Source organism: Myxococcus sp. CA056, from assembly GCF_013336715.1.
Lineage (GTDB): Bacteria > Myxococcota > Myxococcia > Myxococcales > Myxococcaceae > Myxococcus > Myxococcus llanfairpwllgwyngyllgogerychwyrndrobwllllantysiliogogogochensis.
This window is the reverse complement of the sequence record NZ_JABUMT010000017.1, coordinates 171,272-228,942: the sequence shown is the minus strand read 5'-3', so window position 1 is coordinate 228,942 and position 57,671 is coordinate 171,272. Positions and strand designations below refer to the sequence as shown.

General features: G+C 69.1%; 43 protein-coding genes (2 of these 43 running past the window's edge). 22 read left to right on the top strand and 21 right to left on the bottom strand.

Annotation, left to right across the window (positions count from 1 at the left end; translation table 11 throughout):
• From tnpB to HUA76_RS39520, 4 genes are all read right to left on the bottom strand, one after another.
• Nucleotides 1–101, bottom strand: the 5' portion of a protein-coding gene (tnpB, locus tag HUA76_RS39535; RefSeq protein ID WP_256434508.1) for an IS66 family insertion sequence element accessory protein TnpB. The gene continues 85 nt to the left of window position 1, outside the view; the window shows 101 of its 186 coding nt (coding positions 1–101); the start codon lies at nucleotides 99–101; its stop codon lies off the left edge, out of view.
• Nucleotides 101–436, bottom strand: coding sequence for an IS66 family insertion sequence element accessory protein TnpB (locus HUA76_RS39530; RefSeq protein WP_174459490.1), 336 nt, complete (start codon nucleotides 434–436; stop codon nucleotides 101–103). The genes tnpB and HUA76_RS39530 overlap by 1 nt, the downstream gene beginning before the upstream one ends.
• Before the next feature lie 30 nt (nucleotides 437–466).
• On the bottom strand, nucleotides 467–949 hold the full coding sequence (locus HUA76_RS45885) for a hypothetical protein (RefSeq protein ID WP_371823585.1): 483 nt from the start codon (nucleotides 947–949) through the stop codon (nucleotides 467–469).
• 1,021 nt (nucleotides 950–1,970) lie between these two features.
• A complete protein-coding gene (locus HUA76_RS39520) occupies nucleotides 1,971–2,228 on the bottom strand; it encodes a hypothetical protein (protein ID WP_174458786.1) in 258 nt (85 codons plus the stop codon).
• A gap of 155 nt (nucleotides 2,229–2,383) precedes the next feature.
• Here HUA76_RS39520 and HUA76_RS46615 point away from each other — a divergent pair, with 155 nt between their 5' ends.
• A complete protein-coding gene (locus tag HUA76_RS46615) occupies nucleotides 2,384–2,680 on the top strand; it encodes a transposase (RefSeq protein ID WP_174458845.1) in 297 nt (98 codons plus the stop codon).
• Between the two features lie 569 nt (nucleotides 2,681–3,249).
• On the opposite strand, the gene HUA76_RS39510 is transcribed toward HUA76_RS46615, so the two are convergent.
• Nucleotides 3,250–3,699 (bottom strand): hypothetical protein, encoded by a 450-nt coding sequence (locus HUA76_RS39510; protein ID WP_174463796.1) that lies wholly within the window; start codon nucleotides 3,697–3,699, stop codon nucleotides 3,250–3,252.
• A gap of 250 nt (nucleotides 3,700–3,949) precedes the next feature.
• On the opposite strand from HUA76_RS39510, the gene HUA76_RS39505 reads away from it, so the two are divergent.
• On the top strand, nucleotides 3,950–4,912 hold the full coding sequence (locus HUA76_RS39505; protein ID WP_174463795.1) for a hypothetical protein: 963 nt from the start codon (nucleotides 3,950–3,952) through the stop codon (nucleotides 4,910–4,912).
• Between the two features lie 36 nt (nucleotides 4,913–4,948).
• Here the strand turns inward: HUA76_RS39505 and HUA76_RS39500 are convergent, their stop codons facing one another.
• On the bottom strand, nucleotides 4,949–5,608 hold the full coding sequence (locus HUA76_RS39500) for a pentapeptide repeat-containing protein (protein ID WP_174463794.1): 660 nt from the start codon (nucleotides 5,606–5,608) through the stop codon (nucleotides 4,949–4,951).
• A 208-nt stretch (nucleotides 5,609–5,816) separates the two neighbouring features.
• Here HUA76_RS39500 and HUA76_RS39495 point away from each other — a divergent pair, with 208 nt between their 5' ends.
• The 3 genes from HUA76_RS39495 to HUA76_RS39485 all read left to right on the top strand — a co-directional run bounded on the left by HUA76_RS39495 (nucleotide 5,817) and on the right by HUA76_RS39485 (nucleotide 8,169).
• On the top strand, nucleotides 5,817–6,488 hold the full coding sequence (locus HUA76_RS39495) for a carbonic anhydrase (protein WP_141642377.1): 672 nt from the start codon (nucleotides 5,817–5,819) through the stop codon (nucleotides 6,486–6,488).
• Between the two features lie 135 nt (nucleotides 6,489–6,623).
• A complete protein-coding gene (locus HUA76_RS39490; protein WP_174463793.1) occupies nucleotides 6,624–7,643 on the top strand; it encodes a cytochrome-c peroxidase in 1,020 nt (339 codons plus the stop codon).
• A gap of 139 nt (nucleotides 7,644–7,782) precedes the next feature.
• Nucleotides 7,783–8,169 (top strand): hypothetical protein, encoded by a 387-nt coding sequence (locus tag HUA76_RS39485; RefSeq protein WP_174463792.1) that lies wholly within the window; start codon nucleotides 7,783–7,785, stop codon nucleotides 8,167–8,169.
• Between the two features lie 6 nt (nucleotides 8,170–8,175).
• Here the strand turns inward: HUA76_RS39485 and opgC are convergent, their stop codons facing one another.
• The gene (gene opgC, locus HUA76_RS39480) at nucleotides 8,176–9,264 is read right to left on the bottom strand and encodes an OpgC domain-containing protein (RefSeq protein ID WP_174463791.1); all 1,089 of its coding nucleotides are present in this window, start codon (nucleotides 9,262–9,264) and stop codon (nucleotides 8,176–8,178) included.
• Between the two features lie 47 nt (nucleotides 9,265–9,311).
• Nucleotides 9,312–11,294, bottom strand: coding sequence for a CotH kinase family protein (locus HUA76_RS39475; RefSeq protein ID WP_174463790.1), 1,983 nt, complete (start codon nucleotides 11,292–11,294; stop codon nucleotides 9,312–9,314).
• A gap of 183 nt (nucleotides 11,295–11,477) precedes the next feature.
• Here HUA76_RS39475 and HUA76_RS39470 point away from each other — a divergent pair, with 183 nt between their 5' ends.
• Nucleotides 11,478–11,783: a hypothetical protein gene (locus HUA76_RS39470; protein WP_174463789.1), complete on the top strand. Its 306-nt coding sequence runs from the start codon at nucleotides 11,478–11,480 to the stop codon at nucleotides 11,781–11,783.
• Between the two features lie 40 nt (nucleotides 11,784–11,823).
• On the opposite strand, the gene HUA76_RS39465 is transcribed toward HUA76_RS39470, so the two are convergent.
• Nucleotides 11,824–13,833 (bottom strand): S8 family serine peptidase, encoded by a 2,010-nt coding sequence (locus HUA76_RS39465; protein WP_174463788.1) that lies wholly within the window; start codon nucleotides 13,831–13,833, stop codon nucleotides 11,824–11,826.
• Nucleotides 13,834–14,075: 242 nt separating this feature from the next.
• On the opposite strand from HUA76_RS39465, the gene HUA76_RS39460 reads away from it, so the two are divergent.
• Entirely contained in the window at nucleotides 14,076–15,404 is a 1,329-nt protein-coding gene (locus tag HUA76_RS39460; protein ID WP_174463787.1) for a ferritin-like domain-containing protein, read from the top strand.
• A gap of 29 nt (nucleotides 15,405–15,433) precedes the next feature.
• Nucleotides 15,434–16,768: a ferritin-like domain-containing protein gene (locus HUA76_RS39455; protein WP_174463786.1), complete on the top strand. Its 1,335-nt coding sequence runs from the start codon at nucleotides 15,434–15,436 to the stop codon at nucleotides 16,766–16,768.
• A gap of 109 nt (nucleotides 16,769–16,877) precedes the next feature.
• On the opposite strand, the gene HUA76_RS39450 is transcribed toward HUA76_RS39455, so the two are convergent.
• The 4 genes from HUA76_RS39450 to HUA76_RS39435 form a co-directional block, all read right to left on the bottom strand.
• Nucleotides 16,878–18,149, bottom strand: coding sequence for an RNA polymerase sigma factor (locus tag HUA76_RS39450; protein WP_174463785.1), 1,272 nt, complete (start codon nucleotides 18,147–18,149; stop codon nucleotides 16,878–16,880).
• A 52-nt stretch (nucleotides 18,150–18,201) separates the two neighbouring features.
• The gene (locus HUA76_RS39445; RefSeq protein ID WP_174458833.1) at nucleotides 18,202–18,564 is read right to left on the bottom strand and encodes a YciI family protein; all 363 of its coding nucleotides are present in this window, start codon (nucleotides 18,562–18,564) and stop codon (nucleotides 18,202–18,204) included.
• A 102-nt stretch (nucleotides 18,565–18,666) separates the two neighbouring features.
• Nucleotides 18,667–19,491, bottom strand: a complete 825-nt coding sequence (gene thiD, locus HUA76_RS39440) for a bifunctional hydroxymethylpyrimidine kinase/phosphomethylpyrimidine kinase (RefSeq protein ID WP_174463784.1) — start codon at nucleotides 19,489–19,491, stop codon at nucleotides 18,667–18,669.
• Between the two features lie 87 nt (nucleotides 19,492–19,578).
• Nucleotides 19,579–24,018: a hypothetical protein gene (locus tag HUA76_RS39435; protein ID WP_174463783.1), complete on the bottom strand. Its 4,440-nt coding sequence runs from the start codon at nucleotides 24,016–24,018 to the stop codon at nucleotides 19,579–19,581.
• Nucleotides 24,019–24,126: 108 nt separating this feature from the next.
• Here HUA76_RS39435 and HUA76_RS39430 point away from each other — a divergent pair, with 108 nt between their 5' ends.
• The 12 genes from HUA76_RS39430 (at nucleotide 24,127) to HUA76_RS39375 (ending at nucleotide 35,951) form a co-directional block, all read left to right on the top strand.
• Nucleotides 24,127–25,455 carry a glycoside hydrolase family 2 TIM barrel-domain containing protein gene (locus HUA76_RS39430; protein ID WP_174463782.1) on the top strand — a complete coding sequence of 443 codons (1,329 nt, stop codon included), beginning with the start codon at nucleotides 24,127–24,129 and terminating at the stop codon, nucleotides 25,453–25,455.
• Between the two features lie 135 nt (nucleotides 25,456–25,590).
• Nucleotides 25,591–26,808, top strand: coding sequence for a hypothetical protein (locus tag HUA76_RS39425; protein ID WP_174463781.1), 1,218 nt, complete (start codon nucleotides 25,591–25,593; stop codon nucleotides 26,806–26,808).
• Nucleotides 26,809–26,815: 7 nt separating this feature from the next.
• Nucleotides 26,816–27,814 (top strand): HEAT repeat domain-containing protein, encoded by a 999-nt coding sequence (locus tag HUA76_RS39420; RefSeq protein WP_174463780.1) that lies wholly within the window; start codon nucleotides 26,816–26,818, stop codon nucleotides 27,812–27,814.
• Between the two features lie 47 nt (nucleotides 27,815–27,861).
• Nucleotides 27,862–28,380, top strand: coding sequence for a hypothetical protein (locus HUA76_RS39415; protein ID WP_141642361.1), 519 nt, complete (start codon nucleotides 27,862–27,864; stop codon nucleotides 28,378–28,380).
• Nucleotides 28,381–28,537: 157 nt separating this feature from the next.
• Nucleotides 28,538–29,920 carry an ATP-binding protein gene (locus tag HUA76_RS39410; protein ID WP_174463779.1) on the top strand — a complete coding sequence of 461 codons (1,383 nt, stop codon included), beginning with the start codon at nucleotides 28,538–28,540 and terminating at the stop codon, nucleotides 29,918–29,920.
• Nucleotides 29,907–30,458: a response regulator transcription factor gene (locus HUA76_RS39405; protein ID WP_141642359.1), complete on the top strand. Its 552-nt coding sequence runs from the start codon at nucleotides 29,907–29,909 to the stop codon at nucleotides 30,456–30,458. Before HUA76_RS39410 ends, HUA76_RS39405 begins: the two co-directional genes overlap by 14 nt.
• Nucleotides 30,459–30,628: 170 nt before the next feature.
• Nucleotides 30,629–31,099: a hypothetical protein gene (locus tag HUA76_RS39400; protein ID WP_174463802.1), complete on the top strand. Its 471-nt coding sequence runs from the start codon at nucleotides 30,629–30,631 to the stop codon at nucleotides 31,097–31,099.
• An 11-nt stretch (nucleotides 31,100–31,110) separates the two neighbouring features.
• Entirely contained in the window at nucleotides 31,111–31,305 is a 195-nt protein-coding gene (locus HUA76_RS39395; RefSeq protein ID WP_174458827.1) for a hypothetical protein, read from the top strand.
• A 98-nt stretch (nucleotides 31,306–31,403) separates the two neighbouring features.
• Nucleotides 31,404–32,057 carry an Isoquinoline 1-oxidoreductase subunit gene (locus HUA76_RS39390; protein WP_174463778.1) on the top strand — a complete coding sequence of 218 codons (654 nt, stop codon included), beginning with the start codon at nucleotides 31,404–31,406 and terminating at the stop codon, nucleotides 32,055–32,057.
• Nucleotides 32,054–32,518: a (2Fe-2S)-binding protein gene (locus HUA76_RS39385; protein WP_141642356.1), complete on the top strand. Its 465-nt coding sequence runs from the start codon at nucleotides 32,054–32,056 to the stop codon at nucleotides 32,516–32,518. The genes HUA76_RS39390 and HUA76_RS39385 overlap by 4 nt, the downstream gene beginning before the upstream one ends.
• 10 nt (nucleotides 32,519–32,528) lie before the next feature.
• A complete protein-coding gene (locus tag HUA76_RS39380) occupies nucleotides 32,529–34,793 on the top strand; it encodes a molybdopterin cofactor-binding domain-containing protein (RefSeq protein WP_174463777.1) in 2,265 nt (754 codons plus the stop codon).
• A 207-nt stretch (nucleotides 34,794–35,000) separates the two neighbouring features.
• Nucleotides 35,001–35,951, top strand: coding sequence for a hypothetical protein (locus HUA76_RS39375; RefSeq protein WP_174463776.1), 951 nt, complete (start codon nucleotides 35,001–35,003; stop codon nucleotides 35,949–35,951).
• Between the two features lie 10 nt (nucleotides 35,952–35,961).
• On the opposite strand, the gene HUA76_RS39370 is transcribed toward HUA76_RS39375, so the two are convergent.
• From HUA76_RS39370 to HUA76_RS39360, 3 genes are all read right to left on the bottom strand, one after another.
• Complete coding sequence (locus HUA76_RS39370; protein ID WP_174458824.1) at nucleotides 35,962–36,492, bottom strand: hypothetical protein; 531 nt, start codon at nucleotides 36,490–36,492, stop codon at nucleotides 35,962–35,964.
• Between the two features lie 288 nt (nucleotides 36,493–36,780).
• Nucleotides 36,781–40,095, bottom strand: coding sequence for a PAS domain-containing protein (locus tag HUA76_RS39365; RefSeq protein ID WP_174463775.1), 3,315 nt, complete (start codon nucleotides 40,093–40,095; stop codon nucleotides 36,781–36,783).
• Nucleotides 40,096–40,200: 105 nt separating this feature from the next.
• Complete coding sequence (locus HUA76_RS39360) at nucleotides 40,201–41,196, bottom strand: hypothetical protein (RefSeq protein ID WP_174463774.1); 996 nt, start codon at nucleotides 41,194–41,196, stop codon at nucleotides 40,201–40,203.
• A 221-nt stretch (nucleotides 41,197–41,417) separates the two neighbouring features.
• Here HUA76_RS39360 and HUA76_RS39355 point away from each other — a divergent pair, with 221 nt between their 5' ends.
• The gene (locus HUA76_RS39355) at nucleotides 41,418–42,941 is read left to right on the top strand and encodes a M28 family peptidase (protein ID WP_174463773.1); all 1,524 of its coding nucleotides are present in this window, start codon (nucleotides 41,418–41,420) and stop codon (nucleotides 42,939–42,941) included.
• A 15-nt stretch (nucleotides 42,942–42,956) separates the two neighbouring features.
• Here the strand turns inward: HUA76_RS39355 and HUA76_RS39350 are convergent, their stop codons facing one another.
• From HUA76_RS39350 to HUA76_RS39335, 4 genes are all read right to left on the bottom strand, one after another.
• A complete protein-coding gene (locus tag HUA76_RS39350) occupies nucleotides 42,957–45,962 on the bottom strand; it encodes a tetratricopeptide repeat protein (protein WP_174463772.1) in 3,006 nt (1,001 codons plus the stop codon).
• Between the two features lie 225 nt (nucleotides 45,963–46,187).
• Complete coding sequence (locus HUA76_RS39345) at nucleotides 46,188–48,491, bottom strand: AAA family ATPase (protein ID WP_174463771.1); 2,304 nt, start codon at nucleotides 48,489–48,491, stop codon at nucleotides 46,188–46,190.
• 1 nt (nucleotide 48,492) lies between these two features.
• Nucleotides 48,493–51,882: an AAA family ATPase gene (locus HUA76_RS39340; RefSeq protein WP_174463770.1), complete on the bottom strand. Its 3,390-nt coding sequence runs from the start codon at nucleotides 51,880–51,882 to the stop codon at nucleotides 48,493–48,495.
• Nucleotides 51,883–51,884: 2 nt separating this feature from the next.
• Nucleotides 51,885–55,298, bottom strand: coding sequence for an AAA family ATPase (locus HUA76_RS39335; protein WP_174463769.1), 3,414 nt, complete (start codon nucleotides 55,296–55,298; stop codon nucleotides 51,885–51,887).
• Between the two features lie 208 nt (nucleotides 55,299–55,506).
• Here HUA76_RS39335 and HUA76_RS39330 point away from each other — a divergent pair, with 208 nt between their 5' ends.
• Complete coding sequence (locus tag HUA76_RS39330; RefSeq protein WP_371823584.1) at nucleotides 55,507–57,204, top strand: aminotransferase class V-fold PLP-dependent enzyme; 1,698 nt, start codon at nucleotides 55,507–55,509, stop codon at nucleotides 57,202–57,204.
• A gap of 6 nt (nucleotides 57,205–57,210) precedes the next feature.
• On the opposite strand, the gene HUA76_RS39325 is transcribed toward HUA76_RS39330, so the two are convergent.
• Nucleotides 57,211–57,671, bottom strand: the final stretch of a protein-coding gene (locus tag HUA76_RS39325; RefSeq protein ID WP_174463767.1) for a LamG domain-containing protein. The gene runs 2,131 nt beyond the window's last position; 461 of the gene's 2,592 nt are visible here — the last part of the coding sequence; its start codon lies off the right edge, out of view; it ends in the stop codon at nucleotides 57,211–57,213.

The following is a 57,671-nucleotide window of genomic DNA, read 5'->3' as shown; positions in this document are numbered from 1 at the left end:
CACTCCGCGCGCACTATCGCCGCCAACCCATCGATGCTGTTACGCATGTCCACAGGCTCACGTGCCAGAAGGATTCGCACCGCCCGGGGCAACAGCGGCATCAGCCGAGCACCGCCACGAGATGCGCGAGGTACTCCGCCTGCGTGCCCTCCGGGAAACGCAGGAGCACTCCTCGCGGCAGCGCCACCTCGAGCATCAGTCCTTCTCTCGTCCGCCGCACGGGGGACGCGACCACCTCCACGGGAAGGAACCTCCCCCGTGGCCTCTCTGTCGATTCGGGCCTCCGCCCCAGTGCGGACCTCGGCTTCTTGTACAGCGTGTACTGGAAGGCGCTGAGCGAGACCTCATGCCTGGTCGCGAACTGCTTCTGCGTCAGCCCGCTCGCCTCGAACTCTTCTACCAACTGCTTCCACTCATCCGGATTGGGTCGTCGCATGCCGGAGTGAACCGGCGGGTCCACCCCAGTTCAGGACGTCGGCCGTCGGTCGCTTACGAGCAGCTTGTCACGCAGCGACATGGTCTTCTCTCCTGAAAGGCACTTGGCCATGAACGGACACCCGCCGTACTTGGTGCAGGCGGGGCCGAAGTTCGCGGGCACATCGGCAGCTCGGGCGGCTTGCGCGTGCGCCTTCATTGCTTCGACCTGGGGCTCGACCTTGGTCCGCCACTCGCGCGCGACGTGCCCGACAGGTACGGAGGCGACGACGGACACCGCAAGGTGCTGGCCCCGGGTCTGGTAGTAGAGGTGCTCCAGCTCCAGTTCGCGCAGGCCCGGGAATCGCTCGACCTGGCTGAGTGCCCACGCGGCATAGCCGACCATTTGCAGGCCGGGTTCCGTGTTGGCGTCGGCGAGCTGCTCGGGCGTCGCGGCGTTTCTCGCGACGTTGCTCGTGAACTTGTGGTCGGTGATTCGCAGGACGCCGTCGGAGGCGAGCTGTCGAGCATCCACGAGGTCGATGAAGCCGGTGAACGGGATGCCACCCGCCGTCAGTGGCGGGCACCGTCGAGGGGCTGTTCGACGAGTAGGTCGGGGCCGGGCGTGGGCAGCAGGTGCGCCCCCGACTTCGCGAACACCCCGAGCACGTCTTCGCCCGTCGACAAGTAGGGCTCAAGCTGGGCGTGTCCTTCGGTGCCGACCTACTGCGCCCCCGTGGTGGGCTCGGGTAACCGCAACACCTTGGCGAAGTACCAAGCACGGGGGCACAGCTTGTGTCTCTTGAGCTGGGACACGCTCAGTCGCTGGATGACCCCGGCAATGACAGAGGGGCCACGAGGAGGGGTTTCAACGGTGGGATGCACCCCATGTAAATGAGTGCGCTTTCCGAAGAGAGTTCGCAGTCTGCAACGGCACAGGTGGTATCGCCCACTGTTTTGCAATAGTGGAAACCACTTGCATTCACCCGAGCCAGGGCGAAACCCTGAAGCAATGGATCTCTGGCTCCATTGCAAAGAATTGGGGCCGCGAAGCGGGGGCTGGGTTGTTTGCCGTGCCCCGGAAATATATGCTTTGCGCGAATTCCAAGTTCCAAAAGGGGTGGAGACATGATGCACAGGTGGGTTACTGCCGTAGCGTTCGCAGTGATAGTCCTCTCGGGCTGTGGCGGGGTCGAACTAGACACGCCGCCGCAAGCCCCTCTCGACGACAAGAGCGCCAGTGAACTCTGCCTGCTATTCCGTGGTGTGGCGGAATCACGTGAGGCGGCATGCTCCTATGCAAAAAGGGATGCACAGGCATACTGCAGTCAATTCGGCACTGGTGCTACTCGGGTCAAAACCTGCAAAGTCGTCAGGCAGGATGAGTGGTCCTATACGGTTGACCTGTCTGCCTGTTGCCCGGGCGCCTTTCCCGGCGGGGAAGTCCAGAGCGAATAGGGATGTCTGGGGTACATCGAGTGAGAGGTAGCCATGAGCAATCTTTTCAGATGTGCGACGCACCTGTGCTCGTCTGAATTGCTCGCGACAATTTGATGTTACCCACGACGCTCCCCATGCTTCTCGGTGGGGGCGTTCCGCAGTTCATCCGGCAGGTAGTAGACGAGTGGCCGTGTCCCGTCCCCCATCCGGCGCTGGCCTCGGGTGAAGTGCAACGCCTTGAGGGCGGCGCCGATTTCCCGGGAGATTCGCGGGTCGACCTGTGCGGGGTGGAGCGCGAAGGCTTCGACACCGACGTGGAGAATCGTCATGTCACCAGGGCGCTTGTCGGCGGGCATCTCCAGGAGCCACTTCAAGATGACTTCCTTCCGGCTGTCTCCGCAGTTCTCGGCACGGAGGGCGGCTTGCTGCTCGGCTCCCGCCGCTTCCTCGGACGTGAGCCACCACCCCCCTGTGTCAGGGAAGAAGTCGCCTCGGCTGAGTTGCCGAGCTGACCACCCGAAGGGGGCGAGTGCAGGCGGTTGAAGTGCCGTACACAGACGCATTCAAGGCGCAGATGGTGAAGCGGATGGTGGGACCGAGCGCGGTGAATGCCTCGACACTGGCCCGGCAGGTGGGAGTGTCCCAACCGACGTTGTCGCAGTGGTTGCGCGCGGCGAATAGAGTAGCGGCCATGGCGGGCCTGTCGAGGAGCCACCAAAAGACTGCCTCTGGGAGTTTGGGAATTCAATGCCGCACGAGTCCTTCGGTTTTGCGGCAAGCGCCGAAGGGGCTCTTGGATGCCCATGTTGTTAGGAATGTTGTGTGATGCTATGGTTTCTGCGTGGTCGTGACTCGAAAGGAAGGAATCGCATGGCGCGTAATGGGATTGTTGCCGTGGGACTCTCAGCGATCATTCTGTTTGGGTGTGGCGGCATTGAACCGGGCGCATCGCCGCAAGATCCGGTCAGCGATGAGGGCGCCCTGGAGTCCTGTTTGCTGTATCGCGCTGAACGAGAATCATATGCGGCTGCGTGTGCTCAATCACTTCAGTACGGACGGGAAGACTGCGCGCGTCGCGGCAGTAGCGTCAAGAGCTATGGGAAATGCACCGTCGTCAGGGTGGACGAGGGGGGCGGCTACACCGTTGATAGGTCTGTTTGTTGCGTTGACTAGCTGTTCGTGCCCACGCAAAAGGAATGCTGCGGGACGCCCGCCGAAGGCGACCATTCCAAATGTGCGACTCGATTTCGCTCATCTGAGCTGGTCGCGGCCGCCTGAAGCTGCCCACGCCGCCCGCCCACTTCTCGGTGGGCGGGTTCCGACGTTCGTCCGGGAGGTGTCACTGAGTATGCTTCTGCGAGACGTCAAGCACGCTCAGTCATATGCGGCGTGCTGTTAGTTTGGACTCCAGCAGCGGTACTTGACCTGAACCACGTTCGACACGTAGGTGTTGGCGTCGAGGACACGGAACCGGATGTATTTGTCGTAGTATGTCCCGTAGGTGTAGAGCCCCCATTGGCAGTAGTCGCTATAGGTGGTCGAGTTGTTCCACCAGTGGTCGCCATACGGCCCATTCCCGAAGTCATCAATGATCGACCACTGGTAGGTATACGGCGCTACACCGTTACTGGCGCTGCCGGTGCAGGAGACCGCATAGGTCTGCGGGTTTCTTCCGCATCCCATGGTTGCCGTTGGAGGAGGGATGTCGAGGGCGGTGACGGTGTCTCCCGTGTCGATTCCCTCTTCCTCGGACGCAAGGGGCTCGCCACAGGCACCAAGCAAGACCCCTGCCGAAACTATCACCGCACCACGTAGAAAGTGCTTCACGATAGTCGGAACTGACATGAGGCGCTCCTGTGTGTTCAGGGTGGAAAGGCAGTCGTATATCAACTGACTTGCATGAGAGTCCTGGTTGTATGAGTGGCGAGTGTCCAGAATCGCTCAGATGAGGCTCTGTGCCCTCGGTGCCGACGCGATTTCGCGGGTCGCAACGCGAACAGGTCTATCCCTAGCCTTAGGGATGTTTGTTCGCGGGCCGTCGGGGTATGTGAATGGGCAGTTGGGCGTGCCCAATGACGTGATTGGAGGATACGCAATGAAGCGCAATGGCCTATTTCGACGGGGGTTCCTGCTGGCGGCCGCACTGGCGTCAACAGGGTGCAGTGATTCTCTGGATGATGGTCAAACGCCGATCAACCTCGCCCCTCCATCACTGGCTGAGGCGCAACTGTCACTCCAGCGCATCGATCAACTCTACGAATCCGACCCGGCGGCCGCATTGGACGCCACGCAGAAGCTGCGGCCGAAGCTCGATGAACTCAACCACCTGGTTGCCCGTGTCGAGATGGCACCCGCGCACTTCGTTGAATTCTACGATGTGCAGCCCGGTGGCCTCCTCGTCGTGGAGCGCGGGCCCGTTGAGGATGGGCGTTTCCTGCGCGACCAGGAGGGGACCGACCGCTCCGCCGTCGCGCTCTATCGCCGGCTTACGGGAGGCGCCACGCCGCCGGACGCATTGGTCAGGGCCGAATCGCGCCGGGAGGCGCCCGATGACTTCCATCTGCCTGCGTGGGATGCGGCCGTCCCGAGCCTGGACTTCTCCGAGGGATTTGCTCCGGATCCTGGTGCGCAGACGGGAGACTCTGTCACCCAGTCATGGACGAGTGACCAGGGGCCACTTTGGCGAGATTCTGCCTGCTACAAGTGGGGAGAGTTTTTCGACTGTCTGCCCAATAGAACCGGCAATGGTGCGGCCTCCCGTAACGCCAAGACGGCGTTCATCCAGGCCGCACCCTATCGGGGGAGTTTGAGGTTGCAGCTCTCCTACGACAATGTCGCGAGAGGGGCCTGGGCCGTTTTCGCGGGGGAGATGGCGTCGTACTGGTGGCATTCCGCCAGCTATTGGGCCTGCCCGGGTGGCCAAGCCTGCGGCGTGCAGGAGTACTACATCCGAAACCATCGGTGGGATGTCTTGGACGCGGACGGTGATGGATATCACCTGACCTGGGCGTTCAGGTCGAACTGCAACTGGATCTCTTGCGACACGCCCCCCTTCTGACGGCTCCCTGCTGTTCGAGAAGGCTCGGCCCTGTCGCTACCGAGCCTTCTTCTTCGCTTTCGTGGACACCTCGTCGTGATACCCCGCCACGCGCATGCCGAGTGTCTTGGCCAGATTGACCACGGAGTCCAGCGGCACACGGGTGTCCTTCAGCCGGTTGTGCGCCGGGTCCAGGAACGCTCCCTGGGTCTCCGAGAAGTCCGTCCGTGTCAGCGTGCAGCCCCGGAAGTTGCTTCCGGAGAGGTCCGTCCCCTTGAAGTCCGAGTCGGTCAGGTCCAGGTCGTAGAAGTTCACCTCGCGGGCCACACAGCGCAGGAACTCCATCTTCCTCATGCTGAGCCCGACGAATGAGCAGTAGGACAGGCCCGAGTCCACGAACGAGAACTCCGGGTTCGAGGCGATGTTGCTCCAGTCGATGCCGATCAGCTTGGAGCCCTCGAACCGGACCTCCCTGAGCGCGATCCGGCCGAATTGCGCGCGCGTGACGTTGCATCCCCGGACGACGCATGCTTCGAGGATGCTGTCCTTCCACCGGCTCTCCTGGAGCTGACAGTTCTCGAAGGTGCAGCGATAGAACTCCTTGTCGGCCAGTTCGGCGTTCTGGAGATCGAGGTTCGTGAAGGTCTCGTTCTCGAAGTACGTCTCTCGCAGCAGGCGCTGCGTTCCCTCGGCCCCGGCTCCGTCGGTCTCGCTCACGGTCCCACTATCGCCTGTTCCCGCTGACTCAACGGCGACGATGAATGGGGCGATGCCTCACCGCTTCTGGCGAGAATCAGGAGTTCGAAGTTGCATCGCAGGGCCCGAGTGTGCGCAACGCGAGCCCTCCTCGATGTCGCACTGCGGACGACATTCTCCTCGACATCAGGGTTGTCGGCGCCCCCGCTCATGGGGAAGTCTCCGCTCCATGGAGAAACTCATCCCCGGCCTTCATCACTTCCAGACGGAGGTCTTTCGCTCCAAGCAGGAGCTGTACTCCCGGCTCGCCGAGGCGCAGAGCCCCGAGGTGCTCTTCATCACCTGCTCGGATTCGCGAGTCCTCCCCAACGAGCTGACCGGCGCGGGGCCGGGCGAGCTCTTCATCATCCGCAACGCGGGCAACCTCGTCCCGCCCCACGGCACCCCCAACAACGGCGAGGCGGCCACCATCGAGTACGCCGTGGCGGCCCTGGAAGTGCGCCACATCATCGTCTGCGGCCACACTCGCTGCGGCGCCATGCAGGGCCTTCTCCACCCCGAGCAGTTGGCCCGCCTCCCGGAGATGCGCGACTGGCTCCGCCACGCCGAGCCCACCCGCCGCATCCTCCAGGAGAGCTACAGCCACCTGACCGGCCCCTCCTTGCAGACCGCGGCAGTGATGGAGAACGTCCTCGTCCAGGTCGAGCACCTGCGCTCGCTGCCCGTCGTCGCCGAAGGGCTCGCACGCCGCCAGCTCAACCTCTATGCCTGGGTGTACCAGCTCGAGTCCGGCTCGGTGCATGCCTATGACCCGGAACTTGGGCAGTACGCCCCCGTGGTCGCCGTGGACGGCGACTCCGCGCGCGCCCGTGGTCGCTTCGGGCTCCGTCAGGTGTTCTGAGCGGGCCCTTTCTCCCGGGTGCGAATCCCCGGGTCTGATGGTTGTTCGACACGGCTGGATTGACGTTGGAGAGGCAGGGGGCTTTCGTTGCGCCAACTCTTGAGCTGGGCCGTGATGTCCGGCCTTTGTCTGGCAATGACGGCGTCGGCGTCCGAGCGGCAGCGGGAGGTGCTCGGCCGCGCGCTGTTCTTCGATACCTCCTTGAGCGCCGATGGCCGGGTCGCCTGCATGTCTTGCCATCTGCCGGAGCGCGTCTTCTCCGACAGGGATGCTCGCTCTCTCGGCGCGCATCACCGCGTGGGCACGCGAAATGCTCCCAGCCTGCTCGATGTGGCGGATGCTCGGACGTTGTTCTGGGATGGGCGGAGGACCTCCCTGGAGGCGCTCATCCTCGACCCGCTCCTGCATCCTCAAGAGCACGCGCTGAGTTCTCCCGAGGACCTGGTGGCTCGTGTCCGTCAGCGCCATGCCGCGGCCCACGCCCTGGCTTTTCCCAACGAGGAGGTCTCCACCGGGACCATCACCCGGTCCATCGCGGCCTATGTGCGCACGCTCAAGTCCGGCCCTTCTCCGTTTGAGCGCTTCCACTTCGGCAAGGATTCCGCCGCGCTCGACGAGTCCCAGCGCCGGGGCCTCAAGCTGTTCCTGGGTCGCGCCGAGTGCGGTCGCTGCCACACCGTGGGCCCCCAGGCGGCCACCTTCACGGATGGGCGCTTCCACGCGGGCGAGCCGCGCGAGGACCTCAAGTCGCGGCTGCCCACGGTGGCTCGCGAAGTGACCCGAATGTCCGAGACCGAGCGCTTCTCCGCCGTGGCCACACGAGAGGACGTGGCCGCGCTGGGGCGCTTCGTCGTGACACTTCGCCCGGAGGACTTGGGGCGCTTCCGGACGCCCAGCCTGCGCAATGCCGCCCTCACGGCGCCCTACATGCACGACGGCGGTGTTCCCTCGCTGCGCGAGGCCGTGGAGCGCGAGCTGGATTCCCGCGTCGGCCGAGGCGCCCGACGACCCCCGTTCACCCCTCAAGAGCGGGCGGACCTGGTGGCTTTTGTCGAGGCGCTCACCAGCACCTCGTTCTCCGAACTCACGCACACCGAGGTGATCCAGAACCCCAGGAGTGAGCGCGCCCTCTCTGGGGAGAGGGTGACACCCTGAAGCTTCGCCCACCGATTTCGAGGCACGTTGTCAGGCGACGTGACATGACGACTCGTCAGGACGGTGCTCCCGTCGAATGCTCGGGCTGCCTTGGCCCTGGTCAGTCCATTCCCGGCGAGTGACCTTGTCAGGAGAACCCATGTCGCGGCACGCAGAGACCACGTTCCTGAATGTCGACCTGGACCTCAAGAGTCAGTTCGGCCTGTCCAGGTTGCTGAGCGCGCTAGGCGACTCGGTCGCCCCAGTTCACGCCGAGGACGGGTTCGCGTGCCTGGAACTCGACGAGCAACCCGAGTCGCCCGAGGAGGCGGTGATGCGTCTGGCGACCCTCATCACCCACCTCCCCAAGGACGCGCGGGAGGAGTGGGACCGGTGCTCGGAGCGGACGCTGGATATCGGCATCCAAGCCGGCGCCACGCCGCATCAGGTGCGCTACCAGCTCCCCGTGGCGGCACTGGCTCTCGCGGTGAGCATCAACGCGGAGGTCGTCATCACGGTCTACGCGTGCCCCGAGCCGTCGCCCTGACCGCCATCACCCCGTGAGCGCCGTGCGTCGTCGGTGACGCACGGCCACGAGGAGCATGCTGGCGAACGTCACCACCAGCACGGCCAGTTCCTCCAGGCTGTCGAGCGGCGCCTCGTTCTCGTTGATGAGCGCCAGGCTCAACAGGCACAGCACCAGGTGGACACTGAAGACGGGAAGCGACGCGCTCCCCAGCAGCACCAGCACCCGCGGCTTCAGCCAGTGATAGACGCGCGGTGAGCCCCGGTCCGCGAGCACCGCCAGCGCCAGGAAGTTCACCAGCCTCAGCGGCGCCAGCGTCCACTTGTCCAGGAGCACGGGCAGGCTCGTGAGCAACACGAAGGGCTCCACCTCGTACCGCGCCAGCAGGAACAGCAGGCTCACCACCCACGCGCCCCCCAGCAGCACCGAGGATGCGCGTCCCTGAGGCGCCTTCGTCCTGGCCCGCTGGCTCCCCGTCCACACGCCCAGCACCCAGAGAAACTGCCAGGCGAACAAGTCGAACGCCCCGGACTGGTCAATCTTGACGGGCAGCCACGTGAGGTCTCCCAGCCACGTGTACAGCGTGCGCTTCAATCCGAGCTGCGCCCAGAACCACACGAGTCCACTCAGGCACAGCACCTTCGCCCAGCCCGCCTCGCGCGCCGCGAGCAGCACGAACGGCGTCAGGAACAGCAGCACGACATACAGCGGCAGGATGTCGAGCAGTGGCGGGCAGTACAGCAGGACGAGGCTGCTCAGCAGCGCCGTGAGCGGCTCCTGGTGGTAGAAGTCGAGCAGGTTGCGGATGGCGGGCCGGTTCGCCAGCCACCCCATCGTGCCGATGACGGTGAAGGCGAAGAGCAACAGCCCGACATGGTGCGCGTAGACCTTCAGCGCCCGTCTTCGCAGGCTCGCCCACAGGCGCACGGGTGTGTCCCAGCTCTTCGCGTGCGAGCCCCCCACGAGGAACGCCGACAGGAACACGAACCCCTCGGCCGCCGACACGAAGCCGAACGGCTGACTGCTGTACGCGTTCAGCCGCGTGGGCAGGTGCGTCAGCGTCATCAAGACGAGAAGCAGTCCCCGCAAGGCATCCAGCTCGGGTCGGCGTGGCATGGAGACGTCGAGCGTCCGGGCGCGGAAGGGCGGGCGCCCTCGGCCCGTTACGGCGCGCCCAGCTCCTGCTCCAGGAACCCGCGCAATGCGTCCGGTCGCCGCAGCGCGGTGTCTCGCATGAACTGGACGTCCTCACGCCAGCGCTCCATCGAGGTCGGGTACCGCCACCGCCCGATGTGCTCGGGCAGCTCGGGCTCGAGCCGCGCCGCCGCCGCGTCGAGAAACGCGACGACTCGCTCCGGCGCGAAGGTGTTCTCCAGGTGCCAGCGGAAGCGGGCGATGAACAGCCCCTTGAAGTCGGGCGACTTCAGCAGGCTCCGCAGCAGCACCACGAAGGGCTCGCCGAGGCGCTCGTCATGCAGGAGCCGTCCCAGCGAGTTGAACTCCGGCCCCGCGAAGAACGAGGCGTCCAGGTCGTACAGCAGCCAGCGCCAGCGACCGTCCCCGGCTCCCGTCGCGCCGTTCCCCGCGCGATTGCGCCAGAACTTGACGTTGTTGTCCGGCCAGTCCTCGTTGCCGAAGTAGAGCTGCGCGACGTGGTAGTCGATGAAGTCCTCCACATCCATGCGCTCCACGACGTGTGCATAGTGCTCGGGGACGGACAGGTCGTGCTCCCGCACGTACGTCAGCAGCTCCGTGTACGGAAGGCTGTCCTCCGGCTCCCCCGTGTCGAGGTCGCCGGCGTTCTCCAGGATGACGATGTCCTTCCGGTTCAGCCCGTGGTGGCTCGCCAGGTAATACTCGTCATAGCGCTCGCGCAGCTCATGCAGCCCCCAGTACTCGCCATTGAGGAACACCACCGTGGGCCGACAGGCCTGGAGGGCCAGCGTCGTGTCGCGCAGCAGGCCCTGGAAGACGCAGTCCTTGAGCTTGGTGTATTGCTGGTCCTGTCCCGAGGTGCGGACCATCAGGCGCTTGAAGTCGCGCAGCGGATGGCCCGGGAAGATGTCGGCGTGGAACAGCTCGGGGCCATAGTCTTCCTTGGCATACAGCCGCAGGCTCTTCTGCGGCAGCGCCGCGCTCCCCGAGCCGTGGATGCGCACCCCCGCGTTCTGGGCAATCACAGGTGTGCCCGCTTCCTCGAACCACTCGACGTGGACCGGGCGCTCCCAATCCTTGCCATCCTGCATGTAATTGCCGGTGCCCCACCCCTCGAACCCACCAGGCGTCTCCTCATAGGCGCGGCCCGGGACATAGATTCCGCGGACGGCGTCGAAGAAGTTCTCCGCGTCCGTCACCAGTGACAGGACGGGCAGCGTGTAGGGCCGCTGGCCAATGAGATACGTGCGCGCCTGCCCCGTCTCCACCGGCGTCTCACCCGCGAACCGCTGCACGCGCACCACCGTGCCGAGCGTCACGGGCGCGGCGGGCGGCCTCCAGCGCCAATCCTCGGGCGAAACCTCGGGGTTGGTCCGGATGAGGCTGAGCGGCGCGGGCTGCCCGCTCCGATTCAACAGCGCCAGGGGGGCTGTGTAGACGGGAGAGGAGGGCCCCGGAGTCGAACCATCCAGGGTGTAGCGCGTCGTCGTGTCAGGTGACGTGGGCAGCGTGAGGAGCGCCTCGGATGCATACAGGCTCTCCGGCGACGTGAAGCTCAAGCGCTGGAAGTCGAGCCGGGTGCGGTTCTCCGTCCCGGTGTCGTGATAGGCGATGACCTCCAGGGCCTCGCTCGCGTGACTCGGCTGCCAGGGGATGCTCCACCGACCCTCTCCCTCCAGCACCGCCTCACCGAGGAGCATCGAACCCTCGTAGACCTCTACCCGGACGACGCCCGCATCGACCCGGAAGCCGCCGCGCAGGACGTGCTGCTCGTTGTCCATGGCGTCGATGGTGAGGCCGACCGGATGGGGCGCCTCCTCCACCTGCTCACCGGGCTCCTGCTCCTCACGAGGCGTGTCCCGACAGGCACCGAGCGACAGCATGAGCAGGGCGAGCGCCCCAGAGAGCGTCCGTCTCCCGGGTGGGGTGAGGCTGCGCGGGCGCGCCAGGGCACGGTGCCCCGGGACTTCGGGAGAAAACGACTCATTCATGTTCGGGGCACGGTGGTGGGGGGGCCAGGGGCGACAAGCACCACGCGGCCACTCAGCAATACTCGTGCCTCAAACTATCTCCCTGAATTCACGGAGTGGTGTCGGGAGGGCGTGGCAGTGTGCCACGCTGGGGATGGCGGATTGCCATGGCTGCTGCTCACTCGAGCGAGGGTGGGACTTGCGATGACGGAGTCGAGACCCCGGCACTGTGCGACGTGTGGGCGCGCGCTGAGCCCCCGCGAGGTGTACTACCGCTTCAACCTGGTGCTGGAGGGTGAGCAGGACCTGCTCGACTCCGGTGACGAGCCCGGAGACGGGGAGCGGGACGCCCTCGCGGAGCTGGTCCAACGGCTGGAGGAAGGGCCCGAGGACGCCCGCGAGTTGGAAGACCAGGTCCACTGGGAGCGCGCGGGCGTGGTGTGCGGAGCGTGTCGCATCGTGGTGGTGCGCATGCTCGATGCGGGCCCGGGGACGCCTCGACCGCACTGACGACGTCCCGGGCCCTACGACGAGACTTCACAAGCGTGCTTCAGCGGCCCCGGCGCGCCACGGAGAAGGCGAGGTCGTCGTGGTCCAACCACATCCCGGGCTCGCAGCTGGCGTGGGAGGGATTGGTTCCGAGCACGCCCCGAATCGCCTGGAGTCCTCCGTCGGGCAGGGTGAAGGTGGTGGACAGCTCATGTTCACCGGGGACCTCGACCTGGAGCCTCGCGACGTGTGTCCATTGAGGGGTGCGTGCGTCGGGGGCGTGAAAGAGATTCACCTCCTCCAGGAACGGCACGAAGCCAAAGACAGTCGCCGTGAGCGTCACCTGCCTGCCCGCGGTGAGGGGGCCGCCATCCTGGCTGGTGATGCGCAGGCCCTCCAGCGTCGCGGTGACGAGATAGGTGCCCTCTTCTCCATCCGGGCAGCTGCCGCCGAGCGTGTTGGGCGCATGGGGTTCCGGACCGACGCCTCCCATTCCCCGGACGAGCTGCCCGGTGTCGCACGAGGCCGTGAGCGCGGTGCATCGGGGGGCGAGGAGCGTCGAGTCGTAGTCGGCGATGCCAGGGTTGCGCACCGTCACCGTCACGGGCGCGGCCCGGTGGGCCTTGAGCGCCGTGTCGTAGGCGCGGACCTCCAGGGTGGTGGGGCCATTGAGTTCCTGTCGCGTGTCCCAGGCGAAGTCGAAGGGGCGGGTGTCGTCGCTGGCGAGGAGCACTCCGTTGACCCAGAGGTCCACGCGGCGGATGGCGACGTCATCCCAGGCCAGCACATGCACGCGCGGCGTGTCTCGGACCGTGGTTCCCGGCAGCGGGGTCAGCAGGTGCGCCCAGGGGCGGTGGTCATCGCCAGGGGAGGGCGCGAAGCGGGCCTGGAGCAGCAGGTTGGGTGAGCGCGGCCCGGCCTCCTTCACCCGTCCCGGAATGGCGGCGCCCGCGAGTGCTTCCATCACCTGCGTCGGCGTGGCGGTGGGGTGAGCCTCCAGATAGAGCGCGGCGGCGCCCGCGACGTGCGGTGTGGCCATCGACGTACCGGAGAGCACCTCGGTCGCGCTGTCGTCGGCGATGCCCGCGGAGATGATTTCGTCACCCGGCGCGAACAGGTCGATGCAGGCGCCGTAGTTGGAGAACCACGCCTTCCTGTCCGCGAGGTTGGTGGCGCCCACGGTGAGGGCTTCCGGCGTACGGGCCGGTGATCCACCGCATGCGTCGCCGCTGCGATTGCCCGCCGCCACCACCGTGGTGATGCCCGCGGCCACGGCATTGCGGACCGCGAGGTCCAGCGCCTCCGAGGGCTCCATTCCCAGACTGAGGTTGGCGACGGCGGGAGACTCATGGTGGGCGGTGACCCAGTCGATGCCCTCGATGATTCCAGAGACGGTGCCCTCTCCGCCGCAGTCCAGGACGCGCACGGGATGCAGCGTCACCGCCCTGGCCACGCCCGACGTCGAACCGCCGAGCGTTCCCGCGACATGGGTGCCATGGCCGTCGCAGTCCTCCGCGCCGCCGTTGGGGTCCACTCCGTCGAAGCCCGCTCCCAGGCGCCCCAAGAACTGCGTGTGCGTCGAACGGATGCCCGTGTCGATGACATAGGCGTGGACGCCCGCGCCGCCGTGCGTGGGCTGGTAGAGGCCATCGAGGGGGAGGTCTTCCTGGTCCACGCGGTCCAGGCCCCAGGAGTCCGTCCTCGGCTCCGCGTGCAGGCGCACCCAGGCGTCCTGTTCGACGAGCGCGACGCGTGCATCCGCGCGCAGTGCCGCCACGCTCGCTTCATCGAGCTCGGCCGCGAAGCCCTGGAGCGCATGGGCATACGTGCGACTCACCTTCGCCGCGTGGGCACTGGCGACGCTCAGTACGTGCTCGCGCGCCTTCTGGGGCAGGAGCATGCCTTGGGTCGCGGGTGGCTTGAGCACGACGATGTAGTGGTGAGGGACGCGCCGTGTCCCGGTGCGCTGGGATGTGGCGGCCTGGGGCGAGAGGTCGGTCGGGTTCGTGCAGCCGCCGAGGACAAACGCTGACAGGACAAGGGACAGGGGTGTGGTGGAACGGAACTTCATGGGTGTGGGCCTGAGAGTGGGCCGACCCCTCTTCCGGGCACAGGGGGGCTCGGAGCGAGGTGGCGTCATGGTGAGCCCGCTTGGACGCCGAAGGCCTTCGAGTTGATCAATCCCCGCCTCAGGTTTCTGAGCAGGCTGGGGGAAATCAGGGTGTGCTTGTCAGCGTTCCGGATTGCGCGCCGAGTGACAGCTCGCTGGCACCATCATTGCTGTTGAAAGAGGCTCACTCGATGGGAGCCTTCATGGACTCGAATCAACTGCGCCAGCTCTTCGCGAAGGCCCTGCGAGCTTCGCTGGCCTCTCCCCTGTTGCTGGCCGGTTGCGGCGGCCTGGACCTGAAGGGCTACTCGCCTCCCGTGTGTGAGGACGATTGGAAGCTCTCGATGAGCGGCCTGTCCCCGGCGACCCAGCCGGACCTGGTGCAGCTCCGCCGGAGCCAGGACACCGGGGATGGGAGCAGCAACCCGCGCCTCCATACGGTGCTGTCGTCTTCGGGCACGGCTTGCGCGACGGCGTCCCAGCCCGCGACGTGTCAGGCGGAGCTCGCCGCCCTGGCCCCTCAGGAGGGCTTTCGCTCCGTCTGCAACTTGTTCTGCGAGTCGTACTACCTGGCGACCACGGAAGGCGACACGGTGGCGGCCAAGACTTCGTTGGAGGCACTCATCGGCTTCCTGGGCGCCATCGACACGCCCCAGGAAGCCCTGCTGCGTGTCTTCGCTGACGGTTACACCTTGAGCTGCACCACGCTGGAGCGGGGGGCGGTGAAGGCGAACGGCGATGGCAGCTTCAACGTCGTCGCGACCCAGGGCTTCGCCTGCGGAGAGGGGACCCAGGAGACGCAGTTCGTCCTGGGGGTGTCGGCTTCGGGCGAGGTGGTCGAGAAGGAACGCGACGTCCTGAAGCGTGGCGACAAGGGCTGTTCAGTGGGACGTCGGCCCGCGGGACTCCAGTCGGAAGGCTTCGTCGAGTGCGCGGATGCCGTGGGGCGGCACCTGGCCCTCATCGCGCACCTGGAGGCGGCCTCCATCCAGGCGTTCCTGCGCCTGCGCGCGGAGCTGGCGCTGCACGGCGCGGACCTGGCGCTCCAGGACGCGGCGCTGCGCAGCGCGATGGACGAGGTGATGCACACGGAGGTCTGCGGACATCTGGCCCGGAAGTACGGCGCGACGCCGCAGCGGCCCCAGGTGGCGTCGCTTCCGCCCCGGCCGCTCACGGAGGTGCTGCTCGACAACGCGGTGGAGGGCTGCGTGCGCGAGACGTACGGCGCGCTGGTCGCCCACCACCAGGCCCTGCACGCGGAGGACTCCGAGGTGCGCGAGGCCATGGCGCGCATCGCCGAAGACGAGACGCGGCACGCCGACCTGTCGTGGGCCATTGACCGCTGGGCGAGCACGCGTCTTCCCACGGTCGAGCTGGAGGCCGTGCGCGAGGCTCGGCTGCGCGCCATCGAGTCCCTGCGCGCGGAGGTGGCCGAACCGACGGATTCCGCCCTCATTCGCGAACTCGGCCTGCCCGCGCCCGAGGTCGCCGTGGCGCTGGTGGACACGCTCACTCGCGAGCTCTGGAATTAAGACCTTCTTTGCGTCAGGAACAATGCTCCATGAATTCGAATCGATTGCGCGAACTCTTCACGCGGGTGCTGCGTGCCTCGCTGGCCTCCCCCCTGGTGCTGGCGGGCTGTGGCGGCCTGGACCTTGATGGATATTCGCCACCCGATTGCATCAACGGAAAGCTCTCGGTCAGAGACCTTTCCCCCTCGGTGCCGACGGACTTCATCGAGCTGCGCCGTGTCTACTCGACCATGATGCGGCCGCCCTTCACCGAGTCCGCCCTTTCGTCCTCGGGCGTTCGCTGCGTGACGGCCACGGATGGACCGAGCTGTCGCTCCGAGCTCAAGGCCCTGACCTCCACGACGGGTTTCGGCACGAGCTGTGGCGAGCGTTCCCTGAGCTGCGTGACGCACTATCTCGCGACCACGCAGGGGGACGTGGTGACAGCGCACAACTCGTTGGAGGCGCTCCTGAGCTTCCTGGGCACCATCGACACGCCGCAGGAAGCGGTGCTGCGCGTCGTCGCTGAGGGCGACCGTTCCTATCAGGTGAGTTGCTCCGAACTGGAGCACGGGGCCGTGAAGGCGAACGCCGACGGTACTTACAACGTGGTCGCCACCACGGGTACCATCTGCGCGGGGGGAGGGCCGTGGACGCAGCACGTGCTGCTGGTTTCGCCCGAGGGTGAGGTGCGCGAGACGCGCAGCGAGATTCTGGAGAAAGGCCCCAGCAGCTGCGACGGACGCAGGCCCGCGGGGCTTCGCTCCAATGGCGTGGTCGACTGCTCGGATGCCCTGGGACACCACTTCGCCATCATCGCCCACATGGAGGCGGCCTCCATCCAGGCGTTCCTGCGGCTGCGCGAGGAGCTGGCGTTGCACGGCGCGGGCGTCGAACTCCAGGACGCGGCGCTGCGCAGCGCGATGGAGGAGGTGGCGCACGCGGAGGTCTGCGGCCGTCTGGCCCGGAAGCACGGCGCGACGCCGAGCCCCGCCGTGGTGGCAGCGCTTCCTCCGAGGCCGCTCGCGGAGGTGGTGCTCGACAATGCGGTGGAGGGGTGCGTGCGCGAGACGTACGGCGCCCTCGTGGCGTACCACCAGGCCCTGCATGCGGAGGACGCCGAGGTGCGCGAGGCCATGGCGCGCATCGCCGAGGATGAGACGCGGCACGCCGACCTGTCGTGGGCCATTGACCGCTGGGCGAGCACGCGTCTTCCCGAAAGCGCGCGGACGGCCGTGCGCGAGGCTCAGGTGCGCGCCGTGGAGGCCCTGCGCGCGCAGGTGGCCGAGCCGACCGATGCCGCGCTCATTCGCGAGCTCGGCCTGCCCTCGCCGGAGGTCGCCGTGGCGCTGGTGGACACGCTCGCGCGCGAGCTCTGGAACTGAGGCACGACGCTCGATGACGACAGGCCGACAAGGGGCTCCGCGCGGGCCCTTGTCGTGCGAGGGGCTCGCGCGGGCGAATCCCGACGCTCTCGCACAGGCCCGCTTCGCGTCAGTCGGATGACGGGGGGCTCGCGAGCACCTCTCGCAAGCGCTCCTCCAGGAAGCGCCGCTCGGGCTCGGTGCGCACCAGCGCGAGTGCCCGTCGGTAGGAAGCCTCGGCTTCCCGCCAGCGGCCCAGTCGGCGCAGCAGCTCCGCGCGGGCCGCCGGCAGCAGGTGGTACGCGGTGAGCCTGCCAGAGGACTCCAGGTCATCGACCAGCGCGAGCCCTTGCTCCGGGCCGCGCGCCATCGCTACCGCCGCCGCGCGATTGAGCTCCACCACCGGGCCGGGGGTCAGTTCGGTGAGCCGTCCATAGAGAGCGGCGATCTGCTCCCAGTCGGTCTCTTCCGGACGCTTCGCCCGTGCATGGAGCGCCGCGATGGCCGCCTGGACGGTGTAAGGCCCGTGCGCGCCCAACGCCATCGCCGCATCGAGCTGCTTCAACCCCTCTTCAATCTCCTCGGCCTCCCACAAACTCCGGTCCTGCCGGTCCAACAGCACCAGCCCTCCGTCCTCGGCCACGCGCGCGCGGCGACGCGAGTGATGAAGCAGCATCAACGCCAGCAGCGAGGCCACCTCGGGATGGTGAGGAAGCAGCGAGCGCGCCAGCCTCGCCAGCCGCAGCGCCTCCGCGCACAGGTCCGTGCGCAATAGCTCCGTGCCCTCCGTCGCGGCATGTCCCTCCGAGAAGAGCAGGTAGATGGCGTGCAGCACGCCCCGGGTGCGCTCGGCCAGCGCGTCCGCCTCCGGAATGACGTAGGGGATGCGCGCGTCGCGAATCTTGCGCTGCGCCCGCACCAGTCGCTGCGCCATCGTCGCCGCGGGCACCAGGAACGCGCGGGCCACTTCCTCCGTCGTCAGGCCGCACAGCGTGCGCAGCGCCAGGGCCACCTGGATGTCCTCCGCCAGCGCGGGGTGGCAGCAGGTGAACAGCAGCCGGAGCGAGTCATCTGGATGGTCCTGCCAGTCCCTCCCATCCAGCGGCGAGGCGAGCTCCTGCTCCAGTCGCGCGATGACCTCCAGCGCATCCACGCGCGCGCCGAGCCGGGCCCCCCTGCGCACCCGGTCCACCGCCTTGTTCTTCGCCGCGCGCAGGAGCCACGCCCGAGGCTCCTGCGGCACACCCTCGCGCGGCCACTGGAGGAGCGCCGCCTCGAAGGCCTCCTGCACCACCTCCTCGGCCGAGCCGAAGTCTCCGCCCATGACCCGGATGACCGTGGCCACGATGCGGCCATAGTCGGCGCGCCAGGTCTGTTCGAGCAGCGACGGCAGGTCCGTCATGAAGACTCCACCCAGGCCCCGAGACACCGCCCCGGGGCCCGAGCAGCGGGCCTCAGCCCGCGGACTCGGAGAGTTCCCACACCGGGCGGATCTCGATGCAGCCCAGCCGCGCACTGGGAATGCGCGAGGCGAGGGCGATGGCCTCGTCGAGGTCCTTGGCCTCCACCAGATAGAAGCCTCCGAGCTGCTCCCGCGTCTCCGCGAAAGGCCCGTCCGTCGTCAGCCGCTTGCCGTCGCGCACGCGCACCGTCGTCGCTGTCTGCGTCGGTTGCAGCGCCTCGCCCGCGATGAGGTTGCCGCTCTTCTGGACCGAGTCCGTGTAGGCGAAGTACTCACCCAGGAGTTGCTCGGACTCCTCCTTGGACTTCGACTCCCAGGCCTTCTCGTTCTCGTAAATCATCAGCAGGTACTTCATGGGTCGGTCCTCACGGTGTTGGGGGAGCAGACGCTCCCGCCCAGGAATCGAACGGGAGGGAGGCGAATCGACAGCCTATTTCCGGAGGATTTCCGGACCGCGTCAGGAGGGTGTCTCCAGAGGGGAGAAGTGACTGAAGGGGCCATGGCCCCGTCCCAGGGCAAGGGGGTGCTCCAGGGCGGCGGTGACGTGGGCCTTGGCGCGCCGGGTGGCCTCGCGGGCGTCCTGCCCCAGCGCGAGCCAGGCGGCGATGGCGGCGGACAGCGTGCAGCCGGTGCCGTGGGTGTTGTGCGTCTTCACCGCGCGCAGGAACAGCGTCTCCATTCGCTCGCCGTCGAACCAGACGTCCAGGCCGCGCAGCTCCCCGGACATGCCTCCGCCCTTGATGAGCACCGCGCGCGGCCCGAGCCCGTGGATTCGCCGCGCGGCCTCCTTCATGTCGTCCAGCGTGTTCAGCGCCATCCCCGCGAGCAGCTCCGCCTCATGGCGGTTGGGGGTGACGACGTCGGCGAGGGGCAGCAGGTGCTCCGTCAAGGCGCCGACGGCCGAGTCGTCGATGAGGCGCGCTCCGGCGCGGGACACCATGACGGGGTCCACCACGAGCGGGCCGGGCTTCAGGGCCTTCAGCCGCCAGGCGACGACGGAGATGATTTCGGCGTTGACGAGCATGCCCGTCTTCACCGCGCCCACGCCCAGGTCCTCGACGACGGCGTCCATCTGCGCGGCCACGGCGGCGGCGGGCAGGACGTCCACGCGGGTGACGCCCCGGGTGTTCTGCGCGGTGATGGCCGTGAGCGCGGTGGTGCCGTGGACACGGTGGAATGAGAAGGTGTTCAGGTCCGCCTGGATGCCGGCGCCACCACCGCTGTCGGAGCCGGCGATGGTGAGAGCCGTCGGCACGGGCTTGGGAGTCTCCATGGGCCGCATGCTGCGGCACCCGGAGCGTGGGAGCCACCCCAAACTCCGGGCACGGGCCCGCCTGGTCGCGAGCCCGCACCCGGAGTCATCCCGGCATCAGATGACGCTGCCTAGCGTCAGGAAGACGACCTCCGCCGCGCGCACCTCACCCAGGTTGGTGAAGCTCGTCGTGTCGATGAGCAGGGTCCACTCACCCAGGAGGCTCCGGTCATAGAAGGAGTTGGTGGCCGGGGTGGAACCGCCCAGGGCGATGCTGCACGAGTCCGTGAACGAGGCCGACTGGAAGGGCGTGGTGCAGGTCGCGTTGGCAAGGTCGCACGCCGGAGGGCCGGAAGCGCAGGCGGAGAAGGGCACGTAGTGCAGCACCTGCCGGTTGCCTCCGGAGGTGTAGTCGTCCTTGCTCAGCAGCTCGAACTCGGCGAAGTGGTTGCCGAGCTTGAAGCCATCCATCGTGTCGCGCACCAGCACGGCCGACACGTTGGCCGTCGCGCCGCTGGTGGTCACCACGTTGACGCGCACGTTGCGCACGCGGTGGCCCTTGCGCAGGGTCAGGTCCGGTGAGGCCGCCAGGTCCGTCGCCGTCACCTGGAAGCGCGCGCCCCGGTACGTCGTCGTCCCGTTGACCAGCTCGCCCAGGGGCTTGAGCCGCTCCAACTCGTTGACAGACAGCGCATGGAACGCGCTGGCGGGCAGGCGCCGGTAGTACTGCGCCGGACTCTGCACGGTGTGCGAGGCCAGGCTGTCCAGGCCCTCCACCAGCCGCGTCTTCATGTCCGGGTAGTTGCCCAGATGGAAGTCGATGTTGTCGCGGAAGGAGACGGGAATGGCGCTTTCACCGGTGCTCGGGTCGAAGGGCAGGTACTGGTACTCCGCCACGCGGATGAGCTCCCAGTAGCGCATCGTGAGCTGGTCCAACGTCCGCAGCGCCCGTGCGTACACCTGCTGGCCGATGAGCAACTGGTCGAACTTCCGCAGCTCCGTGCCGCTGCTGAAGTGGAGGATGTCGTTGAGCGCGTCGCGCGCCGCCACCGCGTTGCGCTGGCGCAGGAGCGTCGTGTCGCGCTCCATCAGCGCCAGCTTGTAGTCCGCCTGGGCCTTGATGAGCTGGGCCTGAAGGTCCAGCAGGTCCAGGGTTATCTCCACCTGGGACTGGGCCAGGATTTCCTTCTTCACCTCGTCCGAGATGACGCTGCGCGCCGGGTTCTTCTGGTTGCCGTTGATGATGTCCCAGAGCAGTGTGCCGCCCGTCTTCAGCGTGTCCTTGAAGGGCTTGCTCTTGGCCGCCTCGGCGCCGCTGGTCTTCAGGGCCTCCCACACCTGGGAGTGGAAGGACGTGCTCGCGCTGCTCGTCGACCCCGCGCCGGGCACGGGCGTGGCGCTGGCCTCCGACTTGAAACTCTTCTTCATCTCACTCCACATGCTCTCCGCGCCATTCCCAACCAGGTCGGCAGCGAATTGTCCCCCGTACGAGGCGGCCACCTTGCCGATGACGTCCAGGACGAAGTCCGCGAAGTCCTTGTTGTTGGCGTTGTAGTGGTTGGTGATGCGGGTATCCGTCGCCTGGATGCTCTCGGTGAGCTGGGTGATGGCGGCCTTGCGGTTGTTCATGGACGTCTGCAGGGCGGTCAGCGCCGCGTTCGCCGCGGTGATGCGCTGGCTGTCCGCGGCCTCCTGGGCCTCCAGCGCGATGACTTCGGCGTTCATCGCGACCTGGTTCTGCGTCATCCAGGCGGACAACTGCATGCCATTGGAGAGCGCGAGCCACTGGTTCACGGAGCTGTCCAGCACGTCGTAGAGCGAGTCGAACTCCGCGCGGAGTTGCTCGTAGCGCAGGTGCGAGTTGAAGGGGGTCTCCCTGGCCAGACCGTAGAAGTTGCGCTGGCCCTGGAGGTAGCTCAGGCGGGTGACGTCGTGGGCCATCAGCGGGCACAGCGCGCCGTACAGGTACGCGGATGAGAAGGGCGCCTGCGCGCCGAGCGGCTCGTCACACACGAGGCCCGCCTGGGCGAGGATGCCCCCCATCTCCATGATGTTCTGCGTGTAGACGAAGGCGGCCCGCTCCAGCTCGCCGCGCTTGAAGAGGGTGTTGCCGTTCGCCTGGTTCACCCGCCATGACTGGGGAGCGAGCAGCGCGCGGAGCATGTCCACGTCCCGGCGCGCCGAGCGGAGGATGCGCTGCGTCCCGGCGATGCCCGCGGTGCCCGCGACGCCCGCGGTGGACTTGGTGCCCAGGAAGCAGGTGCGCTGCTCTTCCCGGGGAATGCACAGGTAGGTCTCCCAGTGCTCACAGGTGCCCGGAGGGGACTCGAGCACCGTCACCGTCACCGTCTTGGAGGGGCGGTTGCCGCCCAGACCCTTCTTGCCGCCGCCGGGCGCCACGGTGACGAGCTCCGCGCGCGTGTCCACGTAGCGCCCGTTGTAGGACTCCGACAGGGACACGTCGTGGAAGGTCTGCACCTTGTTCTTGCAGGCCAGGTCGCCGATGAAGGGGCTGTTGCGGCAGGTTTCGTCGGCGCAGTCCTTGAACCCGTCGTTGTCGTTGTCCAGCCCGTCCGTGCACTGCGCATAGGTGTTCTCCTGCGCGCCGCAGACGCTTCCCGTCAGCGGGCTGTTGCTGCACTGGAAGTCATAGCAGTCCGTCCAGTTGTCCCCGTCGTTGTCCACGCCGTCGCTGCACGTGGCAGCGGTGGCTTCCTGGAGGAAGGGGTAGTCGTCCGGCTCGCATACCTTCGCGTACGGATTGCTCGCGCAGTTCGAGTCCTGGCAGTCCGTCTTGCCGTCGCCGTCGTTGTCCAGGCCGTCCGAGCAGGCCTGCGGGGTGCGCTCGGTGCCGCAGGCGGAGAGCACGCGCGGGTTGAAGCGGCACTCGTAGTCCGCGCAGTCCTTGTGGCCGTCCAAGTCATTGTCGAGGCCGTCCGCGCACGCCGCGTCACTCGCTTCTTCCAGTCCGCTGGTGAGGACCAGCGCGGGGCCCAGGCCGCAGTAGGGATTGCCGAGGCAGCCCGGGTCCGAGCAGTCACCCAGCCCGTCGCCGTCATTGTCGAGCAGGTCGCGGCACTCCTCGTCGCCGCCCTCGCCCTGCGCTCCACACGTCGTCGAGTGGTTCAGGCACGAGTAGTCCGCGCAGTCGACGTACCCGTCGCCGTCGTTGTCCAGCGTGTCGCCGCAGGCGTCTTCGGAGAACTCGCTGTTGGACGGACGCGACTGCTGACAGAAGCCGCGCAGGCGGCACTTGGTGTCCGCGCAGTCCACGGCGCCATCTCCGTCGTTGTCCTTGGCGTCGCTGCAGGCCTCGGCGGAGGACTCCTTCTGGATGGGGCCCCAGGAAGCGTCAGCGCACACCGTGACGTGGGGGTTCTTGGAGCAGGCGTAGTCCTGGCAGTCCGCGAAGCCGTTGTGGTCATTGTCGATGCCGTCGCCGCACTGGGCGTTGTCCGCCTCGGTCAGCAAATCACACAGGGCGATGGCGGGGTTCCACCGACAGCGCAGGCTCTGGCAGTGCAGCGCCTCGTCCATGAAGCACTGCTCGGGCGTCACCGGAGAGGCCTTGTTCGGCTCGTTGACCAGGCCGGGGCCGCGCAGGGACGTGTAGCGGATGACGACGTCGCCGGAGCGTCCGCCGTTGCCGCCGTTGCTGCCGTTCTGCGGCGGCTTGACGATGGTGCCGGTGCAGTTGAGCTTGGGGTCGGGACCGTTGTTGCCGGTGACTGTGTGGGAGATGGTGGTCGGCGGGCCATCCGCGCCCAGCCAGCCGTCCTCGCCCCGCTCGCCCGTGGTGTTGACGCGCACGCCGTCGAGGACGTTGGTGTAGAGCACGAAGCTGCCGCTGTTCTGCCCGTTGCGTCCGGGGGGGACAATCGCGTCGGTCGGGTCCGGGTCGGCCTGCGCGGTGCGCACCACGGGAAGGGTCCGCAGCGGGAAGCCTCGGGACGTGTAGGCGCCAGAGGCGATGACGAGCGTCGCGCCGCCCGTGTCCACCGGGCCCGCCAGCTCGACGACGGGGGCCACCACGACGACGGCCGCGTACTTGCGCTGGGTCGGGTCCTGCTCGGAGACCTCGAACAGGTTGGCGCACGCATGACTGAATGAACAGGCGTTGCCGGGCAATGTCTGCCAGTTGACGACAGGGTTCTGCAGGGCGACGACGCCGTCCGCGTGGGGCAGCAGGGCCTGATTGCCCTTGAGGAACACGGGATAGTCGCGGGCATAGGACGTCAGCACGCGCACCTTGTCGGTGGGCACGTGGCGCCCGGAGAGCACGCCGCGCAGGTCGTCGAAGCGGGGGCTGGGGAGCACCGCGAGCAGCTCGCCCACCGTGGTGTCCATCGTCGCGGGCGCCGCGGGAAGGCCGCGCAGCTCCGAGAACTCCATGGGCGAGGAGAAGGCCAGCGGCTGCGCGGTGGTGCCCGTCTCCAGCTCCGAGGATGTCCCATCGTCTCCCGGCGGCGTGCTGTCTCCACAGGCGCCCAGCACCAGCGCGCAGGCCATTCCCCAGACTCGCCGCCGGCTCCGGCGGATGCTTCCCAAGAAGTTCATCGTGGTTGCTCCTTTGCTGGCGAGCTGAACGGGGAGCCTGGGATTCCTTCTCCGAGATTTCGTGGCATGCCGGAAATGGGAGCTGAAAGGAGTTACCATCCACGCCCCATGGCCCCTCGCTTCCGCCCCACTCGCGGCGTCCTGCTGTTGTTGTGTGCGTTCGTGCTGTGTCCGGCCCTGGCCGCCGAGGCCCGGACCGCCCTGCTTCGAGTGGACGGGCAATGGCAGTTCCAGGTGGATGGGCGCCCCTATGTCGCCAAGGGCGTCACCTTCAGCGGCAGTGGCAGCTCCGCCGCGTATGAGCAGGACTGCGCGAAGCTGGCGGCCCTGGGCGTCAACACGCTGCGCACCTGGGGCGTGGGCGCGGAGACGCCGCTGCTCCTGGACGCCGCGCACAAACACGGCCTCAAGGTCCTCGTCGGGCTGTGGATGCGGCACGGCCAGCCCGGCGCGGAGGATGACGACTCCTTCGACTACCTCACCGACACGGCGGGCATGAAGAAGCAGCGCGCGGACACGCTGGAGAGCGTGCGGCGCTTCAAGGACCACCCGGCGGTGCTGGCCTGGGGCGTGGGCAACGAGGTCATCCTCAACAGCCCCAGCGACGCGGCGAAGGAGGCCTACGCGCGCTTCCTGGAGGGCGTGGTCCAGGACATCAAGAAGTCGGACGCGAACCACCCGGTCATCTCCGTGGACGCGTGGGTGCTCGCGGTGAAGTGGTGGGAGAAGTTCGTCCCGTCGCTCGACGCGTATGGGCTCAACGTCTACGGCCGGGGCATCCATGCGCTTCCGGACGCGCTGAAGAAGGAGGGCGGCACCAAACCCTGGCTCATCACCGAGTTCGGCGCGCAGGGCGAGTGGGAGGCTCCCAAGGACGTCCACGGCATTGCCCGCGAGCCGGATGACCAGGAGAAGTACGCCGTCATCGTCGACGCGTGGAACAACGCGCTGGCGCCCCACGTGAAGGCGGGCAACTGCCTGGGCCTGTTCGTCTTCAACTTCAGCTCGACGTTCGACCACACCAGCCTCTGGCTCGGCATGTTGTCGGGCAAGTCGACGCGGCCCGCATGGCACGCGGTGCGCGAGGCGTACTCCGGTCAGAAGCCGGCGACGCCCCTGCCCGAAATCAAGGGCCTCACCGTGGAGGGCGTAAAGAAGGAGCCCACGGGGACCTGGGCGGACGTGCGCTTCGAGGCGAAGCCGGCCGACGACAAGCCGCTGGAAATCTCCTTTGCCTACAACTTCCGGGGCGCGGCCACCCGGTTCGAGCGCGGCGAGGTCATCCGCCTGCGCTCCACGCCCGGCGCCACACCGGGCTCGTGGCGCGTGAAGGTCCCCTCGGTGAAGGGCCCCATCAAGCTGTACGCGCTCGCCAGGGACGCCTCCGGCAACCTGCTGATGGCGACCAGCTCCCTGGTGCCACCCTCGGCCCCGTGAGCCGGCTCACATGTCTCAAACACACACTCCGGGCGTTGGCGACAGGACTGCCCGTTTGTTGGATTGGGACGGATTTTTCCGATTTTTAAGAAATTAAAAGGAAGGCGAGGAGTCCGGTAGTAGGGTCGGCGGGGCATGAGTCCCGAATCGTCTTCGCGTCCCACACCCCCGGACGGGCCTTCGCGTTTCAATCGTCGCCGAGCCATCGCCTTGCTGGGTGGTGGGCTCCTGTTGTTGGCCGTGGGGCTCGTGGCCCGACGTGGCGGCGACGGCGTCGTCCCGGTCGAGTCGGCGGAGCCAGGCTCCGCCTCCGGTGTCGCCCCTTCACGCCGTGGGCCGGTCAAGCCGGGCGCTGGTCCAGGCGCTGGAGCAGGGGAGGAGGCCGTCGCGGGAGCGCCCCGGTACGACGCCACCACCTGCTGGAAGGACCTGGAGCGCTTCAACGAGGGCGTGAGTCTCGACACGTTCCGCGAGTGGGCCGCGCCGCTGCTCTCCTCCAGGGACCCGCTGGTCCGCATGTACTTGAAGGAGCGCCTGACGGAGCTCATCGGCAACGACGCGGGTCGGGCGAATGAGGTGCTGGGGTGGACGCGCGAGGCGGGGCCGAAGGAGTTCAAGGTCTTCGCGATGGCGCTGAAGGACTCGGAGGCCGTCCATCTGCCGGAGGTCTCCCGGAAGATTGTCGAGCTGGGGCTGGACGCGACGCTGGAGCCGGAGCGGCGTGCCGGGGTGCTGTCCTCGCTGGATACGCAGAAGCAGCTGTCGCCCGAGGTACTCACGCGCCTGACGGACTTCGCCAAGGACCCGGCGTCGGGCGAGGCGGGCTGGGCGGCGGCGCGGACCATCGCCCGGGTGATGAAGAACGACCATGAGCGGACGGCGAACGCGGCGCCGTACCTGGACAAGCTGTTGAACATCGGCACGCAGTCGCTCGACGAGCACGTCCGGTACATGGCGCTGTCGACGCCCATGGAGACCGCGCCGGTGCTGGACGCGAGCGCCACCGACGGCTACGCGAAGGTCCTTACCACCGAGGGCAGTCCCGACGGACGCGGCGCGGCCGCGCACAACCTGTCGCTTTCCGAGGACCGCGCGAAGGTGTTGGAGACCTTCGCGAGCGCCTTCGAGCCGGAGAAGGACGTGTGCGTGCGCTGGGCGCTGTTCCGCTTCTCCGCGCGCGCGGCCGGAAAGGACGCGCTGCCCGTCATGGCGAACATGGCGCTCGTCGACCCGCGCTTCCAGGCGACGTACCAGGACTTCGAGCGCATCTACGCCAGTGGCGTCGTCGACTTCGAGCGCGTGTGGCTCGCGCTCGCGGACCAGGACCCCTACGGCTGCCTCCACCGCGACTGAGCTCTCCATGACGCGCACCTTCCTGCTGGCCCGGGCGCTCTGCCTGCTGACGTCGTTGTCCCTCCTGGCTCCCTCCCCGTCCCTTGCCCAGGCGACAGGGACTCCGCTGCCTCCACCCGCGCTCCAGCCGGAGACGTGCTCCGTCGAGGGCTTGATGGACTCCATCCGGCGCGGGCTCCAGTCGAAGTCTCCGGCCTACCGACGCTATCTGCGCGAGCTGCTGAAGGAGTCCGCCGTCACGCTGCCAGAGGAGCAGCTTCGCGCGGCCTTCGAGCGCGAGACGGAGCCCCTCATGGTGGAGCACCTGGCGGCGGCGCTGGCCGCGAAGACGGACCGGGGCGAGAGCGTGGCCACCCTCCAGCTCGTGGGGAAGCGGGCCTCGCAAGACGCGGACCCGGCCGTGCGCGCCGCCGCCACGCGGGCCCTTCGCCGCACGAGCGCGGAGGAGCACACCGGGGATTTGTACTCGCGGCTGGTGCGCGATGCCTCGCCCGAGGTGCGGATGGAGGCCGCGACGAACCTCATCGAGGACAACCAGTTCGTCTACGCGGGGTTCCACGGGCCGGCATCCGACACGGCGGTGGCGGCGGCTGCGGCTTCGAGCGATGCGAAGGTGACGGCGCGAATCCTGGGCAACATCTCCACGGCGGCCATCAGCAAGGAGTCGGCCGAGCAGCTCCACACGCTCTTGCGCGGCGATGACGCGGAGGTGCGCGCGGCGGCGGCGAAGGCGCTGGGGGGCGTGCCCGCGCCGGAGATGTCCCGCGCGCGCCAGACGTTGGTGGCGCTGTACCGCGACGAGTCGGACGTCGGCGTGCGCACGTCCATCCTCCAGAGCCTCGCCCGGCTGGGCTTCGCCAGCGCGGTGCCGGAGCTGCGCGCCTTGCGCAACGTCGACCCGCGCCTCGTGCCGGAGGTCGACGCGTGGATTCGAGCATTGAGTACGGGTCTTCAGGAGTGGAGCCTGATCCTGAGGGAGAAGCAGCGGTTGCAGCAGGCTCGATGAGCAGCAGTCCTTCTGGGGGCCGCATGGGCGGCCCGAAAGGAACAACGATGCGTAGCCCCAAGTCGCGCCTCGCGGCGCTGACGGCCCTGGTAGCCCTCCCCACCGCCGCACTCGCCTACACCGCCGTCGCGCCGTACCCCAGCACGGTGACGGCCACCACGTACTACTCCAGCGGCACGTACCACGGTGCCGTGGACGTCGCGAACTCGCGCTGCAACTACTGGGGCGCCGAGACGGGCGTCTCCGCCACCGTCTATTGGAACGTGACGGTCCGCACCTCCGGCGTCGTCTGCAATGGCAATGGCAGCGGCAACCAGAACGAGGCGCTGCTCAACCTCGGCAGTGGTTGGTCCTTCCGCCAGTGGCATTGGATCAAGACCAGCGACTCCTATGACCGCACCTGCAACCGCTGCCAGGTCGGCAACCTGGGCGGCACCGGCAACGCCACCGGTGCGCACTCGCACTTCCAGAAGGACCAGTACGGCACGAAGAACACGTCCTGGTACTCGTCCTACACCTCGAAGGGCGAGGCCTTGGACCGTGGTGAGCTGATGGGCTACATCTGACAGCCCGTCGTCTGACGACTCTCCACTGAGCGTCGTTGGACCCGCACCGGCCAGGGAAGCAGGGGCCCCGTGTCCCGCCTCCCTGGTCCGGTGTACGCGCGGCCCTGCGTCAACTTGACGCGCTCGCGAGGAGGGGACTCCCGGGGTAAGAAGAGGCGTGTTCCGCCCGCCCACCGACTCGCAGGCGGCCCCGCGCGGCCCCTTGTGGTCGAGACATCCGTCGCCGCGCTCCGCCTTTCATCGCTCCGCCCAGGACGTGGTGGACCTGTTGTCGTCCAGCGCGATTGCCCTGGGCTGGCTGGTGCGCCTGCGCTGGCACGCCGTCGGGGGCACCGCGCTGACGGTGTTCGTGGCCGTGCGAGTGCTGGGGCTGGACCTCCCCGTGGTGCCGTTGCTCGCGGTGGTGGCGACGACAGGTGTATCCAACCTGCTCCTCGCGCTGTGGCTCCGCCGCGCGCCGGTGGTGAAGTCCCATCACCTGGGAGGAGTGCTCGCGTTCGACATCATGCTGCTGACGGCGCTGCTCGCGCTGTCCGGCGGCCCCGACAACCCGTTCGCCATGCTGTACCTGGTGCACGTGGCCCTTGCGGCGCTGGTGCTGGGGCCTCGCTGGACCTTCGGCCTGTCGCTCCTGTCCATCCTGGGGCCCGCGCTCCTGGTCAACTTCCATGTCCCGCTGCGGGAGCTGGCGCACGTCTCCGGTTCGATGCCGGCGAACTCGCGACATGTGTTGGGGATGTGGGTCGCCTTCACGCTGACGGTGATGCTCATCGCGCTGATGGTGGCGCGGGTGTCCGCCGCGCTGCGAGACAGGCAGGAGGCCCTGGTCCGTGCCCAACTGCTCACGGTGCGCGCGGAGAAGCTGGCATCCCTGAGCACGTTGGCCGCGGGCGCGGCGCACGAGCTGGGGACGCCGCTGGGGACCATCGCCATCGCGGCCAACGAGCTGGAGGCCCTCATCCTGGAGGAGCCGCACGAGGCGCTCGAGGACGCGCGCCTCATCCGGGACCAGGTGGAGCGGTGTCGCGACATCCTGGAGCGGATGAGCGCGCGGGCGGGGCAGACCTATGGCGAGGTGCCGGAGCCAACGACGACCAGCGTCGTGCTGGAGCGCCTTCGCGAGCAGCTGTCCGCGGGGGAGCTTGCGCGCCTGCGCTTCGCGGAGGGCCCGGACCTGTCGCTGTGTTTCCCCATGCGCGGACTGGTCCAGGTGCTGGCCAACCTCGTGCGCAATGGCCTGCACGCGAGCGACGCCTCCCAGTCACCTGTCACGGTGAGCGTGCGCGGCGACGCGGGGCGGACGACCTTCGTGGTGGAGGACCAGGGCACGGGCATTCCGCGTGACGTGCTGGCGCGCCTGGGCGAGCCGTTCTTCACCACCAAGCCCGCGGGGCAGGGCATGGGGTTGGGTTTGTTCCTGGGGCAGACCTTCGCGGAGCTGTGCGGCGGACGCTTGGAGCTGTCGTCGGAAGTGGGCAAGGGAACGCGCGCCACGCTCGACCTGCCGTGCCGGAGGGAGCCTGTCCATGCCGCGGCCTGAGGTGTCCCCCGTGGTGCTCGTCATCGACGACGACGAGCCCTATCGCGAGCGATTGGTGAAGGCCTTCGGTCGAAAGGGCTTCGCGGCGCATGGCGCGGGCAGCGCGAAGGAGGCGCTCGAGTGTGCGCCCGTGCTGCGCCCCGGCTACGCCGTCATCGACCTGCGTCTGCCGGACGGCTCCGGGTTGGACCTGGTCCGTGAACTGAAGGCGCTGGATGCGCGCACGACGATGGTGGTCCTCACCGGCTACGGGAGCATCGCCACCGCGGTGGAGGCCGTGCGGCGGGGTGCCACGCACTACCTCTCCAAGCCCGTGGACGTAGACGACATCCTGCTCGCCTTCGCGGGGGCCACGCTGCCGGCGGGCGAGGCCGTGGCGTTGGAACATCAGGTGCCGTCCCTGGCGCGCGCGGAGTGGGAGCACATCCAGCGCGTGCTCGCGGATTGCGGTGGCAACATCTCCCAGGCGGCTCGGCTGCTGCGCATCCAACGCAGGAGCCTTCAGCGAAAGCTATCCAAGCACCCCGTGCGGCAGTGATTGACGCGGGGTGCGTCACCAAGACGCACGAGGCGGCGCGCGCGGTCCAGTAGGGTGACAGGCGTCGGAGGCTCGATGTCCCTGCCGCGCGCCGTCTCGCTCCCGCGCTTCTTCATTCGGCGACGAGGCCACGAGCGCCGGTCCTCGTCGGAAGCGGAGCGGTGAGTGCGATGGCGTACCCGGTGGTGCTCTTCATCCATTCGTGGCTGCGCTGGGCGGTGGTGCTGCTCGTCCTGCTCGCGCTGGGCAAGGCCCTGCGGGGCTGGTTCGGCGGCGGGGCCTGGACTCCCTCGGACCGGCGGCTCCAGGTGCTCGCGGTCTCCGCCTTCGATACCCAGATGTTGCTGGGGATGATTCTCTACTTCGGCCTGAGTCCCTTCACGCCCCCCGCGCTGGAGGGCGGGCTGCGCGCGAGCCTGTCCGTTCCCTCGCTCCGGTTCTTCAGTGTCGAGCATCCGACGTTGATGCTGCTGGCGCTCGCCACCGTGCACGTGGCGTCCGCGCTGAGTCAGCGCGCGGAAGCACCCGTGTCGCGTCACCGCCTGTGGGCCCTGGGCCTCCTGCTCGCGATGCTCCTGGTCTCATTCGCGATTCCCTGGGCTGGACTGTCCCACGGCCGTCCCCTGTTCCGAGGCTTCTGAGGTCCGCGTCCATGTATGACTTCCTCTGGCTGCTGATGATGGCTCCTCTCGCGCCGAGCAAGCCTCGCGTGGGGAGGACTCCCGTGTCCTATCTGTCCGAGGTGCCTCGGCAGAGCCCTCGCATCGCTCCGCCCGCGCCGCCCGTGCGTCGCTCCCGCCGCACGCGGGCGAACTCGCGGCGTCCGCGAGACCCGGCCTCACGGTGAGGCGCGAAACAGGGGCGTGACTCCCACCTTCGTTGAGTGGCGCGTGCCCCGGAACATTCGGCTTGTGGTGACGGGCGACATGCCGGAACCTTGTCGCGATGATGCGTGCTCTTCCGGTCATGGCCTCGGTGGTCTTCCTCGCGAGTGCCGGAGGATGTCGGCGTCAGCCCGACTCCGATGCGGCGCGGTGGGAGTCGTTACCTCCGGTGGACGCGCGCGAGCTGCGTTCGCTGGACATGTTCCAGCGCATCGAGGACCCGGCGCAGCGCTCACGCGCGCTGTTCCTGGAGACCAGTCGTGTCTACCTCCATCCGCGCTGCTCGAACTGTCACCCCGACGGCGACAGCCCCTATCAAGACTCCGGTGAGATGCTCCACAACCCTCCGGTGACGCGAGGCCCCGAGGACAAGGGGGTCGTGGGCATGGAGTGCACGGGGTGTCACCAGGAGCGGAACCTGGAGCTCGCGCGGGTGCCGGGGGCGCCGAACTGGCACCTGGCTCCGCGCTCCATGTCCTGGGTGGGCAAGAGCCCCCGCCAGCTGTGTGAGCAGCTCAAGGACCCCGCGCGGAACGGAGGCAAGACGTTGGAGCAACTGGTCGAGCACAACGCTCATGACAAGCTGGTGGCGTGGGGATGGGCTCCGGGCTCGGGCAGGCAGCCGGCGCCGGGGACCCAGGCGAGGTTCGGGGAGCTGGTCGCGGCCTGGGTGGCCACGGGCGCGCAGTGCCCCAGCGAGGAGGTACGGCCATGAGCATCCGGGTGCGAGTCAACGGAGTCGAGCAGGAGCTGGACGTCGACCCGGAGATGCCGTTGCTGTGGGCCCTGCGCGACGTGCTCGGCCTCACCGGGACGAAGTACGGCTGCGGTCAGGCGCTGTGTGGCGCGTGCAGCGTGCACCTGGATGGACAGGTGGTGCGCGCGTGCGTGACGCCCATCCGTCGCGCGGACGGGCGCGAGGTCACCACCATCGAGGGGCTGTCTCCCGATGGGGGCCATCCGCTCCAGCGCGCGTGGGTGGAGCTGGGCGTGCCGCAGTGTGGGTTCTGCCAGTCCGGGCAGCTCATGTGCGCGGCGGCGCTGCTGGCGAAGAAGCCACAGCCCACGGACGCGGACATCGACCAGTCGCTCGCGGGCAACCTCTGCCGCTGTGGGACGTACACGCGCATCCGCGCGGCCGTGAAGAAGGCCGCGGGCGTGCCTGACTCGAAGTAGCGAGGATGCGATGAGCCAGCAGCCCGTGGAGTTCACCCGGCGTTCCTTTCTCGAAGGACTCAACCTCTCCGTCGGCGGGCTGGCCCTGGGCCTGGTGCCCACGGTGTCGGCCGAGGCGGCCGCTCCGGGCGTGGGCGCGAAGTCGGCGCCGGAATTGCGGCCCAACGTCTTCGTGCACGTCGCGGCGGATGGTCTCGTCACCATCGTCTGTCACCGCTCGGAGATGGGGCAGGGCATCCGCAGCTCGATGCCGGTGGTCATCGCGGACGAGCTGGGCGCGGACATGGCCCGCGTGAAGGTCGTCCAGGCGGTGGGAGACGCCGTCTACGGGGACCAGAACACCGACGGCTCCAGCAGCATCCGAGGTGTCTTCCAGGCGCTGCGCCGCACGGGCGCCACGGCGCGCACCATGCTGGTGGCCGCGGCGGCGAAGCGTTGGAAGGTGAAGCCGGAGCAGTGCGAGGCGCGTGACCACGCCGTGTACCTCCGGGGGTCGGAACGCTCACTGGGCTTTGGTGAGCTGGTTGCGGACGCGGTGAAGCTGCCCGTTCCCAAGCCGGAGGCCGTCCAGCTCCGGCCGCTCTCGGAGCTGCGCCGGGTGGGCACGGAGCTGCCGCTGCTCGACGGGCCCGCGTACGTCACGGGCAAGGCCGTGTACGGCGCGGACGTGAAGTTGCCGGGGATGCTCATCGCGGTGGTGGCCCGTCCGCCCGTGGTGGGCGGAAAGGTGACCCGCTTCGACGCGACGCGGGCGCTCGCGATTCCCGGGGTGAAGCAGGTGCTGGAGCTGCCCACGCCTCAGCGGCCCTATCTGTTCCAGGGCTGGGGCGGCGTGGCGGTGCTGGCGGAGAACACCTGGGCGGCGATGCGCGGTCGCGAGGCGCTGGACATCACGTGGGAGAACGGTCCCAACGTGTCCTACGACTCGGAGAAATACCGCGAGGCGCTGCTGGAGTCGGTCCGAGCGCCGGGCAAGCCGGCCCGGTCCGTGGGCGACGTGGACAAGGCGTTGGCCAGTGCGGCGCGCGTGGTGGAGGCCGAGTACTACGCGCCTCACCTGTCCCATGCGCCCATGGAGCCGCCGGTGGCGCTGGCGCGTGTGGAAGGGGGCGTGTGCGAGGTGTGGGCGCCCACGCAGCACCCGCAGGCGGCGCGCTCCGAGGCGGCGAAGATGGCGGGGCTGCCGGAGGACAAGGTGACGGTGAATGTCACGCTCCTCGGTGGCGGCTTCGGGCGCAAGTCGAAGGCGGACTTCGTCGCGGAGGCGGTGTTCCTCGCGAAGGCGGCCGGGGTGCCGGTGCGCGTGCAGTGGACGCGCGAGGACGACATCCGTCACGACTACTACCATTCGGCCAGTGCGCAGCGGTTGAGCGCGGGATTGGATGCGAAGGGCAAGCCGACGGCGTGGCTGCATCGCACGGCCTTTCCGGCCATCCGCTCGACGTTCTCCGAGGACGTGACGGGGCCGGTGGCCAGGGACTTGAACCAGGGTGTGTTGGACCTGGCGCTCGACATTCCCAATGTCCGGGCGGAGATGGGCGAGGCGCTGGCGAAGGTGCGCATTGGCTGGCTGCGGTCCGTGAACAACATCTTCCACGGGTTCGCGGTGGGCTCGTTCATGGACGAGCTGGCGCATGCGCGAGGCGTGGACCCACGTGACAACCTGCTGGAGGTGATTGGGCCCGCGCGTCACGTGTCGGTGGCGGAGCTGGGCGTCACGGCGCTGCCGAACTACGGCGCGCCGGTGGAGAACCATCCGGTCGACGCGGGGCGTCTGCGAGGGGTCATCGAGCGCGTCACGGAGCTGTCGGGCTGGAGCGAGCGCGAGAAGAACGGGCGCACGCTGGGGCTCGCCGCGCACCGCAGCTTCCTGAGCTATGTGGGCGTGGTGGTGTCGGTGAAGAAGGACGCGGTGGGCAAGGCGCGGGTGGACGAGGCCTGGGTGGTGGTGGACGCGGGGCTCGTCGTCAATCCGGACCGGGTCCGCTCGCAGATGGAGGGCTCGATCATCTTCGGGATGAGTCTGGCGATGTATGGCTCCATCACCATGAAGGACGGAGCGACGGAGCAGTCGAACTTCCGGGACTACCGGCTGGTGCGCATCGTCGATGCGCCTCGGGCCATCCACGTCGACATCGTGCGCAGCGAAGCGGCGCCCGGTGGAGTGGGGGAGCCCGGCGTGCCGCCCGTGGCTCCCGCCATCGTCAATGCCATCTTCGCGCTCACGGGGACTCGTGTCCGTGAGCTGCCCATCATCCGGACGGTGCCCGTGTAGAATTGGGGTGGCGCTGGCCGTGCTGTGTGGGGATGGGCGCGCGGCTGGCCGCGTCAATGTGTGGATTTGCCAGGGGGAATGGCGTCCCGTCAGTGGCAATGCTATCCGAGCTGAGCGCCTTCCTGGTGCCTGCGGTTGGATGTGCCTCGAAGTGATGTTCCCGCTTTGAAGTCTGTCTCGCATTGCATGACGCGGAGCCATGGGACCATGAAGAAGACAAGCAGGCTGACGCTGTCCATGTTGGGGACGGGGGTGGCGATTGTCGCCCTGGGTGGAGTGGGCTGGCATCACGCGGAGGCCGCCGAGTCCACCTTCGTCGACCCCACGCTGGCGCCCGCGCCGTTCTCGTGTCCCTCCGTGCGCGCCACCGGTGACCGCGCGGATGGCACCACGGACTACAAGGTGAAGATCCTCTATGTGGTGCCCTCGGATGGGGTGGACCGCGCGCTCGACACGAGCGGGGCTCTCTGCCGGTCCGTCCAGGCTCAGTATTCGTGGTTCACCTCCCAGACGACGAACGGAGCGGCGCTCCGCTACGACGTCTCGGGCTCCGTGTTGGACATCCAGTTCGTCCGTCTGTCGAAGACAGACGCGGTGATGAAGGGCACGGCGAACACCGGCAATGTGAACACGGGTTATGCCTACGTCCGTGATCGCATCGAGCTCGAGTTGGCCGCGATGGGCTTGCTCAGCGACACGCGGAAGCTGTACGCGGTCTACTACGACGGCACCAGTGAGTGGTCCTGTGGTGGCGCCCCGTGGCCTCCGACGCTGATGGGCAGGGTCACCGCCCTCTATCTGAAGGGCCTGCCCACCGGCCCGGTTCCGTGCTCGTCGAATCCCATCGGCGGTTCGAGCACGCTGCCGGGGTACATCGAGTTCGCCATGCTGCATGAGACGCTGCACGGGCTGGGCATCATCCCCGCAGCCGCGCCCAATCAACACGCCTCGGGCCATGTCTTCGATTCGGCGAGAGACTTGATGTACGCCGCGAGGCCCGGGACGTCGGACCCCGGTTGGGACATCTACTCCGGAGCGGTGGTGCTCGATTCGGGTCGAGACCAGTACTACGGCCACTCGGGCAGTCAGCTCGACCTGGACCAGAGCGCTTTTCTCTCTCCTCTTCCTCCGGGCGCGCTGGCGCCGCCGGGCTGGTGAGTCGTCGTCGCTAGGGACGTCGTTCGATGTGCAGGGGACCCTGGAAGGACGCGGGCGGGGTCAACTCCCGCTCGGTTTCGAGCGGGAAGCCTTCCCATTCCCGGACCGGGGGGCGCCCCTGGAACCCATCGCAGGAGCCATCGTCTCGCCATGCGGAGCGGAACGAGTGCGTGGACCACGTCGAGTCATCCGAGCGCACCCGGTACTTGCCCAGCACGGGGAACGGCATGCGCGGGAAGATGGGGAACGTCATGAACGCCGTTCCCGTGCAATCCGCCGTCTCGAAATGGACCAGGGCCGCCAGGTCAGAGAGGGGCGTGGAATGCCATGGGAGGGAGGCCTCGTGCGTGGGCTGGCCCGACTCGAAGTCGAACCTCCAGGTAAACCCTTGCGAATCGACGAGGTACGGCGCGCAGACAGGGAAGGCCACGGTTCCCTTCGCATCCACGAAATACAAACCATCACACGTCTGGGTCTCCCCAGGGACACCCTGTTCTCCGGAGGGGCCAGGCTCTCCCTGGGGCCCCGGGGGTCCTTCCATTCCCTCACCACACCCCGCCATCGCGAACATCACTGCGCACAGCCCTCCACGCATCATCACGGTTCCACTCATGCTGGGTTCTCGAGGATGACCTTCGGTGTCGAACTCACGGGCCCCGGGTCGCTCGTCATGGAGCAACGCGGAGGCGCCGTGCCGGCCGCCGTGGCTTGAGTGCAAGCGCCGTGCTGCCACGTGTCGCGGGTGAAGAGCGAAGCCACGAGGGCCATTCTGTGCGCCGGGCGATGCACGATGTGCAGCCGCGTGCTCGACTCCCGCTCCCGCCGCCCGTCAGTGAATGGACGGCGGCGAGGACGGCTCCGGCCCCGTGAGCGGCAATTCGACGACGAACGTGGCGCCATGCCCGCGCTGGCTCTCCGCGCGGATGGTGCCCTGGTGGGCCTCGACGATGCGACGACTGATGAAGAGCCCCAGCCCCAACCCGCCATAGTTTCGCGCCGACACGGCGCGTCCGAACTTCTCGAAGATGCGGCTCAGGTCCTCGGGGGCGATGCCGATGCCCTCGTCCCGCACGGTGAGTCGCCCGCGTCCCTCGCGCTCCTCCACCCGGATTCGCACGGGCCTGCCGGACCCATACTTGATGGCATTGGACACGAGCCCCCGCACCACCTGCTCCAGCCTGCGCGCGTCCCACCGGCCCATCACCGGTACGGGCGCCTGGACGTCGAGCGCGCAGTCCGCCTGTGCCGCCTGCGCTCGAAGCTGCTCCGCCACTTCTCGAGCGACGGCCGACAGGTCCACCCGGCCCAACTCCAGGGGCAGCGGCGCGCCCGTGAGCTGGGTGACGTCCAGCAAGTCGTTGATGAGCGCGGCGAGCTTGCGCACCTGGAGCGAGGTGCTCTCCGAGGCCCGCAGCACGCTCTCTCGCAGGTGCTCCTCGGACGTGGACGTCGCGGCCTCGCGCGCGAGCCCCTGGAGCTTGATTTGAAGCGGCGTGAGCGGCGTCTTGAGCTCGTGGGAGGCCACGGTGAGGAACTCGTCGCGCAGCCGCACCGCTTCGTGGAGCCGCACCTCGATATCCTTCAGCTGCGTCACGTCCTGGAGCGCCAGGACAATCGTCGCCGGATGCCCGTACATGGAGGGCAACTGCTCTGAATCCACCAGGAACTCCCGCGGAATCCCCGGGCCGAGCTGCCACGTCAGCGGTGTCCGTCTCAGGGTCTCCCCCCGCGCTGCCCGCGCACCCGGAGTCTGTTCATTGGGGATGACCCCGCCCTGGGGGTCGAGGACGCGGTAGACGGTGTCGTAGCGCTGCACGGGGACACCCAACGGGAACTGGCCTCCGGTGAGGTTGCGGGCCGATTGATTGGCGAAGAGCACCTTGCCGGTGTGAGGCTCCATCAACAGCAGGGCGATGGGGCTGAGGTCCAGCACCGACTCCATCCACTTCTGCTGACTGCCCAGGTGCGCGGCCAGCTCCTCGGCCTGATGCCGGGCACGGACCTGCTCCGTCACATCCAGCGCGAAGGACATCACCGAGTCCACCTGCCCGCGCGCGTCCCGCAGGGGCTGATAGGTGATGTTGAAGTAGCGCTGCTCCAGGCCCTTGCCGTGGAGATTCAGCAGCAGCGGCATCTCGGTGGTCTTCACCTGCTGGCCTGTCTCGTAGACCTTCGCCAGCGTCTGGGAATACTCCCGGCCCTTCTCGTTCCTCTCCGCGAGCTCACGCAGCGACTGCCCCACCAGCTCCGCGTCATTCGACATCCCCTTGAAGATGGGATTGACGAGGGTGAAGAGCTGCTCGTGTCCGGAGATGATGGCGATGGAGGCAGGCGCGCTCATCAGGATGTCGTAGAGCCGCGCGCGCTGGTTCTCCACCTCGGCCTCCGTGCGCTTGCGGTCGGTGATGTCGTTGACCAGGACGACACAGCCCTGGATGCGGCCCTGGGCGTCCGCGCTCGGTACATACGTCGACTGGACATGGAGCGTCCGGCCATCGCGCAGCGCGAGCGCCGTCTCGTACGTGACATGCTCGCCCGCCAGGGCCTTGCGCACCCAGTCCTTGAAGAGGGGATAGAGCGTCTCTCCACCCACCTCTCGAATCGTCCGTCCCACCACGTCACTGGGGCGCAGGCCGAACCAGGTCTCGAAGGCGCGGTTGCAGAAGAGGTAGCGCTCGCCCTGGTCCAGGTAGGCCACCAGGGCGGGGAGCGCGTCGGTGATGGTGCGCAGCTGGTGCTCCCGTTGCCTCGCCTGCTCCCGGCTCTGCTCCAGCGCCTCCTTCGCCAGGGCCTGCTCCGTCATGTCCCGCTGCGTCCCCCACACCCGCACGAGCCATCCGTCCACGACGACGCCGAAGAGATTGGCCAGGCGCACCCGCATGACGCCGTCCCGGTCCGGCAGCCGCGTCTCCAGGTCCTGCACGCGGAAGCCGCCGCGGACGAAGCCGCGGATGGAGGCACCCTGGGTGTCCCCGACGCGGGTGACGAGCTGACGCAGGGTGCAGCCCACCATGGCGCGAGCCGATTCGAAGCCGCTCATGCGCGCCATGACCTCGTTGGTCTCCGCGATGCGCCCCGTGCTGGCCATGGCCTCGACGAGCGCGTCCTCCGTCAGGCGCGTGTCGAGCGGCGGCTCCATCTCCAGGCGCCAGATGCCCTCCGTGCTCTGGGCGACGAAGGTCCGGTAGCGCTCGTCGCTCGCCGCGAGCGCCAGGGTCGTCTGACGCAGCTCCTGCTCCGCCTGCTTTCGCTCGCTGACGTCCTCCGCGGTGGACATCCACTCGCGCACCAGGCCGTCCTCATCGAACACCGGCACGCCCCGGACGATGACGTCGCGCCAGGTGCCGTCGTGGAACTGCAGCCGCAGCTCACCCCGGTAGGGCTCCCGGGTCTCCAGCGCGCGGACCCACTCCTTCATGAAGCGGCCACGGTCCCCGGGGTGGATGGCGTCGAGCCAGCCGAGTCCCAGGTGCGCGCCCAGGGCCTGTCCGGTGAAGGCCATCCAGCGTGGCGCGGGCTCATTCAGCGCGCCCCGGGCATCGGTGGTCCAGACCGTCTGCGCGGTGGCCTCCACGAGCGAGCGATAGCGCTGCTCGTTCATCCGGATGGCCTGATTCGCCCGTTTCTGCTCGGTCGTCTCCACCACGGTGATGCCCACGCCTTGCAGCGCGCCGCCCGCGTCCCGCACCGGGAAGTAGTTGATGACGAAGTTGCGGGGGACTCCGGCCTCCTTGGCCGTGCTCCCGACAATCTCCAGATTTCGCACCGCCAGCCCGTGCTCGATGACCTGCCGGTAGTGTGGCTCGATGGTGGGCCACAGGTCGGGGACGACGTCGCGAACCTTGCGGCCCAGATGGGCCTCGCGTGGCAGGCCGTTCATCTCCGCCAGCGCGTCGTTGATGTGGATGAAGCGCAGCTCCAGGTCCACGAAGGCCAGGCCCACGGGGGCGCCGGCGACCATCGTCTCGAGGAAGAAGCGCGACTGCTCCGGGGAGACGCCCTCGATGCTCTCCTTCTCCGTCTCGCTGGCGCCTGGTCCCCGCACGGTGCCCCCGGCCGTTTCACCCTGGACGAGCTGGCAGGGTGACGGTGCCTGCTCGCTGTTCCGGGAGCACGACACCTCCACCGGAAGCTGTGCATCCACGGCGGCTCGGGGGAGCCACGAGCTCCCGAGGAAGCGAGCTGGCCGCCGCCCGGAGACGCGCGGGAGGCGGAGGGCTGGCGCTCGACGGGCCGCCAGCCCGGGCCCTCAGATTTCGTGGGCCGTCTGCTCGTACACGAGGACCTTGTACGACTGGGGGAAGAGGATGACGTAGAGGCTGCGCCAGTTGTCCCCGTTGGGGCCCGTGGAGAACGTGCGGTAGTAGCGCTTCACCTGCACCGTCTCCACGCCGTTGCCGTACGTCTCCAGCATGACGGGCAGCAGCGGCCGGAACTGCGAGTACATGGCGTCGTTCAGCTCCGGCAGGCTCAGCACGAGCGGCGCCGGGTCGCTGCGGTAGCCGATGTAGCGACCCTGGGCGAGCACGGCCGCGGCGGCCTGCGTGAGCGTGGCCTCGCCCGAGTACGGCCACTGGTAGTCGAGCCGACGCAGGTACGACGTCGCGTCCTCGCGCACCTGATTGGCGGTGTCGAGCGTGTACTGGAGGCGCTCGGTGAGCGGATTCTCCACGTACGTGAGCACGGCCCCCGCGGGCGCCGGCTGCGGGTTGGGCAGGCACGTGCCGCCCACACACGCCGCCTGGAGGCGGAACTGCTTGTCCACTCCGTTCACGAAGCCCACCACCACCAGGTACTCGCCCGTCTTCGGCACCGTCACCAGCCCCACCTTGCTCAACGTGCCGTAGCCGGAGTCGTCATCCTGCGCGTGCAGCGTGGCGCCATGGCTGCCGCTCGCGTCCTTGGGGCCATAGAGGAACAGGCCGGTGTCCAGGTACATGGAGCTGCCCAGGTGCGTCACCTCCAACGCGAGCTGCGCGCCCGCGTTCGCCTGGAGCGTGTAGCCGAAGTACCCCGGCAAGGTGCTCGGGTAGCCCGCCACCGCGCCGCCGATGGACAGGGGACCCTTGAGGGTGGTGCTGTCCGCGATGTTTCCGCTGGCGGGAAGCGTCGGCGCGGAGATGAGCGCCTGCGTGCCTTCCTCCAGCGTCCCGTCTTCCAGCGCGGCCTCGGGCGCGCCACCACAGGCGCCCAGGAAGGCCACCGGCAACATCCACAGCCAGGCTTGCTTCAGGTTTCCACGCATCGTCTCGGCCCCGTGTCAGTGAGGACGGAGGCGCGGGTTTCGCTCTCCGGCGACCGCCCTGGGTGTTCGGGCCCGTCTGCCATTCCTCAACCTGAAACTCAAGCAACCGAATTGAAACTTCATTTGCGCTTGTAGTCCGATGTGCCGAGAAGACCTTGGCACCTCGCGCCTTGAATGAAACCCATGAGGCTGGGAATGCTGGCGCCATGTTCCCATCCCGCATGTCCTGGCGCTGGAGCGCCGCGTTGCTGTCGCTGGTCCTCGTTTCATCCGTGCGAGGGGAGGCCCAGGAGGCCGCCGCGCCCGGGGGGCGGGAGCGCGAGGTGATGTTGCTGACGGGGGCCCTGTTGGGCCCGACGCCGATGGTGGAGGACCTGCGCTCGCTGGTGGACGAGGTGGGTGGGCGGGCCACGGGCTCGGAGTCCAACCGGCGCTCGGTGGCGTGGGCGCTGGAGCGCTTCCGCGCGGCGGGCGTCCCCGCGACGAGTGAGCCCTTCCGCATGCCGGCGCTGTGGTTGGAGCAGTCGGCGAGCGCGACGGTGCAGGGCCAGGGCGTGCGCTTCGCGCCCCGGGTGGCCGCGATGCCCTTCTCCACGGCGACGCCGAAGGGAGGCCTCGCCGCGCCGCTGCTGGACGTCGGACGCGGCGCGGAGGCGGACTTCACGCGCGTGGGGACGAAGGTGAAGGGTGCGTTCGTGCTGGTGGAGACGGAGGAGCTGCGGGACGTGGAGGGCCTCTTCCGCGAGTACGAGGAGGCGGTGGGAATCGAGGCGCGCGCGGTGGGCGCCGGCGCGGCGGGCGTCGTCTACATGGGCAGCCGTCCGGGCAATCAGCTCTACCGGCACAACGTGTCGACGGGCGCGAAGAACACCCGGCCGATGATGGTGATGGAGCGCGATGGAGCCCGGCGCGCGCAGCGGCTGCTGCGGGCCGGCATCGCGCTCACGATGAAGGCCGCGCTGGAGCTGAAGACGGGCGGACCCTACGAGGCGCACAACGTCATCGGTGAGATTCGAGGCGCCACGCGACCGGAGGAGGTCGTCGTGCTGGGCGCGCACCTGGACAGCTGGGACCTGGGCGGAGGCGCGCTCGACAACGGCGCCAACGTGGCGATGCTCATCGACCTGGCGCGGCAGCTGCGGCGGCTGGGACTGAAGCCCGCGCGCACCATCCGCTTCGCCCTGTGGAACGGCGAGGAGCAGGGCATGCACGGCTCGGCCGGGTACGTGCGCTCGCACGCGGCGGAGCTGGATGGACATGCCATGGCGTTGTCGGTGGACATCGGCTGTGGCCGCATCAACGGCTTCTTCACCAATGGCCGCCCTCCGCTGGTGCCGCTGGTGGACAAGGCGCTCCTCCCGGTGGCGGGCCTGGGTCCCTTCACTCAGGTGGATGTGCCGGTGGTGGGCACCGACAACCTGGACTTCATGCTGAGCGGCGTGGCCAACCTCATCGCCAACCAGGAGTCCGCCACGTACGGGCCGAACTACCATGCGCGCTCGGACGAGTTCGAGCAGTGCGACGCGCGCACGCTGCGCGCCAATGCCGCGGTGGTGGGCGCGCTGGCGTGGGGCTTCGCCACCATGGACGAGCGGCTCCCCCGGCAGGGACGCGCGGAGGTGGAGGCGCTCATGAAGGCCACCGACCTGACCGAGCAGATGAAGTCCTTCAACCTCTGGGATGAGTGGGAGGCGGGGAGCCGAGGCCGTCCCGCCGAGCGTCAGGTGTCACCCACGCCGCGCTGAGCGGGGCCCCAGGCTTCAGCGGACCTTGTGCGCCGCGAGCCACGCGTTGATGAGGAGGAGCGTCTTCTCCGAGGGGTCGTCCGTCATGGCCATGATTCGCGCCTCGGCGACGAGGCGCAGGGCCCGTGGGCGGTCCTTGCCGGACTCCCACAGGGCCTGGGCGAGCAGGAACTTCACCTCGGTGCGCTGGCCGACCTCCGGCCGCGCCTTTTCCCAGCCGGCGACGGCCCGCTCCAGGGGCACGAGCGCCTCCGTGGGCCGTTTCAGCTTGAGGAAGGCGATGCCCAAATCCCTCAGGCTGAGCGTCCACTGTCCGGAGCTGTCATCCGGTTGCAGGAGCATGATGTCCACGGCCCGCTGACAGTAGTGCACCATGTCCGCGTAGCGCTCCTTGAGGGACATGAGCTTCCCGACCAGGCGCAGCGGGCTCACCAGCGACGGGTCCATCAGTCCTCGCGACTTGTCGCGCAGGGCGATGGTCCGCAGGAAGTGCTCCAGGGAGAGGTCGAAGTGGCCCTTCTGGAAGAAGAGGACGCCCAGGTTGGCGTGGATGACGGAGGCGCCGTAGCTCTCCGGCCCGTCCGTCTTCGCGACGATGGTGAGGGCGCGCTCGTAGAAAGGGAGGGCCTCGTCCATGCGCGATTGGACGACGAGCGTCGAGGCCAGGTCGTTGAGCGCGTCGTAGACGCGAGGGTGGTCCGGGCCGAGCGTCCGCTCGAAGACACCGAGCGCCTCGCGGGCGACCACCTCCGCCAGCTTCAGCTCCTCCTGGTCCCTGAGCACGGGGACCACGGCCAGTCGCACCCGGGCGACCTCCGGGTGCTCGGGGCCCAGGGCCTGCCGGGTGATGGTGGCGGCGCGCTCCAGGTGGGCCCGGGCCTCGGCGAGGCGGGGGTGGACCCACTGCGTGGAGCCCAGCTCCAGGAGCACGTCCGCCACTTCCAGGCTGTCCGGCCCGAAGGTGCTCTCCGCGAACAGCAGGGCCTGCTCCTGCAACGCCACGGCCTCCTCGAAGCGCCGCTGCTTACGCAGGACGGTGCCGGAGTAGGTGAGGAGGTGGACGCGGGTCAGCTCGTTTCCACCGCCCAGCCGTTCGATGGCGGCCGCGGCGCGGTCCTTCCAGCGCGAGGCCAGCTCGTACTCGTCCAGGCCGATGCAGGACACGCGCACCAGCAGCGTCCACGCGCGCGCGGCCACGGCGTCCTGACGCGTGGCCTCCGCCGCGTTCAGCGCCTCGAAGAGCGCGGCCTCCGCGCCACGCCAGTCTCCGGCTCCCTCGCGCAGCTCGCCGAGCAGCAGGGAGATTTCGGCGCCGTCGTGACGGTTCGCCGCCCGCTTCGCCGCCACGGCCGTCGGCTCCACCAGCGTGACGCCTTCCGCGTAGCGACCGGTGGCCAGGAGCGCTCGGCCTCGTGCGAGCGTCGCGCGCAGCGCCTCGTGGCGCTCGCGTGCTTCAGGCCCCTCGGGCAGCGTGGCCCCGCCGGGTGCCAGCGCCTCCGAGCAGCCCGACAGGGGGGGCAGGCCCTTCACCGCGCGGTGCGCCTCGTCCACCGTCCTGGCGTCCGCCTGGGACAGCAGCCGCGTGAGCGCGGAGACATCCGCCAGCCGATTGTCGAGGCAGCGCATGCGCCACGCCATCACCTCTTCGGGCTGCTCGCCCCGGACGCGTGTGGCCTCGCACGCGGTGGTGCGCGTCGTCGTCCAGGCGGCGGTGTACGCGTCCAGCTCCCGGCGCACGCGCTCCCAGGCGGCGGAGGCATAGGGCCGGCCGGTGGCGGTGAACGCGGCCTGGATGGCGGCGGCCTGCTCCGGGCCCCAGATGGTGGTCATCTCCTGCGGCGCGCTCGCGCAGGCCCGCGCTCCACGGGTGTGCACCGCGTGTGTGAGGCCCACCGCGGTGGCGAGGATTGCCACCGCGCTGGCGAACTGGAGGCCTCGCTTCCACCTGGTGGCCGGGTCGTTCTGGAGCGCGTCGAGCAGGGCCTCCAGGTTCGGGAATCGGTCCTCCGCGCGACGGGCGAGCCCCCGCAGCAACACGCGACGCAGCCACGGAGGAACGCGCGTGCCGTTGGGCGGAGGCCGCACCTGTCCCGAGGACACCTGGGAGGCCAGCTCGGCCAGGGTGGCGCCTTCGAAGGGGCGTGCGCCGTAGAGGGCTTCGTGGAGCGCCACGCAGAAGGAGAACTGGTCTCCGGCCGCGCCCGCGCGCGTCTCGCCCAGCAGTTGCTCCGGGGCCATGTAGGCCGGCGTGCCGCCCGTCAGCGAGCGCTCCACGGTCTTGTCACGCAGGGGGTCCGCGCGCGCGGGCAGCGCGCTCTCACGTGTGGTGGGAGCGCCCAGGCGCGCGAGGCCGAAGTCGGTGACGTGGACATTGTCGTCGCCGCCGACGAGGAGATTGGCGGGCTTGAAGTCGCCGTGCACGACGCCCGCGGCATGCGCCGCCGCGAGTCCCCGGCCCGCGTCGAGGAAGAGGTCCAGCACCTCGCGCCAGGGGCGGGGCGCGGCCTTCAGCCACTCGCCCAGCGTCTGGGCCTCCACCCGCTCCATGGCCAGGAACACGTGCTGGCCGAAGGTGCCCACGTCATAGACGGCCACCACGTTCGGGTGGGAGACGCGGGCCATGGCCTGCGCCTCACGCAGCAGGTGGGCGCGCTCCTTCTCCATGTCGAGGCCCAGGGCGCCGGTGCGCAGCAGCTTGAGGGCGACGCGGCGGTCCAGCTCCGGGTCATAGGCGCCGTACACGACGCCCATGGCTCCCGCGCCCAGCAGCTCCAGGACGAGGTAGCGGCCCACCGCCGTGCCTTTCTCCAGCGGCGAGTCCTCGCGGCGGGGAGAAAGGGGCATGGGCTCGGTGGGCGTCGCGCTGGTGATGAGGTCCGGAGACTGCGCGCGCAGTCCTTCGGCCACGAGCGTGCGACACGAGGCGCATGTGTCGAGATGGGCATCCACCTCGGCGCTCTCCGTGGGCGACAGCTCGCCCAGGAGCAACTTCATGAAGAGGGTCTCATCGACGCAGCGCATGAAGGGTGTCCCCTCCCACGGGAGGGTTCCTGTACCGGGGTGGGGAGTGGGCGCGGGCGACGATAGCAGAGAGTCCCCGCGCGACAGGGGAGAGGGCGCCACGTGGCGGCTTCATCACGGTGGAGCGCCGCTTCATGCGGGGCTCGCGCCGTGCGGTGGGTCGAGCGGGCAGGCGGGCGCGGGTGCCTCAAGGCCATGAAGCGCCCGGCCTGCCTCGTCGACACCTCACACGTGGGGCTCGTGGACGAGCAGGCCCTGGGCGCCCACGCGCAGCGTCACCTGTCGGTGCGGAGTGCCCGCATGCGTCGCGAGCCACTGCGCCAGCGGGACGATGGCGTGCTGCTCCACCGCGCGCTTCAGCGGACGCGCACCGTAGCGCGCGTCGAAGCCGGCCTTCGCGAGGAAGTCCACCACGTCCTCGCCAAAGCTCACCTTCACCCCACGCCGCGCGAGTCCCTCGCGGCCCAGCGCCGCTTCCAGGGTGCGCCGCGCGAGCGTCCGGATGACGTCCGGCGCGAGGGCGCGGTAGGGGACCACCTGGTCCAACCGGTTGAGCAGCTCCGGACGGAAGAAGGCCGTGGCCGCGCCCAGGTAGTGCGCCTCCATGTCCCGAGGCGTGTCACCACCAAAGCCCAGTGAGCGCGCCGCCGACTCCGCGCCCAGGTTGCTGGTGAGCAGCACCACCGTGTTCCGGAAGCTGACGGTGCGCCCCGTGCCGTCCGTCAGTCGTCCCTCGCCGAGGACCTGGAGCAGCAGGTCATGCACACCCGCGTCCGCCTTCTCCACCTCGTCCAGTAGCACCACGCCGAAGGGCTGCTCGCGCACGCGCCGCGCGAGGCCTCCCTGCTGGCCTCCCACTTCACCCACCAGCCGTCCCGCGCTGCCAGGCGCGGCGTACTCCGCCATGTCGAAGCGGGCCAGCCGGGCGATGTCACCGAAGAGGTACTCCGCCAGCGCCAGCGCCGACTCCGTCTTGCCCACGCCCGTGGGACCCAGGAGCAGGAACGCCCCCAGGGGACGCGAGGGGTCCGCGAGTCCCGTCTTCAGCGTGACGACGAGGTTGCGCAAGAGCAGCGTGGCCTCATCCTGGCCGACAATGCGCTCGCGGAAGCGGCGCAGCAACGCATCCGGGTCCAGGCGAATCGAGGAGTCCACCAGCTCCCTCGGGTAGCCTGTGCGCGTGCAGAACGCGGAGGTCACCGCGCCCGCGTCCACTTCCGTTCCCGTGGCGGCCTGCGCCGTCGCGGCGCGAAGCAGCGACACCGCACCACCCGGAGGCGGGCCCTCTCCGAAGCGCTCCGTCAGCTCCGCCGCGCGCTCCAACGAGGCGGGCGTGAAGCGCACCTTGCGCGCCTTCGCGACGCGCTGAGATGCCTGCTGCACGGCGGCCCGAGCCTTCTCGGGAGCCAGCGGCTCCACGACGACATGTCGCAGCGCCTGGAGGAAGGCGCCATGGGTGCGCTCCGCCCGCGCGACGTCCTCCGGCGTGGCCTCCAGCACCAGCGCCACCTCGCCCCCTTCCAGCGCCGGCAGCAGGTGCCGCGCGACGTCCAGGCCCGTGTCACCGCCGCCCAGGGAGAGCAGTTCGGAGAGGCTGTCCAGGTGGAGCACCGCGCGCCGCACCCGCAGCTCGTTGACCATGAGTTGCACGCGCTTCTGCCACTGCCCCAGATAGCGCATGCCGGCCATGATACGACCGCCCGAGGTGCTGAAGACCTCCAGTCCCTGGAGCGCATTCCCGGCCGACGCGGACTCCGCCCGGTGCACCAGCTCATGCACCAGCGACGTCTTGCCCACGGAGGGGGGACCCACGAGCAGCACGCTGGCGCGCGCTCTCGAGGTGACGGCTTCCGCCAGCAGGCCGACCTCCGTGTCGCGCTCCCAGGCACGCTCCAGCAGTCCCGCACGGGCCTCCTCGTTGAGGCAACGACTCGCCTCGGCGAGCCCAGGAGGTGGGGGAGGGCGGCGCACCGGCCCTCGGGGCTCCTCGATGATGCGCGCGCGGGTCGCCTCACGGGACTTCACCGTCACGGAGATGGTTTCGACGGTCTCATCGCCCAGGTAGGCCAGCGAGTGCAGGCGCTCCAGCGGCGCCATGTAGAGCTCGTGGCGGACCAGCTCCTCCACATAGGCCTCCAGGTCCCCGAGGTCCTGCAGCGAGCCCTCCACGTCCACGCGAGGAACCCAGACGTGCACGGCCCCCTTCGCCGCGCCCTTCCGGCTACCGCGCTCCGCCTTCCCTCGTCCACCGCGCGTCACCACCGTGAGCTTGAGCGGCACGGGCAACAGTCGCCCGTGCTGCACGGCGCGCACGGTGAGGTTCATCTTCTTCGTGCGCAGGTCCGGCCAGTGGGTCTGCGCGTCACGCAAGTCCCCCCGCTTGAGCAGTCGGCCCAGAACCTCGGCCACATCCAGTCGCGCGGTCGCCAGGTCCGGCGCGAACGAGGCCAGATGCGGGTGCGTCAACACGTGCGCGGCCACCCCCACGCCGGGGTAGTTCCGCACGAACAGATGGAAGTTCTTGTCCATGTCAGTGCCCTCCTCGCGCGGGGTCGCGCAGCACTCGCGCCGCCCAGGCCACGGACTCGGAGGGAGTTCTCCCGCTTCTCAGCTGAACGACGTTCTCGGGCTCGCCCTCCATGACGACGCGGCCCTGCGGCGACTCGGGCACAAGGCCCGCGCGACGGGCTTCCCGCTCCGCCAGCTTCACCGCGTCGCGAGTCGCCACCGCCCGGGACACGCTCTTCATCAAGTCTGGCGCGTCCGCCAGCAGCTCCACGCGGACCAGCGCGGGCCGCACGCCCAGATGCACCAGCGCATAGCCCTCCAGCGTCGCGAGCACCTCCGACAGACCGAACGCCGCCATGCTCACCACCTGCCGCCGCACACGCACCCCCGCGGGACGCGCCGAGCCCGGTGCCGCCCAGCCGATGGTGCCATCCGGCTCCACGTGCTCCTCGTGGACCACCACGCGTCCCAGGCCCTGGGGAAGCCCCTTCACCACGGAGTCCAGCGCGGAGGTCGGCGAGTCCGCGAGCCCTTCCACCAGCAACGCGTGCACCTCCATTCCGCGCGCTCGCGTCGCCAGCTGATGCGCGAGCCACTCCACCTCATCGCGCAGGTTCACCACCTTGGGGCGGCAGCGACGCAGCCGCTCCTCGGGGGACACCGGCATCGGCTCCGGGACATAGGAGGGCCGAGGCCGCAGCCCGCCCCGTCCCTTGTTGTGCCTCCAGCTGTCCTGGTACCCGTCGCGCTCCAGCTTGCCCACGCGCTCCTCTGTCTCCAGGAAGTCGCGGTCCGCCAGTTCATTCTCCCGGATGTCCAGGGCCTCCGCCGACAGGCGCTCCAGCCGCTCTCCCAGCTCCACGGCCTCGACACCACCGGGCGGTGCCTCTCCGTCCGAGCGCCTCGCCTCCGCCGCCTGGAGCGACTCCAGTCGCGTCGTCACTTCCTCCAGGACGCGCGACACGCCAGGGAGCGTCCAGGTGGTGGGGTCCTGCTCGCGGGCCCACGCGGGCTCCCTCATGAGCAGCTCCACCGACAGCCCCATGTCCTCGCCCCGGCGAAACAGCTCCACGCGGGCCAGGTCCTCGCCGCCGCGCCGCACCAGGTGGTGGGCCAGGGGCACGGTGAGGCGTCGCTCCAGCGCGCGCTTCAAGGGACGCGCGCCGTAGCGCGGGTCATATGCCTGCTCCACCAGCAGGTCGAGCAGCGCGGACTCCACCTCCACCAGCACGGTGCCCCGGCGGATGCCTCGCCGCGACAGCAGCGACTCCAGGGCGTGCTCCACGACGACGCGCAGCGCGGCGGGCGTGAGGGAGCGGAAGGGCACCACGCGGTCCAGGCGGTTGAAGAACTCCGGGCGGAAGAAGGCGCGCACCGAGGAGAGGTAGTGCGCCTCCGCGCCTTCCGGAGCGCGGTGGAAGCCCGTGCGGGCGGCGGCCTCGCGCACGCCCAGGTTGGACGTGAGCACCACCACCGCCTGTCGCGCGTCCACGGTGCGCCCCGCGCCGTCCGTCAGCCGGCCTTCACCGAGGAACTGGAGGAGCGCGTCGAAGATGCGCGGGTGCGCCTTCTCCACCTCGTCGAACAGCACCACGCAGAACGGCTGGGTGCGCAGCGCCGTCGTCAGCTCGCCGTCCGGTGCGCCGGGCAGGCCCAAGAGCCGGGTGATGCTGGACGCGGAGACGAACTCCGACATGTCGAAGCGGACCATCCGCTCCTCGCTGCCGAAGAGGGTGCGCGCCAGCGCCTTGGCCGTCTCCGTCTTGCCCACGCCGGTGGGGCCCACGAAGAGGTAGGTGGCCAGCGGCTTGTCCGGCGGCTGCAGCGAGCGCTGGAGCGTGAGGATGGCATCCACCACGGCGGCGACGGCCTCCGGCTGTCCGGCGACCTGAGCGGCCAGCTCGCGCTCCAGCACGTCCCGGGACTTCGGAGGCGCGCTCCCCAGCACGAAGTCCGGCAGGCCCGTCTGCGCGCGCATCGCGGCGGTGACGTCCTCCTCCGTGAAGCGGCGCACGTTCTGGTCCACCGTGCCGGGCCTCGCGAGCACCCGGCGCAAGAGCCGCACCGCCTTGCCCGGGAAGGCCTCGTGCGCGACGAAGCGCTGCTGGAGGTCCAGCAGGGTCTCCAGCGCGAGCGGGGACAGCCGCACCGCGGGCCCGCCTTCGCCCGAGCCCTCCAGTTCCCGCAGTGTCCCCAGCAGGGCAGGCAACGTCGTGCGGGGCTCCAACGCGGGCACGTGCACCACGCGGAACAGCGAGGCGAGCGTGGGGGCCTCCTCGCGCACCCGCTCGAAGCGCTCGGGCGTGGACTCCGCGAGCACGGTCAATTCGCCGCGCGCCATGTGGGGTTCCAGGAACTGCGCGACGTTGGTGCGCTCGCTGGAGGTGCGCCCCGCGTAGACGAGCGAGGCCAGGTCGTCCACGTAGAGCAGGTCACCCACCTCCACCAGCTCCTTCACCACGCCGCGCGCGCGGGCCTCCCACTGGCCCACGTACATCATCCCCGCGATGAACTGATTGCCATCCACGCGCCACACGTCGCGGCGCTGTCCCGCGGCGTCCTGGCGCGCGGTGAGCCGGCGCACCACCTCGTGCACCAGCGCCGTCTTGCCGGAGCCCGGCGGTCCTACCAGGACGATGGCCGCGCCCTCCCGGCCCTCCAGCGCGTCCACCACTTCGCGCACCAGCGCCTCGCGGCCGTAGCAGTGCTCCAGCCCGTCATCTCTGGCGGAGTGGCTCAGGTTGCGCGCCACCTCCCGCAGCTCGGTGAGCGTGAGGCGGCGGCGGTTGCGGCGCGCCTCGCGCTGCTCGGGCGTCTCCGGCGGAGTGGCCGTCCCCTTCGAGTCCTTTCCAGGCGTCCGGCGGCGCCGGGGCGGCTTGGGCGGCTTGGGCGGCGTCCGGGGGAGGATGGTGGGGGCATAGGCATCCACCTCCAGCAACTCCAGCCGCTCGCGGCCCTGCGCCCAGAAGCCCTCCAGATTCGTCAGCCCATGCTCCAGACACCACGCGCCCAGCCTGCGTCCGAGCGCGAGGGGCAGGGACTCCGCGTCGGGAATCGCGAAGCGGGCCTCCGCGAGCCGCGTGGGCGTCACCACCCAGAAGTCATCGCGAGGCCACTTCTCCAGCAGCACGGCCATGCGTCCCTTGAGCACGACGCGCAGGCCCTTCTCGCGATCTCTCGCCTCGGTGTCGACCTTCACGTGCTTGAGCGACAGGTGGGGTGGCAGCTGGTAGCTGGCCACCCGCGAGGGGTGGTCCTTCTCGAAGCGCTCCATGACGGCGAGCGCCAGGTCATCCTTCAGCGAAGACAGGCTGGGGCCCACGCGGTGAATCCTGGGCCAGAAGGCGGGGACCCACGCCTCGACGAGACGGCCGCCCAGGGGCGCGACGACCAGGGGGAGCTTGAGTTCCATGGTCAGTCCTCCTCCGCTTCGCCGAACACGCGCCAGTTCATCCAGGGCTCCAACAAGGCATCCAACTCCAGACCTCCGCCGCCGTAGCGCAAGCGGGTTCCGGTGCGCATGTCCTCCACCGAGCCGCCCGAGGTGTCCGTCGAGCCCGGCCGGATTCGCCGGGCCTCGGTCTTCGGCAGCAGCGTCTCGAGCTTCGACCAGTCCGGCAGCACGTCCCGGCTGCGAGGGTGGGGGGTGAAGAGCACGCGCACCAGCGACGCCTGACTGCCCTCCACGAAGCGGTGAACGCCGTGCTCGGCGGAGAGCAGCAACGGGCGCGTCTCGCCGGAGATCTGCAGGGCGTACGCGAGGGGCGTGGGCTTGAGCTCCAGCAGCTCATCCACCTTGGGGTAGACCCAGTCCGGCGGAGGCGGATGGCGTGGTGGCTTCTCCCCGTCCGGTGGCTTGGGCGTCCAGAGCAGCGCGCGCTGGAAGCCCAGGGAGTAGCGGTTGCACCAGCGCTCATAGGCCTTCGCCAGGAAGCACAGCTGCGGCCATGCACCACGGCCGGGCACCAGTATCAGGGTGGAGCCCCGCGAGTACTGGTAGAGGCTGGCGTACAGCCGCTCCCGCAGGGGATGGAACGTCGAGCGCAGCGTGGAGACGTCGCGCGCGAGCGACTCCGCCTGCCCCACCGCGCGCGACAGGTGCGCCTCGAAGAGCAGGTCCTCGATGGCCTCCGTCTGCTGCGAGCATTCGCGGAAGGCCTTGTCCAACTCGCGCGCGTCTCCGGACTTCCTCGCGGACTCCTCCGCCAGCGCGCGCTCCTCCCAGTACGAGGCCTGTCGGGACACCTTGTCGAAGACCGCCAGCTCCCGCCGCAGCGCGAGCATGGGCGGCGAGCGGCTCCAGCGCTGCACCTCCGCGCGCAGCGTGGCGGCGTCCTCCAGCACCTGCTCGATGGCCTGCCGTCCCACGCCCTCCGCCGCGCCACCCACGGCCTCCGCGCGTAGCGTGAGCCCGTCGCCGCCGGCCTCCGCGTGCAGGCGCACAGGCCCCGTCTTCGGATGCGCCGCGAGCCACGCCGCCACCGGCACCACCAGCTCCCGCTCCAGCGCGCGCTTCAGGGGCCGCGCGCCATAACGCGGGTCGAAGCCGCGCGCCGACAACCAGTCCAGCGCCGACTCGGAGACGACGAGGCTGGCGTCATGGCGCGACAGGCCGGAGCGCTGGCGGATGGCGTCCACCTCGCGCACCACCAGCCGGCGCAGCAGCTCCTCGGAGAGCGGCGAGAAGACGACGGTGTCGTCCAGGCGGTTGAACAGCTCCGGGCGGAAGAAGCGCTGCACCTCCGCCAGGTAGTGCGTGCGCAGCGCGGCGACGTCGGGCGCGCCGCCCAGCGAGTCGAAGCCCACGCGCGCGCGCCACGTGTCCGCGCCCAGGTTGCTGGTGAGCACGAGGACGGCGTTGCGGAAGTCGGTGAAGCGGCCCGACGCGTCGGTGAGGCGCCCCTCGCCCAGCACGCCCAGGAGCGCGTCGTGGACGGCGGGGTGGGCCTTCTCGATTTCATCCAGCAGCACCACGCAGAAGGGCTGGCGGCGCACGGCGGCGGAGAGGTAGCCCGGCGTCGCGCCGTCGCCCAGCAGGCGCAGCAGGGCGTCCGGCCCCGCGTACTCGCCCATGTCCAGGCGCACCATGCGCTCACGCGAGCCGAAGAGCAGCTCCGCCAGGGCCTTGGACAGCTCCGTCTTGCCCACGCCGGTGGGGCCCACGAAGAGCAGCACGCCCAGGGGCCTGCGCGTGTCCGCGAGCCCCGCCTTGAGCACGGACACCACGGAGGAGACGCGCTCCACCGCCGCCTGCTGCCCCAACACTCGCGTGGTGAGGAACTCGCGGACCTGGGCGGGCTCCAGCGGCATGTCGTCGCGCAAGAGCGCCTCGGGGATGCCGGACTCGGAGGCGAACTGGCGCACGGCGTCCAGCCGGATGACCCGAGGCTGGGCCGCGTGGGCGCACGTGGCGATCAACCGGCGGAGGAAGGCCACCGCGTTGCCCACCTGCGCGCCATACGGCAGGAAGCGCCGACACAGGAAGCGACTCTCCTCCAGCGCCTCGGGCAGCACCTCCAGGGGCGTGGCGCTCGGAGTGTCCTGGGCCACGCGCGCCAGGATGTTGGCGAGCGCCTCCGGTGTCGGCTCCTCCACCCGGACGACGGAGAAGAGGCGGGCGAAGCTGGCGTTGCGCCGCTCCACCTGGGCCCAGGCCTCGGGGGTGGCCTCGGCCACCACGGACACCTCGCGGGTGACGAGCAGCGGCAACAGGAGCTGGGCCACGTTCTGGTCGCTGTGCGCGCTCTTGCCCGCGTCGAGCAGGTCGATGGCGTGTCCCAGCGAGAGGATGGCGCGGGATTCGTTCGCCTCGCGGAAGGACTTGAGCACCTGCTGCTGCCAGTCGCCCCACATGCCCTCGCCCGCGATGAGGCGACTGCCGTCGACGAAGAAGAAGGGCCGGGCCTTCTCGGCGGGAGTGGCGGTGGAGGCCTGGAGCGCCTCGGCGACCGCATGGAGGACCGCGGACTTGCCCACGCCCGAGGGGCCCACCAGCACCACGGCCTCCGCGTCCTTCGCGGCCAGCCGGGCTCGCAGCAGCGTCACCAGGGCGTCCTGCTCATAGGCGGGGTCGAGCTGCCCCTCCGTCGCCAGTCGATGCCAGGGCACCGCGATGCGGTCCAGCGTGGGCGTGGGCGGTGGCTTCTCCGGCTTCGCTCCCGGCTCCCGACGACGGGAGCGCTTGCGGGGCTCCCACGTGTCCTCGTCGAGCGCGTCCTCGTCGTCCCCATCGATGCTCACCGACAGGCCCGACTCTCGCGGCTCCTCGGGCTCCGCGTCCGGTGGACGGGGCGGCGGGCGGATATCCAGGTGGAGCTGACGGGGCGTGAGGGCCGACAGGCGCGTCGGCGTGGCCTCCACCTCCACGTCCAGCAGGGCCTCTCCACCATCCGCGCGCAAGGCCAGGAGCCGCGCGTCGGGGAGTCCTTCCAACTGTTCACGCAATCGCTCGGCGGCATCCTCGGGCACCTTCTTGCCCTGGAACCACAGGTGCGTCTCCAGCCGGGGCGCATGCAGCCCGAGATAGGACTGATGCGTGGGCGCGACAGCGGCGGCGAAGGTGAGGGGCGCGAGGGTGTTCTCCTCGTTTCCCCAGACAGGAATCGCGTCCAGCTCCAGCGTGTGCAGCGTGCCCCCGGTCGCGGCGATGAACTCCGGCACGCGACGCGGATGGATGCGGGTGAGCTGGTCATCCAGCGCGAGCGCCAGCTCCTCGGTGGCCTTCTCCACGGTGTCCGCGTGCACCGCGAGATGAGGCAGGGACAGGGGGGTGAGCGTCACTCGACCGCTGGCGTGACGCTGCACCCAGCATTGGAAGCGAAAGTTCATGGAGTGTGCTCAGGCTAACATGGGGCGGCGCAGGGACGATGCGACCTCTGGGGGACTGACGCGGCCGGTCGCGCATGATGGCCTCCGCGCGCTGGACAGGCCGTGAGGTTCGGCGGGAGTCTGTCGTCATCGAGAGGTGCGAGTGATGGAAGACGCGTGTCCTCTGTTGGTCGAGTCCATTCGAAGCGCCGTTGTCGGTGAAGACCGGGTGCTCGATGGACCCTACGGTCCCCGCCGGCTCACGTACGCGGACCATGCCGCGTCCGGGCGCTCGCTCGCCTTCATCGAGGACTTCATCCGGGAGCACGTCCTCCCGCTCTACGCCAACACGCATTCGGAGACGTCGGGCACGGGTGCTCAGACGACTCGCTACCGCGAGGATGCGCGCGACCTCATCCACCGCGCCGTGGGAGGCGGGCCCGACGACATCGTCCTCTTCTGCGGCTCCGGCGCGACGGCCGCCATCTGCAAGCTCATCGACATCCTCAACCTGCGCCTCCCCGCGGACCTGGATGCGCGCTTCGATTTGAGCTCGCGCATTCCCCGCGCCGAGCGTCCCGTCGTCTTCGTGGGTCCCTACGAGCACCACAGCAACGACCTGCCGTGGCGTGAGTCCATCGCGGAGGTCGTCACCATCGACGAAGACGCCGACGGGCGCATCGACCTGGCCCACCTGGAGCGCGAGCTGGCACGCCACCATGACCGGCCGCTGCGCATCGGCAGCTTCTCCGCGGCGAGCAACGTCACCGGCATCCTCAGCGACCAGGAGGGAATCGGCGCGCTCCTGCGCCGTCACGGAGCGCTGTGCTTCTGGGACTTCGCCGCTGCGGGGCCCTATGTCCGCGTCGAGATGAACGGGCGGGGCGATGACACCGTCGGCCCGCGCGTGCGGAAGGACGCCGCGTTCCTGTCGCCGCACAAGTTCATCGGTGGGCCGGGGACGACGGGAGTGCTGGTCGTGAAGCGCCAGTTGCTCGGCAATCGCATCCCCACCGTGCCCGGGGGCGGGACTGTTTCGTACGTGAGCGGCAGCGAGCACGTCTATCAGCGAGACCTCGTGCACCGCGAGGAAGGGGGTACTCCCGCCATCGTCGACTCCATTCGCGCGGGACTGGTGTTCCAGCTCCGGGAGGCAGTGGGCGTGGAGACCATCGACGCGCTCGAACAGGACTTCGTCCGGCGGGCCCTCGCACGCTGGGGGGCGAATCCCGCCCTGCGCATCCTCGGCAACCCGGCGCTCCGGCGGCTGCCCATCGTGAGCTTCCTGGTTCGACACGGGGACGCCTATCTGCACCACAACTTCGTGGTGGCCCTGCTCAATGACTTGTTCGGCATCCAGGCGCGCGGAGGGTGCTCGTGCGCGGGGCCCTACGGCCACCGGCTGCTGGCCATCGACTCCGTCACCAGCCACCGCTTCCAGGACGTCATCCTGCAAGGCACCGACGGTGTGAAGCCCGGCTGGGTGCGGCTGGGCTTCAACTACTTCCTCTCCGAGACGACGTTCGGCTTCCTGCTGGACGCCGTGGACTTCATCGCCCGAGAGGGGTGGAAACTCTTGCCACACTACGCGCTCGAGCCTTCCACCGGACAGTGGCGCCACCGGGCGCACCAGCGGCGGCTGGGGCGACTGGGTGACGTCTCCTATGCGAGCGGCCGGTGCGTCTTCCCGCCCCCCGGGCCGACCGTGCCGGAGGCGGAGCTGGGGGACTACGTCGCGCGGGCCCAGGCCATCGTCGAGCAGGCGCTCCAGGACTTCGGGAGCCGGACACAGGCGGATGCTTCGCTCGCGCCCGACGCGGAGCGCCTGCGCTGGTTCCCGCTGCCCGGGGAGGTGCTGGAGATGCTCAAGCGCGAGCGCGTCGGCACGACCTCGGAGGCCCCCTTCCGACTCCAGGGGGCCCCTTGAGCCGCCTCAGGGATTGAGCTTCCAGGGCACCGTCACGGCGGGCTGGAAGCAGTGCACGTTGGCGTAGAGGCCCGCGCCCAGCTCCTGCACCACGCCCGCGCCATAGCCCTTCGTCTGGCACCACCTGCTGACCTCCAGCTTGGAGTCGGTGGAGCTGAAGCTGCCCGCGTTGGAGGCGGGCCCGAGCTGGTCCTTCGCGACGTCCTGGATGAGCCCGGCGTTGAAGCAGCCCACCCACGGGCGCGAGGTCATCTCGAAAATCTGACCCGTGCTCCATCCCAGGCTGTTGCACCAGCGGTGCACGGCGGCCGAGCAGTCGAAGCTCTGCGCGACGCGCTCGTCCACGCAGCCGGCGTGCTTGCGCGCCAGCTCCTCGAAGGTGACGCCCAGGCTCTCGTGCTGGATGGGCGCGCACGCCACCGTCACGTCCGTCGTCGTGGCTCCCGCCAGCGCGCCCAGCAGCGAGA

What these genes read in the sequence shown, in the direction of transcription:
- HUA76_RS39530 (WP_174459490.1), bottom strand. Translation starts at nt 436, where the DNA reads ATGCGACGACCCAATCCGGATGAGTGGAAGCAGTTGGTAGAAGAGTTC.
- HUA76_RS39510 (WP_174463796.1), bottom strand. Translation starts at nt 3,699, where the DNA reads ATGTCAGTTCCGACTATCGTGAAGCACTTTCTACGTGGTGCGGTGATA.
- HUA76_RS39505 (WP_174463795.1), top strand. Translation starts at nt 3,950, where the DNA reads ATGAAGCGCAATGGCCTATTTCGACGGGGGTTCCTGCTGGCGGCCGCA.
- HUA76_RS39495 (WP_141642377.1), top strand. Translation starts at nt 5,817, where the DNA reads ATGGAGAAACTCATCCCCGGCCTTCATCACTTCCAGACGGAGGTCTTT.
- HUA76_RS39490 (WP_174463793.1), top strand. Translation starts at nt 6,624, where the DNA reads ATGACGGCGTCGGCGTCCGAGCGGCAGCGGGAGGTGCTCGGCCGCGCG.
- HUA76_RS39485 (WP_174463792.1), top strand. Translation starts at nt 7,783, where the DNA reads ATGTCGCGGCACGCAGAGACCACGTTCCTGAATGTCGACCTGGACCTC.
- opgC (WP_174463791.1), bottom strand. Translation starts at nt 9,264, where the DNA reads ATGCCACGCCGACCCGAGCTGGATGCCTTGCGGGGACTGCTTCTCGTC.
- HUA76_RS39475 (WP_174463790.1), bottom strand. Translation starts at nt 11,294, where the DNA reads ATGAATGAGTCGTTTTCTCCCGAAGTCCCGGGGCACCGTGCCCTGGCG.
- HUA76_RS39470 (WP_174463789.1), top strand. Translation starts at nt 11,478, where the DNA reads ATGACGGAGTCGAGACCCCGGCACTGTGCGACGTGTGGGCGCGCGCTG.
- HUA76_RS39465 (WP_174463788.1), bottom strand. Translation starts at nt 13,833, where the DNA reads ATGAAGTTCCGTTCCACCACACCCCTGTCCCTTGTCCTGTCAGCGTTT.
- HUA76_RS39460 (WP_174463787.1), top strand. Translation starts at nt 14,076, where the DNA reads ATGGACTCGAATCAACTGCGCCAGCTCTTCGCGAAGGCCCTGCGAGCT.
- HUA76_RS39455 (WP_174463786.1), top strand. Translation starts at nt 15,434, where the DNA reads ATGAATTCGAATCGATTGCGCGAACTCTTCACGCGGGTGCTGCGTGCC.
- HUA76_RS39450 (WP_174463785.1), bottom strand. Translation starts at nt 18,149, where the DNA reads ATGACGGACCTGCCGTCGCTGCTCGAACAGACCTGGCGCGCCGACTAT.
- HUA76_RS39445 (WP_174458833.1), bottom strand. Translation starts at nt 18,564, where the DNA reads ATGAAGTACCTGCTGATGATTTACGAGAACGAGAAGGCCTGGGAGTCG.
- thiD (WP_174463784.1), bottom strand. Translation starts at nt 19,491, where the DNA reads ATGCGGCCCATGGAGACTCCCAAGCCCGTGCCGACGGCTCTCACCATC.
- HUA76_RS39435 (WP_174463783.1), bottom strand. Translation starts at nt 24,018, where the DNA reads ATGAACTTCTTGGGAAGCATCCGCCGGAGCCGGCGGCGAGTCTGGGGA.
- HUA76_RS39430 (WP_174463782.1), top strand. Translation starts at nt 24,127, where the DNA reads ATGGCCCCTCGCTTCCGCCCCACTCGCGGCGTCCTGCTGTTGTTGTGT.
- HUA76_RS39425 (WP_174463781.1), top strand. Translation starts at nt 25,591, where the DNA reads ATGAGTCCCGAATCGTCTTCGCGTCCCACACCCCCGGACGGGCCTTCG.
- HUA76_RS39420 (WP_174463780.1), top strand. Translation starts at nt 26,816, where the DNA reads ATGACGCGCACCTTCCTGCTGGCCCGGGCGCTCTGCCTGCTGACGTCG.
- HUA76_RS39415 (WP_141642361.1), top strand. Translation starts at nt 27,862, where the DNA reads ATGCGTAGCCCCAAGTCGCGCCTCGCGGCGCTGACGGCCCTGGTAGCC.
- HUA76_RS39405 (WP_141642359.1), top strand. Translation starts at nt 29,907, where the DNA reads ATGCCGCGGCCTGAGGTGTCCCCCGTGGTGCTCGTCATCGACGACGAC.
- HUA76_RS39400 (WP_174463802.1), top strand. Translation starts at nt 30,629, where the DNA reads ATGGCGTACCCGGTGGTGCTCTTCATCCATTCGTGGCTGCGCTGGGCG.
- HUA76_RS39395 (WP_174458827.1), top strand. Translation starts at nt 31,111, where the DNA reads ATGTATGACTTCCTCTGGCTGCTGATGATGGCTCCTCTCGCGCCGAGC.
- HUA76_RS39390 (WP_174463778.1), top strand. Translation starts at nt 31,404, where the DNA reads ATGATGCGTGCTCTTCCGGTCATGGCCTCGGTGGTCTTCCTCGCGAGT.
- HUA76_RS39385 (WP_141642356.1), top strand. Translation starts at nt 32,054, where the DNA reads ATGAGCATCCGGGTGCGAGTCAACGGAGTCGAGCAGGAGCTGGACGTC.
- HUA76_RS39380 (WP_174463777.1), top strand. Translation starts at nt 32,529, where the DNA reads ATGAGCCAGCAGCCCGTGGAGTTCACCCGGCGTTCCTTTCTCGAAGGA.
- HUA76_RS39375 (WP_174463776.1), top strand. Translation starts at nt 35,001, where the DNA reads ATGAAGAAGACAAGCAGGCTGACGCTGTCCATGTTGGGGACGGGGGTG.
- HUA76_RS39370 (WP_174458824.1), bottom strand. Translation starts at nt 36,492, where the DNA reads ATGGAAGGACCCCCGGGGCCCCAGGGAGAGCCTGGCCCCTCCGGAGAA.
- HUA76_RS39360 (WP_174463774.1), bottom strand. Translation starts at nt 41,196, where the DNA reads ATGCGTGGAAACCTGAAGCAAGCCTGGCTGTGGATGTTGCCGGTGGCC.
- HUA76_RS39355 (WP_174463773.1), top strand. Translation starts at nt 41,418, where the DNA reads ATGTCCTGGCGCTGGAGCGCCGCGTTGCTGTCGCTGGTCCTCGTTTCA.
- HUA76_RS39350 (WP_174463772.1), bottom strand. Translation starts at nt 45,962, where the DNA reads ATGCGCTGCGTCGATGAGACCCTCTTCATGAAGTTGCTCCTGGGCGAG.
- HUA76_RS39345 (WP_174463771.1), bottom strand. Translation starts at nt 48,491, where the DNA reads ATGGACAAGAACTTCCATCTGTTCGTGCGGAACTACCCCGGCGTGGGG.
- HUA76_RS39340 (WP_174463770.1), bottom strand. Translation starts at nt 51,882, where the DNA reads ATGGAACTCAAGCTCCCCCTGGTCGTCGCGCCCCTGGGCGGCCGTCTC.
- HUA76_RS39335 (WP_174463769.1), bottom strand. Translation starts at nt 55,298, where the DNA reads ATGAACTTTCGCTTCCAATGCTGGGTGCAGCGTCACGCCAGCGGTCGA.